This window comes from Actinomycetospora aeridis (assembly GCF_037400275.1).
Classification (GTDB): domain Bacteria; phylum Actinomycetota; class Actinomycetes; order Mycobacteriales; family Pseudonocardiaceae; genus Actinomycetospora; species Actinomycetospora aeridis.
Genome location: NZ_JBBEGL010000006.1, coordinates 395,541 through 450,942 on the forward strand (window position 1 = coordinate 395,541; position 55,402 = coordinate 450,942).

Below are 55,402 nucleotides of genomic sequence, written 5' to 3' on the forward strand. Positions count from 1 at the left end.
GGGGCCTGGGCGCCCTCGCCGGCCCCGACCAGCGCCCGGGTCGCCGGGACCTCGTGCTCCTGCTCGTCGTCGCCGCGATCCTCGCGTTCGGGCTAGCGTTCTAGATGTCAGCGGAGTGGCTCTGCAGACGTTGAGTGTCCGCAACGCCACGCACTCGATCGCGGGTCAGGGTGCGCGCTGCTGCAGGCGGGCGAGCGCCTCGTCGACGGACTCCACGACGTCGACACCCACCGGCAGGGGCGGCCGGTCCACGAGCAGCACCGGCAGCGAGCGCTCGCGCGCCGCGACGAGCTTCGCCTCCGTCCCGCCCCCCGAGTCCTTGGCGACGACGACGGTGATGCCGTGGCGCTCGAGCAGCGCGCGCTCGTCGTCGAGGGCGAAGGGCCCCCGGGCGAGGACGAGCTGGGACCGCGCCGGCAGCACCTCGGGGGCCTCGATCGCCCGCACGAGGAACCACGCGTCGACGTCGGCGAACGCCCCGACGCCCTGGCGGCCGGTGGCGAGCAGCACGCGCGCGCCGGCGGGGATCGACGTCGCCGCCGCGGCCAGCGACCCCACCCGTGTCCACCGGTCCCCCGGCCCCGCCGTCCACCCCGGCCGGCGCAGCAGGAGCAGCGGCGTCCCGGTGCGCGCCGCGGCCGCCGCCGCGTGCTCGGTCATGGTCGCCGCGAAGGGGTGGGTGGCGTCGACGAGGACGTCCACGTCGCCGAGTGCCGCCGCCAGCCCGTCGACCCCGCCGAAGCCGCCGGTGCGCACCTCGCCGTCGGGCAGCCGGGGGTGTCGGGTGCGGCCGGCGAGCGAGGTCGTGACGTCGTCGCCGCGGGCCGCGAGCCGGGTCGCGAGCTCCCGCGCCTCGGCCGTGCCGCCGAGCACGAGCACCCGGCGGCTCACGCGGCGTTCCGGCGGCGGGGACCTCTTGCCCGTCCAGCCGAGCGACGGTGCCCTTCGGTCAACACCGGCAGGCGACGCCTCACGGCCGCGCGCGCGCCGCGGAGTACAGGTGCGACTCGCAGCCCTCGGCGACCCCGACCACCGGCCCCACGACGATCACCGCGGTCCGGAGCACCCCGGCGTCGGCGACCTTCTCCGCGATGTCGGCGAGCGTCCCGCGCAGCACCACCTCGTCGTCCCGCGACGCCCGTGCCACCACCGCCACCGGCTCGGACGCCGGCCGGTGGCGCAGCAGCGCCTCCACCACCGACGTGCAGCGCTGCACCGCCAGGTGCAGCACGAGCGTCCCGCCGGCGGCGGCCCAGACGTCCAGCGACTCCCCCGGCGGCATGGGCGTCGCGTTGGCGGCGTCGCGCGTCAGCACCACCGACTGCCCGACGCCGGGCACGGTCAGCTCGGTGCGCAGGGCCGCGGCGGCCGCCGCGAAGGCGGGCACGCCGGGCACGATCTCCCACGGCACCCCGGCCTCGTCGAGGCGGCGGGTCTGCTCGGCGACCGCGGAGAACACCGCCGGGTCGCCCGAGCAGAGGCGCGCGACGTCGTGGCCGGCCTCGTGGGCCTCGACCAGCGCCGCGGTGATCTCGTCGAGCGTCATCCGCGCGGTGTCGACCTTGTGCGCGTGCGGCGGGCACTGCCCGAGCAGCTCCTCGCCCACGAGCGAGCCCGCGTAGAGGCAGACGGGGCTGGTCGCGATCGCCCGCAGCCCGCGCACCGTGATCAGGTCGGGGGCGCCGGGTCCGGCGCCGACGAAGCGGACGGTCACGCGGCTTCCTTCCGGTGGATCAGCTGGGTCACCGAGGCGAACGCGCGCCAGCCGCCGAACCGCCCGACGGGCGCGACGCGCTCGACGGCGATCCGGCGCAACGCTCCGCCGCGGGACGCCCGGAACGCGACGAGCGCGGCCTCGCCCTCCACGGTGACGGTGTTGACGACGAGCCGCCCGCCGGGGCACAGCGCCTCCCACACGGCGTCGAGCATGCCGGGCGCCGAGGCCCCGCCGCCGACGAACACCGCGTCCGGCGCCTCGAGCCCGACCAGGGCTTCCGGCGCCCGTCCGACCACCACCCGCAGTCCCGGCACGCCGAGCGTGGCGGCGTTCTCGCGAATGCGGGCCGCGCGGTCCTCCCGGACCTCGACGCTGATCGCCCGGCACGACGGGTGGTGGCGCATCCACTCGATCCCGATGCTGCCCGCGCCGCCGCCGACGTCCCAGAGCAGCGCGCCGGGTACCGGGCGCAGCGCGGCGACCGACAGCGTGCGCACCTCGGCCTTCGTCAGCTGGCCGTCGTGGGAGTAGGCGTCGTCGGGCAGGCCGGGCGCGCGGCCCAGCAGCTCGTCCGCCGGGGTCGCGGGGCACGCGATCGCCACGACGGCGAGCGGGTCGCCGGCCGCATGGCTCCACGTGTCGGCGCGCCCGTCGACGCGGCTCTCCGTGGGCGCACCGAGCGAGCCGAGCACCGTCATCGTCGCGGCGCCGTGGCCCCACGTCGTCAGGGCGCGCGCGAGCGCGGCCGGGGTCTCGCCGTCGGGGACCAGCACCAGCAGGCGGCGCCGCGGCGCGAGCGCGGCCCGCACCGCGGCGAGCGGGCGCCCGACGGTGGAGAGGACCTCGACGTCCTGTGCGGCCCAGCCCAGCCGGGCGCAGGCGAGGGCCGCCGACGACGGCGCCGGCAGCACCACGGCGGTCGGGTCGTGAGCCAGCACCGCCGACCCGATCCCGTAGAACGTCGGGTCGCCGCTGGCCAGGACGGCGAGCTCGCGGTCGGCGTGCTCGGCGAGCAGCCCGGGCAGCGCGGGCACCAGCGGCGAGGGCCAGGTGACGTGCGACGCGGCGAGCGAGGGCAGCAGCGCGAGCTGGCGGGGCGCCCCGAGGACGACGTCGGCCTTCTCGAGGGCCCGGCGGGCGGGCTCACCCAGCCCGGGCCACCCCTCGGCGCCGATGCCGACCACGGTCACGCTCACCGCGCCACCTCATCACGTGGGCAGCGCTCCGTCGCCGGGAGCCTCGTCACCCCCGTGCGCGGTGACCCTCTCGTCGACGTACCCGCGGACCGGCGGGAGCCAGCGCGCGGCGAGGGCGCCGAGGTCGACCCGCAGCGCGTCCGCGGGCCAGTCGGGCGGGCGGAGCCCGGGCGGCAGGCCGGGATCGCGCAGGAGGTCCAGGTTGGCCTGGTTGGTCAGGGCGGCGAGGCGGCGCAGGGTCGCGGCGCTCGGCGGCGGGTCGTCGGTCTCCGCGAGCGCGGCGCGGACCGCGGTGTGGTGGGCGAGCAGGTCGGCAGCGAACATGCGGGCGAACAGCTGGCGCGCGGGGGCCGGCGACAGCCCGGGCTCGCCCAGCAGCTCGACCAGCGCGCCGCCGGGGAGCTCGGTGCGCCCGGAGATCGCGAGGAGGTACGCGACGAGGCCCACCGTGGGGCTCCGACGCGTGACGCTTCCCGTCACGGTGGGGGCGGGCCGGCCCGGCGCGCCGGGGAGGTCATGGCTCAGGGCGCGTAGCGCAGGCCCGTCACCGTCAGCACCGTGCGGTCGTCGCCGTGGCGCAGCACGACCCGGCCACTGCGCAGCCGCCGCCCGCCGTGCTCGAGCTCGGGCGCGGTGTGCAGCGTCCGTCCGTCGGACGGGCCCGCCGGCACGGCCCGCAGGAACGTCGCGGTCGCCTCGTCGGCCGGGCCACCGAGCAGGTCGGCGAGGGCACGCGCGGGCAGCGACGCGAGCATCCCGCCCTGCACCACGCCCGCGTGGTTCACCGACGCCGGGTCCGGCGCGGCCCCGTCGGCGAGCAGGTCGGCGGCCCGGCGCGGCGGGTCCGACCAGGCCGGCGCGTGGCCGGGCCACGTCGACGCGGCGACCTCGTCGGCGAGGATCGCGTTGCGACCGACGGCCCGCGCCACGGTGCGGCCGTCGTCGTCGGTGATCACGGCGGTGCTCAGGCCGACCTCGGACTTCTCGTCGAGCCACCCCGTCCCGTGCAGCGTCCCCGTGACGCCGTCCCGGGCGATCACGTGCAGCGTCAGGCGCAGCGTCGTGATGCGCTCCCCGGACCCGAGCGTGCCGGTGACGGCGAGCCCGCTGACGAAGTCGGCGAGCACCCACAGCGCGGCGTCGAGACCGTCGGGGTCCGCCGCCGGCATCGTCGCCTCCGCCCGGCCGGGCTCGATCGCGCGCAGGCGCGCCCCCACCGCCGCGTGCACCGGGGCGAGCGGGAGGTCGTCGTCGACGCAGCGCCGCAGCTGCGCGAGCGGTGCGTCCGTGGCCGTGCTCAGGAGCGCGCGCCCGCGCGGACGTGCGGCGTGACCCCGGTCAGCTCCGCGGCGAGGTCCCACAGCGCGGCCTGCGTGGCGCGGTCGTGCGAGGCGACCGTCGAGCCGACCGGCACCGGCGGCCCGGAGATCTCCTGGAAGCCGCTGGGGCCGACGTAGGTGCCGCCGGGCAGATCGGGGACGGTGGCCGCGTACAGCGTGGGCTGGGCGCCCATCGACGGGCCCTGGGCGATGACCTTGTTGAGCACGCTCATGCCGAGGTCCTGCACCGACTCGGTGCGGCTCTGCAGGTTGGTGGCGCTGTAGCCGGGGTGGGCGGCCATCGAGCGCAGCGGCGACCCGGCGGCGACGAACCGGTGCTCGAGCTCGTAGGCGAACATCAGGTCCGCGAGCTTCGACTGCCCGTAGGCGAGCCAGCGCTGGTAGCGGCGACGGCGCCAGTTCAGGTCGGACAGGTCGATGCTGCCGAGGCGGTGCGCGACGCTCGAGAGCGTCACGACGCGGTCGGTGATCACGTCGAGCAGCAGCCCGGTGAGGGCGAAGTGGCCGAGGAAGTTCGTGCCGACCTGCATCTCGAACCCGTCGACCGTGCGCCGCTCGGGGATCGCCATGAGGCCGGCGTTGTTGACCAGCACGTCGACGGGGCCCTCGAAGTCGGCGACGAACGCGCGCACCGAGGCGAGGTCCGCGAGGTCGAGCCGACGGACGTCGGTGGTGCCGCGCGCGCCCTCGCCGATCTCCTCAGCAGCCCGGGCGCCCTTCTCCGTGTCCCGCACGGCGAGCACCACGTGCGCGCCCGCCCGGACGAGCTCGCGGGAGGCCTCGAGCCCGATCCCGGAGTTCGCGCCGGTGATGACGAAGGTGCGGCCCGACTGGTCGCCGATGTCCGCGGCAGTCCACGCAGTCATGACGGACCGGTGCCCGGCCGCTCGATGGGTCAAACGGTGGTCACCGCGACACGAGGATCTCGGCCAGGTGGCGGTACACCTCCACGTTCACGCCCAGCCCCACGTGGCTGCCCCGGACCTCGCGGCACTCCGCGTCGTCGGGACGGCACGACGAGGGCCGCACGATCCCGTCCTCGGGGCTCCAGATCGCGACCACCGGCGGCGGGGACGGGGCCACGAGGTCGCCGGAGAACGGGCAGGGGCAGCGCACGGTCAGGCAGTGGCGCCGGTGCGGGCGCACGAGGTTCTGGGCGACGCGTGCCCCGCCGACCGCGGCGAGGGTGAGCACCGAGGCGTCGAGCTGCGAGGCGAGCGGGCTGCCGAGGGCGACGACGCGGCGGACCAGGCCCGGGCTGCGGGCGGCGAGCGCCCGGGCGAACAGCCCGCCGCGGCTGTGCCCGACGAGGGTGACGGGCTCGCCGGCGCGGTCGGCGACCTCGGCGAGGCGACGGTCGAGACGGCGCACCGCGGCCTCGGAGCAGTCGACGTTCCAGAAGATGCCCGAGCGGTAGGAGCGGTGGCCGATGCGCCGCAGCCAGTCGTGCAGCACGGTCAGCGAGAGGTCGCCCGCGAGGAACCCCGGCACGAGCAGGACCGGCGCGCCCGTGCCGTGCGGGACGTCCTCGCCGCGCCAGGTGGACGAGAGCAGCAGGCGGGCGAGCTCGAGGTGCAGCCGGGCCTCGCCGAGGGGGTGCCCCCACCAGCGCACCGGTGGCGGCATCTCGGTCACCCCCCGACCCTATGTGAGCGATCTTGGGTGCAATAGCCCCGAAGATCGCTCACGTAGGGCGGGTGGGAGTACGGGGGTAGGTCAGACGGCGGACGAGCAGCTCGAAGGGGCCGCGGTGGCCCCGGCGCGCGAGGAGGCCCGCGACGAGCACGCCGACCAGCCACGTCGCCAGCCCGACGAGCGTCGCCGTCGTCAGCGACGCCGACGAGCCCAGCCCGCCCGCGACCGTCGCGAACACCGCCACGAACACCACCGACTGCGACAGGTACAGCGTCATCGACCACGTCCCCGCCGCCGCGATCAGGTCACGGCCGGGCCAGGACACGCTGCCGAGCAGCCCCATGACTCCGAGCAGCCCCAGCGCGCCCGCGTAGCCCCCCGCGGCGTGCGCGGCGGCGACCACGGCACCGACCCCGCTCGTCGGCGCCCACACGCCGGCCACGGCCAGGGCCAGCGGGAGCCCCAGCCCGACCCCGGCCACCAGCCCGCCGACCGCCCACAGCGCGAGCCGCCGCCGGTGCGCCACCGGGTCGTCGAGGGTCCCCGACCGCGCGATCACCACGCCGACCAGCACCGCGGGCGCGGTCAGCAGCGCGGAGAACAGCGTCGTCGCGAACCACTCCCCGGGATGTGCGGCCAGGAACGCGCCGAGCGTCGGCGCGGCGATCGACGGCACCGTCGGGATCCCTTGCGGCCCGCTCGCGCTCGACGAGAGCAGGACGCCGAACGCCCCGATCGCGCCGGCCGCCGCCAGCAGCCCGCGGGACGACGACGCCGTCACCCCGGCGACCGCGGGCGCCATCAGCAGGATCACCAGCCCGTACGCGCCGATGATGTCCCCGGGGAACAGCAGCAGGCCGTGCAGCGCCCCGATCCCGATCAGCACGAGACCGCGCCGCCGCACCACGGACTCCGGCGCGCGCTCGGCCAGCCGTGCCACGCCGTACCCGACGAGCGCGGCGAACAACGGGAAGACCCGCCCGTCGACGAGCACCATCTGCACGACGGCGACGACGGCGTCGGCACCCGTGAGCCCGGACGGGTAGCCGCGGTAGCCGATGGACCGGTCGACGAGGTAGAGGTGCGCGTTCGCGACCGCGATGAGCGCGAGCAGCAGGCCCCGCGCGAGGTCGGGGGTGACCTGCCGCGCGGCCAGCCGGGCCGGTCCGGTCACCCGTGATCCTCCTGCCGACGCCGTGCCGCCCACCGGCGACGGCGTGAGGATGACACGATGGCTCGGTGCACCTCACCGAGCCCCCGGACGGCACCACGGAGGACGCCGCCCGTCTCGAGCAGCGTCACCGTGCGCTCGACGAGGACCACCGGGTGTGCGACGCGATCGCCGCGCTCCCCGACGGGGACACCATGCACGCCTGGGTCACCCGGTTCGCGCTGCTCGCCGACCCGACCCGCCTGACGCTGCTGCTCTGCATCCACGCGGCCGGCGAGATCTGCGTGTCCGACCTCGCCCTCGCCGCCGGCCTGAAGGACACGACGACGTCCCAGGCGCTGCGCCTGCTGCGCGCCCAGGGCCTCGTCGCGACCCAGCGCGCCGGCCGGGTCGTGCGCTACCGCCTCGCCGACGACACCGTGCACGCGCTGCTGCACGAGGTCGTCGGCGAGCGTGCGGCGCTCTAGACCCGGAAGAGCTCCCCGACGATCTCGGTGAGCCGGCGCGCCTCGATGAGGAACGCGTCGTGCCCGAACGGCGACTCGATGCGCCACACCTCGCCCGCGCCCGGGATCAGGGCGGCGAGCTCCTCCTGCTGGTGCAGCGGGTAGAGCCGGTCGGACACCGACCCGGCGACGACGGTCCGCGCGGTGATGCCGGCCAGCACGTCGGCCAGCGATCCCCGCCCGCGGGCGACGTCGTGGCCGTTCATGGCGCGGGTGAGCTCGACGTAGCTCGCGGCGTCGAAGCGGTGCACCAGCTTCTCGGCGTGGTGGTCGAGGTAGCTCTCGATCGCGAAGCGCCCGTCCGCCCCCGGGTCCTCCCCCGGCTGCGGCCGCCGCGCGAAGCGCGTGTCGTACTCCTCGGCGGTCCGGTAGGTGTTGTGGGCGATCCGCCGCGCGACGCCGAGCCCGACGTGGGGGCCCTCGCCGCGCCCGAGCTCGTGGTAGTCGCCGCCGTGCCAGCCCGGGTCCTCGCGGATCGCGGCGATCTGCGGGGCGGCCCACGCGATCTGGTCGGCCGACGCCGCCGCCGGCGAGCAGAGCAGCAGCAGCCGCTCCACCCGCGAGGGGTACATGACCGCCCACTCGAGCGCGCGCATCCCGCCCATCGAGCCGCCGAGCACCGCGGCCCAGCGCTCGATGCCGAGCGCGTCGGCGACCTTTTCCTCGACGACGACCTGGTCGCGCACCGTCGTCCGCGGGAACCGCGACCCCCACGGACGTCCGTCCGGCGCCGGCGACGACGGCCCCGTCGTGCCCTGGCACCCGCCGAGGACGTTGGGCGCGACGACGAACCAGCGGTCGGTGTCGACGGCCTTGCCGGGCCCGATCAGCCCGGACCACCAGCCGGGCGTCGGGTGTCCGAGCCCGGCGTCGCCGGTGACGTGGCAGTCGCCGGTGAGCGCGTGCAGCACGAGCACGGCGTTCGACCCGTCGAAGCGTCCCCACGTCTCGTAGGCGACGCGGACGTCCGGGATCGTCTCGCCGCTCTCCAGGGTGACGGCGCCGACGTCGACGAAGCGCCGGTCGCCGACCGGGTCCCCCTCCCGCCACGCACCGGTGGCGGGAGGGAGAACGGCCACGGTTGTCACTCCGAGGCTGACTTGGACGCGGTGAAGCCCGCCTCGAGGTCGGCCTTGAGGTCCTCGATGTTCTCGATCCCCACGGCCAGGCGCACGAGGCCCGGGGTCACGCCCGCGGACTCCTGCTCGTTCTCGGAGAGCTGGCTGTGGGTGGTCGACGCCGGGTGGGCGATGAGGCTGCGGACGTCGCCGATGTTCACCAGCTGCGAGTGCAGGGTGGTGCCGTCGACGAACGCTCGCCCGGCCTCGACCCCGCCCCGCAGGTCGAAGGACACGACGGCGCCGGCACCCCGGGGCAGGTACTTCTTCGCCGCCTCGTTCCACGGGCTCGAGGGCAGGCCCGCGTAGTAGACGCGCTCGACCTCGTCGCGCGCCTCGAGCCACTCCGCCAGCGCCTGGGCGTTCTGGACGTGGCGCTCGAGGCGCAGGGAGAGCGTCTCGATGCCCTGGATGATGAGGAAGGCGTTGAACGGGCTGATCGCCGCGCCGGTGTCGCGCAGCAGCTGCACGCGCAGCTTCGCGGCGTAGGCGCCCGGGCCGAGGGCCTCCCAGTACTTCAGGCCGTTGTAGCTGGGGTCGGGCTCGGTGAAGCCGGGGAAGCGGTCGCCGTGCGCCCCGAAGTCGAAGGTGCCGCCGTCGACGACGACGCCCGCGATCGTGGTGCCGTGGCCGCCCAGGTACTTGGTGGCCGAGTGGATGACGACGTCGGCGCCGTGCTCGATCGGGCGCAGCAGGTAGGGCGTCGGGACGGTGTTGTCCACCAGCAGCGGCACGCCGGCCTCGTGAGCGGCCCCGGCGACGCCGGCGATGTCGAGCACGTTCGACCCCGGGTTCGCGATCGTCTCGGCGAAGAACAGCTTGGTGTTCGGCCGGACCGCGTCCCGCCACTGCTGGAGATCGTCCTGGTCGGAGACGAAGGAGACCTCGACGCCCATCTTCGGCAGCGTGTAGTGGAAGAGGTTGTACGTGCCGCCGTAGAGGCTCGGGCTGGACACGAAGTGATCGCCGGCCTCGGCGATGTTGAGGATCGCGGCCGTGGTGGCCGCGCTCCCGCTCGCGAAGGCGAGCGCCGCGACCCCGCCCTCGAGGGCGGCGACGCGCTGCTCGAGCACGTCCTGGGTCGGGTTCATGATCCGGGTGTAGATGTTGCCCGGCTCGGCGAGGCTGAACAGGTCCGCGCCGTGCTGGGTGTCGCGGAAGACGTAGGACGTCGTCTGGTAGATCGGCGTGGCCCGGGCGCCCGTGGCGGTGTCCGGGGCGGCGCCCGCGTGGACCTGCTGGGTCTCGAACGACCAGCCGGTGCTCGCGTCGGTCATGAGGTGCTCAACTCCATCGTCGGTGATCGGGGTCGTGCTCGTGCGTCTGCCGGGGGTACCGCCGCTGCGCGACACCACTCGTCGAACGCCTCGGCACGACGACTCGGCCAGAACCCTTCGAGATCAACCCGCACCACGCCGATGATCCTCCCGTCTGCCGGGCGGGGGGCACAACAGGACCCGGTCGGGGGTCGCCCTGGTCACGTGCCCGCGTGGCGCGTGATCACCGTTGCTGGCAGCCTGCCAACTATGTCGCTGCCGACCGTGGACCTGGGGGATCGCGAGTTCTGGGCCGCGCCCTGGACCCGGCGCTACGAGGCGTTCGGGACGCTGCGCGCCGCCGAGGGCGTGCCGACCTTCGCCGAGCCGCAGTTCCCCGGATTCCCGCCCGGCCCCGGCTTCCGCGCCGTCACCCGGCACGCCGACGTCGAGCACGTCAGCCGGCACCCGGAGCTCTTCTGCTCCGGGCAGGGCGCCGTGTCGATCCTCGACCTGCCGCCCGAGGCCGGCGAGTTCTTCGGCTCGCTGATCAGCATGGACGCCCCGCGGCACACCAAGATCCGGCGCATCGCCGCGCAGGCGTTCACGCCGCGGCGCACCGAGGCGCTGCTCGAGGACGTGACGCGCGTGGCCCGCTCGGTGATCGCCTCGGCGCGCGCGAAGGCCCGGGACGGCGACGGCTCGTTCGACCTCGTCGCCGACGTCTCCGCCCCGATGCCCTTGTTGATCATCTGCGAGATGATGGGCGTGCCGGAGTCGCGACGCGACGAGGTGTTCGCGCACTCGAACGTCATCCTCGCCGGTGACGACCCCGAGTACGTCACCTCGGACAACCCGCTCGGCGACTACCTCGCCGCGGGTGCCGGCCTCTCGTCGCTGATGACGGAGCTGGCCGCGGAGCGCGAGGCGACGCCGGGCGACGACGTGACCTCCGCGCTCGTGCACGGCACCGTCGACGGCGAGCGGCTGACGCACCAGGAGATCGCGTCGTTCTTCATCCTGCTCTGCGTCGCGGGCAACGAGACCACGCGCAACGCGATCACCCACGGCGTCTGGGGCATGCACCTCCGGCCGGCGCAGTGGGAGCTGTGGTCCGGCGACGTCGAGGGCGTCACCCCGACCGCCGTGGACGAGGTCGTGCGCTGGGCCTCGCCGATCAACTGGATGCGCCGCACGGCGGTCTCCGACACCTCCGTGGGCGGCGTGGACATCGCCGCGGGCGAGAAGCTGCTGCTCCTCTACGGGGCGTCCAATCGCGACACCTCGGTGTTCACCGACCCCGAGCACCTCGACCTGCGCCGCTCCCCCAACCCCCACCAGGGCTTCGGTGCGCACGGCCCGCACTTCTGCCTCGGCGCCCACCTCGCCCGTCGCGAGATCGCGGTGATGTTCCGGGAGCTCTTCGCCGGCATGCCCGACCTGCGCGTCGTCGGCGAGCCCGACCGCCTGCGCAGCATCTTCGTCAACGGGATCAAGCACCTGCCCGTCGCGCTGGCGGGCACCGACGCGGCGCGGGGTTCCTGAGCGCTCGTGCCAGCAATGCGGCTTTCCCGGCGTGGGACGCCAGGATCGCCACACGCTCGCTGCGCGACACGCCGCGTGGTGTTCCAGCCTGGCGGCCACGCTGACGTTCAACGTCAGGAAAGCCGCCCGCTCGATCCGCGACGATCGAGATCGCGGTCCTGGTGACGATCGGTGTCACATCTGACATCGATCGTCACCGAGACGGCGATCGAGTGGTCACGAGGCGTCGGACGGCGTGCTGCGGGCGCGGCGGAGGATCCGGTGACGCAGGGCGAAGGCCCCGAGCGTCGAGAGGATCAGCACGCCGATGACGGCGGGCGTCCCCATCCCACCCGGGAGGTTGTCGAACGCCATCGCCTGCACGTCGCTCGTGGTCGTGACCGGCGAGCCGGTGTTCTCGCCGGCGATGGTCCGCAGCGGGCTCCCGGGCGGGGCCAGGAGCAGGGCCGGGTTGGGCGTGCCGAAGTTCAGCAGCGGCATCCGTGCGGCCGCCAGCCCCCCGGGTGCGGCGAGCGCCGGAGCCGCGACGGCGCCCCGCACGTCGGGGGCCGGGAGACCCGACGGCGCCTGACCACCGCCGACCGTCTGACTGCCCGATACGGGCCCGCCGCTGGTCCCGGTGCCGGCATCGGGGCCGCCGGCCCCGCCGCTCCCGGCGTCCGTCCCCTCGTCGGACCCGGTCGGTGTCGCCGGGTCGACCGACGTGTCGTCGCCGGTCGGAAGCGTCGGGATGGGCACCGAGATGACGGGGGTCTCCGAGTTCCCGCCCGTCGGCTCCTCGCCGCCGGAACCCGAGGCATCGGCGTCCGAGGAGCTCGTGAGGCCCAGGGCGCCGAGGAGTTGGTCGACCGTGGGCTTGACGCCGTTCACCAGGCACGTGCCGTCGGGCGCCTCGGTCACGTCGCCACGCACCGGATAGGGCGTCAGCCCTAGCAGGCACGTCCCCGCCGCCGACGCCGTCCCGGCGCCGAGGGTCAGGGCGCCGGTGACGAGGGCACCGACGATCACGCTGGGGAGCAGGCGACCTCGACGAGCGATCATGCGCGGACCCCTTCGGCCGGACGGTGGACCCCCGGGCGCACCCGGGTGGTTTGCGCGCTCATCGGCAGAAGGACACGGCTGTTACTCACCAGTTGCCTCTCCTGAGAAAGTGACTCCCTCCAGCCCAGCGCCCACCGACCGAACGGCCGCTGAAGTTGTTCCGGTCGCGAGGTTTGCGCAGCACCAGGCCGTTGGGTCCTGTGCGCGCACCCTCAGGCCCGACCGGGTGTCACCGGCCTGCTCCGCGCTCCTCCCCGGTTGCGGTGCGTGACACTGATCGCATGACCGGCGAGTCGTTGCGCCTGGAGTTCCGGCGGCAGGTGCGCGAGCGGGTCCTCACGACCGCCCACGAGCACACCGTCGAGCGCGGGTGGGAGCACGTGCGGGTCGGCGAGGTGGCCGTCGACTCCGGGGTCTCGCGCCCGACGCTCTACCGGGAGTTCGGGAACAAGGACGGGCTCGGCGAGGCGCTGATGACGCGCGAGGCCGAGCGGTTCTTCGCCGCGATCGCCGAGGCGCTGTCCGAGCACGAGGACGTCGGCGAGGCGGTGGCGGCCGCGACGCGCCTGACCCTCGAGGAGGCCGCCGACAACCCGCTGCTGCGCGCCGTGCTGACCGGCAGCCGCACGGGCGACGCCGGCCTGCTGCCGTTCCTGACGTCGCGCTCGGAGGCCATCCGGGAGTCGGCGCGCGCCCTGCTGGCCACCTGGCTGGTCCAGCGGCGCCCGGAGCTCCTGCCGACGCTGGTCGAGGAGACCGTCGACGCCGTCGTCCGCCTGGTCATCTCCCACGTCGTCGCCCCGGCCCTCGACCCGGTCGACGTCGGCCGGCGCGTCTCCCATCTCCTCACCGCGCTACTCCGAACGCCAAACTGAGACAAAAATCGGGTCTTGTCTCCGTGCGGGTCACACCGGCACACTCTGACGCGAGCCGTCGCGTCGAGGGAGACAGGCCCATGAGTACGACCGAAGTGACCACCGGAGAGAACGCCGCCGGCGCGGAGCGCCCCTGGCGTGACCGCAAGCGCTACCTCTGGCCCCTGGCCACCGTGATGCCCGCGATGCCCTTCCTGGGCGCCGGGCTCGCCGCCGCCACGGGCTGGGCCGGCTGGTGGTGGGTCGGCCCGATGATCCTGTTCGTCGTCCTCCCGGGCCTGGACATCGTCTTCGGCGCCACCGACGACAACCCGCCGGAGTCCGAGCGCGAGCGCCTCGAGGCCGACCGCTACTACCGCTGGGTCACCTACCTGTTCCTGCCGATCCAGTACGCGAGCCTCGTGTTCAGCTGCTGGGTCTGGGCGACGTGGGACCTGCCCTGGCACGCCGACCTCGGGCTCGCGCTGACGATGGGCGTGGTCTCCGGCGTCGCGATCAACACCGCGCACGAGCTGGGGCACAAGCGCGAGGACGTCGAGCGCTGGCTGTCGAAGATCGCGCTGGCCAGCTCCGCGTACGGGCACTTCTACGTCGAGCACAACCGCGGCCACCACGTCCGCGTCGCCACGCCGGAGGACCCGGCGAGCTCGCGGCTCGGCGAGGGCTTCTGGACGTTCCTGCCGCGCACCGTGTGGGGCAGCTTGCGCTCGTCGTGGCACCTGGAGACCAAGCGCCGCTCGAAGGGCCGTCACACGCCGTTCGACCACGAGATCCTGATCGCGTGGGCCATGACGGTCGTGCTGTTCGTGACCCTCGTGGCCGTGTTCGGCTGGGTCGTGCTGCCCTGGCTCGTCCTGCAGGCGGTCGTCGGGTTCTCGCTGCTCGAGGTCGTGAACTACCTGGAGCACTACGGCCTCAAGCGGGCGAAGCGCGAGGACGGCCGCTACGAGCGCACCGACCCCCGGCACAGCTGGAACGCCGACCACACCGTGTCGAACCTGCTGCTCTACCAGCTGCAGCGCCACTCCGACCACCACGCCAACCCGCTGCGCCGCTACCAGACGCTGCGGCACTTCGAGGAGTCCCCGCAGCTGCCCAGCGGCTACGGCTCGATGATCGTGGTGGCGCTGTTCCCGCCGCTGTGGCGCGCGATGATGGACCGCAAGGTGCTCGCCCACTACGACGGCGACGTCACGCTCGCGAACATCCACCCGCGCAAGCGTGAGCGGTATATCACCCGCTACGCCCGGACATAAGACGGCCGACGCGGGTGTTGCCCACGAGAGTGAGCGCAGCACCCGCCGACGCCCTCGACCCCGCCCGCCGCGGCCGGCTCTTCGCCGCGGTGGCCGGGGTCGTCGTGCTCTTCCTGGCCGCGTCCAGCGTCCCGTCGCCGCTCTACGTCGTGTACCAGGCGGCGTGGGGCTTCTCCGCCGCGACGCTGACGATCGTCTTCGCGGTCTACGTGCTGTTCCTGCTGGCGTCGTTGCTGGTGGTCGGCGGGCTGTCCGACCACGTCGGGCGCCGCCCGGTGCTCGCCGTCGCGCTGGTGGTGCAGACGGTGGCGGTGGTGCTGTTCCTCGTCGCGTCGAACGTGACGATGCTGCTGGTCGCGCGGGCCGTGCAGGGGGCGGCCACCGGCGCCGCGATCACGGCGATGGCGGCGACGCTCGTCGACCTGGATCCCCGACGGGCCGGCCTGGCGAACGCCGCGACACCGCTGATCGGCCTCGCCCTGGGTGCGCTCGGCTGCGGGCTGCTCGTCGAGTTCGCGCCGGCGCCGACCAGGCTGGTGTGGATCGTGCTGCTCGCCGGGTTCGTGCTCGTCGCCGCGGTGCTCGCCGTCCTCCCCGAGACCGCTCCGCGGCGCACCGGCGCGCTGGCCTCGCTGCGCCCGCGCGTCCGCATCCCCGCCGGGCTGCGCGGCGAGGTCCTGGCGATCGCCCCGACGCTCGCGGCGAGCTGGGCGCTCGGCGGGCTCTACCTCTCGCTCGGCCCGTCCGTGGCCGCCGAGCTCCTGGGGCTGCGCAGCCACCTCGTCGGCGGCATCGTCGTGACCCTCCTGTGCGGCGTCGGGGCCGCGACCGCCGTCGTGGCGTTCTGCCGCGCCCCGGAGACGCTGCTGGCCCCGGCCGGCGGCCTGCTCGCCCTCGGCACCCTGATCACGCTCGCGGCGCTGGTGCTCGGCTCGCCGCTGGGCACCGCGGCCGGCACCGTCGTCGCCGGGCTGGGCTTCGGGTCGGCGTCGCTGGCCTGCTTCGGCACGCTGGCCCGGATCGCCGCGCCGGAGAACCGCGGCGAGCTCATGGCCGTCGCTTACACCGTCGCCTACCTGGCCTTCAGCCTCCCGGCGGTGATCGCGGGCTTCCTCACCGTCCGGATCGGCCTGCGCCCGGTCGCCGAGGGCTACGGGCTGGTCGTCGTGGTCCTGGGCCTGACGGCCGTCGTGGCACGCCTGCTCGTCGTGCGTGCCCGGCGGGGGGCGGACCCGCAGCGCGTGGACGCCTGACCCGGCCCGGAACGGGCACCCTCCCCCGACGAGAGATCACCGTCGAGAGGACACGCATGCCGAAGCCCCCGCTGCCCGACGAGGTCCAGCAGCTGCTGGCCCGCCCCAACCCGAGCGTGATCACGTCGATCCGCGGTGACGGGCAGCCCGTCTCCGTCGCCACCTGGTACCTCTGGGACGACGGCCGGGTGCTCGTGAACATGGACGCCCAGCGCAAGCGGGTCGAGTACCTCCGCAACGACCCGCGGGCCTCGATCACCATCCTGGCCGAGGACGACTGGTACACCCACGTCAGCATCCAGGGCCGCGTGGTCGAGTGGGCCGACGACACCGACCTCGCGATCATCGACCGCGCGTCGAAGCACTACACCGGCGATCCCTACCCCATCCGTGACCGCGCCCGGGTGGCGGCGTGGATCGAGGTGGACCGCTGGCACGGCTGGGGCCAGGTCAAGGCCTCGGACGTTCCCGACAACGCGGGCTGATCCGGACCCCCTCCGGTCACCCGATCGGCACGGCCCGACCCGTGGTTAGGGTTGCCTGGGTCGGGGCGGGACCGCTCTCCGCGGTCTCCCACCCCGGCCCAGCCGCGTCGCGACGGAGGTGGGAGTGACCCTCGCCCGTGGGCCCCGAGCGGGCCTCGCCGGTGATCGCACGGACCTGGAGCCGGTCCACGACACCGTGCTCGACGCGGTCGGGTCGACGCCGCTGGTGGCGCTCGGACGGCTGTTCCCGGACCCCGGGGTCGAGGTGCTCGCCAAGCTCGAGCTGATGAACCCGGGCGGCAGCATGAAGGACCGCTCGGCGCGCTACATCGTGGACAGTGGGCTCGCCGACGGGTCGATCCCCCCACGGAGCCGCCTGGTCGAGTCGAGCTCGGGCAACTTCGGGGTCGCGGTCGCCATGGTCGCCCGGCTGCACGGACTCGCGTTCACCTGCGTCGTCGACCCGCACGCCAGCCCCGCCAACGTCGCGATCATGCGCGGGCTCGGGGCCGACGTCGAGGCCGTCGACGAGCCCGACGAGGCCGGGGGCTACCTGCACACGCGGCTCGCCCGCGTGCACGAGCTCCTCGCCACGACGCCGGACACCGTCTGGATCAACCAGTACGCCAACGACCGGAACTGGCTCGCGCACTACCACGGCACCGGCGCCGAGATCGCCGACGCGCTGATCGTGCCGCCCACCCACCTCGTCGGCGCCGTCTCCACCACCGGCAGCCTGCTCGGCTGTGCCCGCAGACTGCGCGAGGTGTGCGACCCGCTCGAGGTCGTCGCCGCCGACGCCGTCGGCTCGGTGATCTTCGGGGGCCCCGGCGGGCGGCGGGAGCTGCCGGGCCTGGGGTCCAGCCGGGTCCCCGAGCTGCACTCCCCCGACGAGATCGACCGCGTCGAGGCGGTCGACGACGCGACGGCCGCCGAGGCGTGCCGCGAGCTGCTGGCCACCGAGGCGATCTTCGCCGGCGGGTCGACGGGCGCCGTGGTCACCGCCGTGCGCCGCGTCGTGCGCGACCTGACCCCGCCCGCGCGGATCGTCGCGATCTTCCCCGACCGCGGCGACCGGTACCTCGACCGCGTGTGGGACGACGCCTGGCTCGACCGGGCGCGCGCCCGGCGCGGCTCGTGACGACAGCCGCGACCCTCGTCCTGCGCGACCTGCTCGACGCCGCCGTCGCCGAGGACGTCGCCGGGCTGGCGTCGGTGCCGCTCGGCCCGGGGCCCGCGGGCCGACCCGGCGCGTGGGTCCGGCTCCGGCTGCCCGACGGGGGGTGCCTCGCGTGGTGCGCGCGCCCCGGCGGGGTCCTCCGGCGCACGCGGTACGCCGACGGGCCGGTGCTGGTGGGCCCGTCGCTGCGCGAAGTGACCGATCCCGCCGAGGTCCTGGCGCTGCTCGCCCCCGAGGCCCCCTGCCGCGACGTCGTCGCCCAGGACGTCGCCACGGCCGTCGAGCACACCCGGACCGACCCGGGCCCTTCCGGCGAGGAGCGCGCGGCTGCGCGGGGCCGGCCGTTCCACCCGTCCGCGCGGGCGGTCGTCGGCTGGACCCGCGACGACCTCGGACGCTGGGGCCCCGGCCGCACGGTGGCGCCGGACTGGGTCGCGGTGCGGGCGGACCACCTGCGCCACGGCCGCCGGCCGGCGGACGTCGAGGGTGCACCGGACGCCCCGGACGGCTACCGGGCCCTGCCGGTGCACCCGTTCGACCGCGCGCACGTGCTGCCGCGGGTGTTCGCGCCGGAGCTCGCCGACGGGGTGGTCGTGCCGCTGGCGCGGGGCGCCGAGGTGGGGGTGGCCGGGGTCGCGACGGCGTCGCTGCGCACCCTCGACCTCGGCGACGGCCGGCACCTCAAGCTCCCGATGGGGGTGACGACGCTCGGCTCGGCGCGGCTGCTCGGCGCGCGCTCGCTCGACCACGGTGAGCGCGGCGAGCAGGTGCTGCGCCGCGTGCTCGCCGCCGACCCCGCCCTGGCCACGCGCGTCGCCGTCGCCGACGAGACGGCGTGGTCGGGGTTCGCGCGGCCCGACGGGAGCGACGAGTTCCACGACCGTCCCGGCCACCTCGCCGCCCTCGTGCGCCGGCTGCCCCCGCCCGCCGGGACGCGCCGTCTCCCGCTGGCGGCGCTGGCGTGGGGCGACGTCTCGCCGGCCCTGTTCGAGTCCGTCACCGAGGCCGTCGTCGCGACCGGGATCGGGTTCCTGCGCCACGGCGTCCTGCCCGAGATGCACGGGCAGAACGTGCTGCTCGACCTCGACGGCGAGCGGGTCGTGCGGGTCGTGCTGCGCGACCACGACGCCGTGCGCGTCCACCCGCGGTGGCTCTCGGTGCCCGACCCGGCCTACCGCCTGGCGCCGGGCGGGACGCAGTCGCTGCTCCTCGACACCCCCGGCGCGCTGATCGGCTTCTTCGCGACGCTGGCCGTCGAAGTCGGGCTCGGTGGCGTGGCCGACGCGCTGGTGCGGGCGACCGGGCGGCCGGAGACGCACTGGTGGTCGGTGATCCGGCGGGCCGTCGAGCGGGCCGTCGACGCGACGCGCAGCCCGGTGGTGCGCCACGCCCTGCAGAGCGTCCTGCTCGACGCCGACACCTGGCCCTACCGCTCGGTGCTGCGCCCGCTGCTCGAGCGCGGGCCGTCGCCGGGCACGAGCATGCCCGCGGGCGTGGTGCGCGTGCCGAACCCGTTGCGGGCGGTCCGCTGACGCCCCATGTGAGTGAAATTGTGGGCTATAGCCCACAATTTCACTCACATAGGCCGGTCGGGGTAGACCTACCGGCGCGTCAGGCGATCAACCCCACCGTCCGGAACATCCCGGCCGGGTCGTAGGCCTCGCGCACGCCGGCCAGGAACGCCGCGGTCGCGTCGTCCCAGCACGCCCCGAGCCGGCCGCCGCCCGCCGGGCCCTGGAAGTTCGGGAGCCCGCCGCTGGCCCACGGCCGGACGGCGTCGACGACGCCGCGCGCCGCGGCCGGCGCGATCGCCGCCACCGGCGGGAACATCGGCGCCAGCGCGTAGAGCCCGAACGCCGCGTCCCGGCCCGCCACCGCGTCGTGCCCGCCCTCGGGACGCCGTTCGATCGCCCCGCCGAGGTGCCGGAGCTCCGCCATGATCAGGGGCGTGTCGACGCCCGGGCCGGCGACGGCGAGCAGCGCGTCGACGGCCTCGGCGGGCAGGGCACGCAGCGTCGCCCCGTCGTCCCAGATCGGCATCGGCTCGGTCGGGTCCGAGTGGATCGTGTCGATCGCGGCGAACGGCATCTCGCCGACCATGTCCGCGACCGGCTCGGCCACGGCCCGCATCGGGGCCAGCAGCGCCGCGCCGTCCTCGGCGCTCCCCAGGAACGCGAAGCGCAGGTGGGTCACGAACGCGCCCTGCAGCGGCGGCGGCAGCGACGGGTCCGGGGGCAGGCGCAGCAGCGCGACCGAGGTCGACGCCTCGTCGGGCAGCGTGGCGACCCACTCACGCCAGGTGTGCAGCAGCTGCGGCGACGCCTCGCCGGGGAAGAAGATGCCGCCGCCGTGGAGGCGGGACACGGGGTGCAGCGCGATCTCCATCTCGGTGACGACGCCGAAGCCGGTCTTGCCGCCCCGCAGCGCGTCGAACAGGTCGGGCTCGCGGGTCGCGTCGACGTCGCGCTCGACGCCGTCGGCGGTGACGATCCGGAGGCGGCGGACCTGGTCGGCGCCGGTGCCGAACGCGCGGGACAGCGGGCCGTGCCCGCCGCCGAGGCAGAAGCCGACGACGCCGACGTGCGACGACGAGCCGCAGATCGGGGCCAGCCCGTGCGGCGTGGCCTCGGCGATCACCTGCTGCCAGCGGGCCCCACCGCCGACGACCGCGGTGCGGGTGACGGGGTCGACGCGCACGTCGTCGAGGTGGCGGGTGGAGACCAGGAGCGAGCCGGCGAGGTCGCTGAGCAGCTGGTGACCGGTGGCCTGCACGCTCACGGGCAGGCCCTCCTCCCCCGCCCACCGGATCGCGGCGGCGACGTCGGCGGGACTGCGGGCCTCCACGACCAGGTCGGGGCGTGGCGTCGTCGTCGTGACGAACGGGGCGACGGCGGCGACGTAGGCGGGGTCGTCGGGGCGGACGAAGGTCGGGGTGGTCGTCGGGGTGGTGATCGAGGTGGTCATGACGGGGTCCTCTCGGGGAAGGCGGTGCCGGACGCGGGTTGGACGTCCGGGCGGGGCGGAACGGGTTCAGCGACCGGCCGTGGCGTCGATCTCGACGGCCATGCCGGGGACGGCGAGGCGGGCGACCGCCACGAGCGTCGCGGGCGGGGTGGCGCCGGCGGCGTCGAGCCGCTCGGTGATCGCGCCGTAGGCGGCGAGGGCGGCGTCCATGTCGGTCACGTGGACGACGAGGCGGGTGACGTCGCGCAGGTCCATGCCGCCGCGGGCGAGGAGGTCCTCGATGTTCGCCATCGCGAGGGACATCTGGGCGGACATGTCACCCTCGTGCAGGAGAGCTCCGTCGGCGTCGATCGACCCCTGCCCGGCCACGGTCAGTAGCCGGGCCGGTGCCGAGCGGAGCTGGGCCTGGTCGTAGCGGAAGCCGGCGTTCCACGACGTCGGGTTGATCCGGTACGGACCGGTGAGCTGCTGTGTCATGCCGAGAAGCCTGCGACCACGATCGTCCGGCGCCCATCCCAGCGCTCTGGGGAGCTCCCACCCCAGAAATCTGGGATCCCTCGTTCGCCACAGCAGGAGCTACAGTCAGTGACATGACCGCGGTGAGTGCCGAGCGCGTGCGCACGCAGATCGACGGGCTGGCCGCGGCGGGTCTGGACTGGCCGACGTTCGGCGCCTCCGCCATCGAGGTCCTGCGCCGGGCGCTGCCGTTCTCCGCGGCGTGCCTGTGCACCGTCGACCCGGCCACCGAGCTCGTCACCGCGACGGTGAAGTGGGGCGATGTCGACGACCAGCACGACCTCGAGTGGTCCTACTACGAGTACGAGGTCGAGGACGTCTACGACTTCCGCGAGGTGTCCCGCCGGCCCGGCGCGGTCGCGGCGCTCGCCGCCGAGACCGGGGGCGACCCCGCGCGGTCGCGCCGCTTCGCCGAGATGTTCTCCCCCGTCTGGGACTACTCCGACGAGCTGCGCGCGGGGCTCGCCGCCGACGGGGCGACGTGGGGCGGGCTCGCGCTGTTCCACCAGGGCGGGCGCACCTTCACCCCGGCCGAGCAGGAGTTCGTGACGTCGGTGTCGGCCGGCTTCGCGCGCGGGCTGCGCACCGGCCTGGTGGTCGGCGCCGCCGATCTCGCGGTGGTCGCGGACGGCGGCGGGCCGGCGGTGATCGTGGTCGGCGCCGACGACGAGGTCGTGTCGGCGAACGTCGGGGCCCAGGAGCGCGTCACCGACCTCGGCGGCGGCACGTTGGGCGACGCGCCGCTGCCGCAGGTGGTGTGCGCGATCGTCGGCGCGGCCCGGCGCCGCGCCGCCGACCCGGGCGCCCCGATGCCCCGCGCGCGCCTGCGCTCACGCTCCGGGCGCTGGGTCGTCGCGCACGCGTCGCCGATGGTCGGCCGTGGCGGCACCGTCGCCGACGTCGTCGTCACCCTCGAGGACGCCCGCCCGCCCGAGGTGATCCCGCTGGTGGTCGCGTCCTACGGGCTCACCGGACGGGAGCGCGACGTCGTCGGTCTCGTGCTGGCGGGGGTCGACACCGCCGACGTCGCGAGCCGGCTGCACCTCTCGGCCTACACCGTGCAGGACCACCTCAAGAAGATTTTCGGGAAGGTCGGGGTCCGCAGCCGCCGCGAGCTCATCGCGCGGATCTACAACGACCACTACGTCCCCCACCTCGTCGAGGGCGGCGCCCTGGCCCCGTCGGGGTGGTTCGCGACCTGACGTGACGGGCCTCAGCCCGCCTGGCGCTGCCCGTCGATCTTCCACGTGCCGTCGGCGGCGACGAGCCGAAACACCGTGCGCTCGTCGACCTCGCGGCCGTCGGCGTAGCGGTAGGTCACGGTGGCGTCGACCTCGTCGCCCCCCGCGGGCGACACCCCGCGCACCGTGACCTGCGAGATCGTGCCCCAGAATCCGCGGTAGCCGTCGAACCCGCCCGCCGTGCCCTGCTGGAACGACGGCGTGAGCCGCTGCCAGCCCTCGTCGAGGCGGTCCGGGATCAGGGCGTAGTAGTCGATCACGGCCTGCTGGCGGGCCTGGTCCTCCGGGCTGCCGGCGAGCGCCACCGAGCCGCTCGATCCCCCGGTCGACCCCTCGGTCGATCCCGAGCCGGATCCGACGCCCGGGGCCTCCGGCGCGGCGGTGCTGCCCGGTACGGACGCCCCCGGGCGCCCGCCCGTGCCGTCCCCGAGCAGCGCCGCCGTGAGCACGCCGACCACCGCCACCACGACCACCGCCGCGGCGACCCAGGGCCAGCGTCGCCGACGGGCGGCCTCCGGTGGCTCCGGCTCCGGCTCGGACTCGGGTGCGGCGGCCACCGGGGCCGTCGTCGCCGGCCGGGTGTCGGGTGCGACCGGGGGTGCGACCGGGGGCGCCTCGGGGGGCCGCGGGGGCGCGGCGACGGGGGCCGGGGTCGCGGGAGGGGACGGGGTCGCGGGTGGGGACGGCGCCGGAACCGGGGCCGGCTCGCGGCGGGCCAGGAACGGCGTCACCGGCCCTTCCTCGGTGCCGGCCTCCGTGGCGAGGAGCCGGGCGAGGTCGTCACGGACCTGGTCCATCGTGGGGCGGCGCTCGGGGTCGGGGCGCAGCAGGGACTCGACGAGCGCCGTGATCGAGCCTCGGTGCTCCGGCGGGGCGTACTCGCCCGACGCGACACGGTGCAGCACCGCGAGCGGGTTGTCACCGGAGCCGAAGGGCGGCGCGCCCTCGAGCGCGGCGTAGAGCGTGGAGCCCAGCGAGTAGACGTCGGAGCGGAAGTCGGCGGTCCCGCCGCGGGCGACCTCGGGCGCGAGGTAGGCGGGCGTGCCGGCCATCATCCCCGTCGAGGTGAGGGTGACGTCGTCGACGGCGCGGGCGATGCCGAAGTCGGTGACCTTGACGAGCCCGTCGTCGGCGAGCAGGACGTTGCCGGGCTTGACGTCGCGGTGCACGATCCCGGCGTCGTGGGCGGCCGCGAGCGCGTCGGCGACCTGGCGACCGACGAGGGCGACGCGGCCGGGCACGAGCGGCCCGTGGGCGACGAGGACCTCGGCGAGACTGCGGGAGGCCAGGTACTCCATGACGAGCCACGGGCGGCCGTCGTGCTCGACGACGTCGTAGACCGCGATCGCGTGCGGGTGGTGCAGCCGGGCGATCATCCGGCCCTCGCGGAAGACCCGGCGGTGGGCCTGCTCGCGGGCCTGCTCGTCGGCGCCGGCCGGCAGCGAGACCTGTTTGAGCGCCACCTCGCGGCGCAGCCGCTCGTCCTCCGCCCGCCACACGACGCCCATCGCGCCCTGCCCGACGCGCGTCCGGACGCGGTAGCGCTCGGCGATCAGCTCGCCCTCGTCGGCCACCCGCACTCTCCGCTCATCTCGCTGCCTCGTCCCGGACCGGTGCCGGGAGTCTGCCCGAGACGGGCGTCGATCATGTGGGTGAGTGCTCAGCGCGTCGGGAGCCGGAACCCGCCGGTCATGAGCTCGTAGCTCATCTCGTGCACGTCCTGGGTGGTGACGAGGTCGATGCCCCGGCGGGCGGCCTCGGCGCGGGCGGCGCCGAACGTCGCGTCGGAGTCCTCGTGCGAGCGGCCCCGCGTCCAGTAGCGGATGGCATGGCAGTGGCTGCGCGCGAGCCCGCGGTCGAGGCGCAGGTGCTCGCGGATCGCCTTGACGGCGTGCCCTTCCGCCGCGACCCACACCGCGACGCCGCTGACGACGGCGTGCCGGCGCAGGGCCTCCTCGAGCGAGCCGCCGCGGTCGCGGTGGACCCAGGTGACGGGGCGGGCGAGCTCCTGCTGGTCGGCCGGGTCGGCGAGCTCGACGACCGTGTCGATCGGCAGCTCGGCCGGGAGGGCCTCGTGCAGGGCGGCGATCGCCGGGAGCGCGGTCTCGTCGCCCGCCAGCAGGACCGCGCGGGCGTCGGCGGGCGGGGTCCAGCCGCCGCCGGGACCGACGACGCCGACGGGGTCGCCGGCGCGGGCGGCGCAGGCCCAGCGCCCGGCGGCGGAGTCGCCGTGCAGGGCGACGTCGATCGTCATCTCGCCGCGCCCGGCGTCGAGGGCGCGGACGGTCATGCTGCGGGCGTACGGGCGGTTCAGGTCCGACGGCCACGTCAGTCCGGAGGGCCCGGCGACGGGCAGGGTGACCTCGGCACCGGGGTCGCCGAAGAGCAGCCGCACGTGCGCGGCCGGCGGCACCGGACCCACCGTACGGAGGGCCTCACCGCGGACGGTGACGCGACGCATCCGCGGTGTGAGCTGCGACGACCCGGCGACGCGCAGGTCCGGAAGGACCGCCATCCTCGCCACGCCCTCACCTCCCGATCGCCCGAATGCGAGGAAGGCTAGCCTCACCAAGCTGGATCGAGCCACCCCGGAACCGTCCGGGGCGCCGAGCGGGACATCGAACACGGCGACACGCCGAGGACGTCGGAGGAACACACCCGAACCGGGCACGTGATCGTGGCGCCTTTCCTGACGTCCAACATCAGCGTGGCCGCCACGCTGACCCACCCCCGTGCGTCAGAGGCCGAAGACCTTGCGCGCGGTCTCGCCGAGGATGTTGCGCTTGGCGTGGTCGTCGAGGAACGGCAGCGACGCGATGCGCCCGGGGACGTCGAAGTCCCAATGCGGCCAGTCCGACGAGTACATCAGCGAGTTCGGGGCGTCGATGGCGCGCAGGGTCGCCTCGAGCAGCGCGTCGTCGGTCCACTCCATCGGCTGCGACGTGTAGTACATCTCGCGCATGTAGTGCGACGGCGGCTTCGTCAGCAGCGGGGCGTCGGACTGGCGCATGTAGTACTCGTGGTCGAGGCGCTGCATCATGAACGGCACCCAGGCCAGTCCGCTCTCGATCCAGATGGTCTTGAGCCCGGGGAACCGCTCGGGGATCCCGTTGATGACCCAGTTGGTCATGTGGGTCATGTTGCACGTCACGAAGCTCATCGCGTGCGCCGACAGGAAGCGGTTCATCGTCGACGTCATCGAGTCGGCCTGGTTCGGCCCGGCGTGGAAGCCGATCGGCAGACCCCGCTCCTCGAGCATCCGGTAGAGCGGCATGTAGGCGTTGCGGTGCACGCCCGCGTGGCGCTGGCTGGTGACGAGGAAACCGATGACGCCGGGGTGGTCGGCGAACTCCTCGACGGTTGCGAGGCAGGCCTCGGGGTCCTCGAACGGCAGGCCGAGCATCGTCTTCACGCGCGGTTCGCGCGGAAGGATCTGGCTGGTGAACCACCGGTTGTAGGCCTGCAGCAGCGCGCTCGCGACCTGCGGCTGCGGGTGCAGGCCCGTCTCCAGCATCGGCTGCGGGAAGACCACCTGCACGTCGATGCTCATCGCGTCCATCGCGCGGCGCACGAGCGTCACGTCGCGTTCGGCACCCGAGCCGGCGCCGGGGGTCTCCTCGGCCAGCGACGCCTGGTGCGGGATGCGCCCGGAGACGTCCTGCATCGTCAGGCCGGGCGGGTGGTTGTGCAGCGCCAGGTGCGAGGCCTGCGGCCAGTTGCGCATCATCTGGTGCGCGGTGTCCTTGAGCACCGGCGAGTCGAGGAACTCGAGGATCTCCGGCCACGAGTCGAGCTCGACGTGGTGGGAGTCGACGTCGACGATGAAGTACTCGTCGAGGCCGTAGCGCTCGGTGTCGCGGGCGGCGTTCGCGAGGATCTCGCGGCTGTCGGTGTGGGTGGTGATCTCCTGCGTGGGCAGGCGGCGGACACCGTCGTCGATGGTCATGAACTGCTCCTCGAGAACCACAGGGCGAGGTCGAACGGGTTGAGGTCGTGCGCCTTGAGCGCGGCGGTGGCGAGGACGACCGACTCGGTGGGGGTCACGTCCGTCCCGTGCAGGGGGTGCGCGCCCTCCTCGGCGCCGACCGCGTAGAGACGCGCGGCGACGGCGACGAGCCGGCGCGCGACGTCCGGGTCGAGCGCCGCGATCGCGCCGTCGCCGAGGCCCGCGTCGACCTCGGTGGTCAGTTCCTCCACGAGCGAGGCGATGCGCTCAGACCGTGACACGGATCCGCCCGCCCTCCTCGGCGACCGTCACCGGGCGCAGCGCGTAGTCCGGCCGGCCGGGGTGGCGCCCGGTCGTGACGTCGTACTCGAAGCCGTGCCAGGGGCAGACGATGTGCATCTCGGCGTCGTCGAAGACGAGGCCGAGGCTGCGCTGCTCGGCGTCGAGGCGCTCGCGCACCCGCGAGACGATCCGGCCCTGGCAGGCGGGCCCGCCCTGGTGGGCGCAGACGTTCTCGTAGGCGTAGAGGCGGTCGCGGAAGCGGAAGACGCCGACGGTGACGGCGTCGCCTCCCGTCCCGAGCGTGACGACGAGCCGGCTGCGCTCCGCGATCTCGTCGCTCGCGCCGACGTCGTAGGTCCGGGCCGGCGGTGCCGACCCGTCGAGCGTGGTGGTCATGCCGACCACCGTGCGCCAGGCCACAACCCTTGTAAAGTTCAGCTATGTGGGCTGATACATGAGCAATCCTGCGTATTCGCTCCGCCAGCTCAGCTACTTCGTCGCCGTGGCGGAGGCCGGCACCCTCGCGGGGGCGTCGGCGAGCCTGCACGTCTCGGCATCGGCGCTCTCCCTGGCCCTCGACGAGCTCGAGCGGGCCCTCGACGCCCAGCTCACCGTGCGCCGCCGCGCCCACGGGATCCGCCTGACCCCCGCGGGCCAGGAGACCCTGCGCCGGGCCCGTCGGCTGCTGCGCGAGGCCGACGAGCTGGCCGACGCGGCCGCGGGCGACCCGGGCGAGGTCGCCGGCACCGTCCGCGTCGGCTGCTACACGACGCTCGCGCCCGGCCTGCTGCCCGCGGCGATCGGGCGCTTCACCGCCGACCACCCGCGGGCGCGCGTCGAGTTCGTCGAGGGCTCGCAGGACCTGCTGGCCCGCGGGCTGCTCGGGGGCGAGCTCGACGTCGCCGTGCTCTACGACCACCGTCTCGACCCGGCCCTGGAGCTCACCGCGGTCTCGGCGAACACGCCCCACCTCGTGCTCCCCCGCGGGCACCGGCTGCTACGCGGCGAGGCGCCGGTCGCGCTCGCCGACCTGGCCGGGGAGCCCATGGTGCTGCTGGACCTGCCGCCGAGCTCGGAGCACGCGCTCGGCGTCTGCCTCGCGGCGGGCCTGTCGCCGCGCGTGCGCTACCGGACCGCCAACGCCGAGACCGCCCGCGCGCTCGTGGGGCAGGGCCTGGGGTTCACGGTGCTCGCCCAGGCCGACCCGGAGGCCGGGCGGCGCGAGGAGGTCGTCGCGGTGCCGATCGCCGAGGAGCCCGCGCCGCTGCCGATCGTCCTGGCGTGGTCGGGCCAGGTGGCGCCCACCGCGACGGCGCGGGCCTTCGCCACGGCGGTGACGTCCTGCGGGCCCGCCGTCTGATCGCCAGGATGGAGGGCGACGACGTCGACGGCGGGAGGGGCCACCGGTGGACGATCTGCGGGACGACGAGTACATCCCCGCACACCTGCGCGACGATCTCGACACCGAGCCGCCACCCTGGCCGCCGCACGAGATCGTCCCCGGGATCTGGCAGTCGGGCGACCCCGAGCCGGGCGAGCACTGGGACGCGGTGTTCGACCTGCACGGTAGCGACCTGCCGCTCGAGGACGTCGAGTTCTACGTCCACTGGATCATCGAGGACGGTCCGGCGCCCGACTTCACGACCCTGCGCGGGCTCGCCGACCTCGTCGACGACATGCGCCATGACGGCAAGCGGGTGCTCATCCACTGCGCGGCGGGCATCAACCGGTCCGGGCTGCTCTCGGCCGCCGCGCTGATCCGCGGCGGTCACGACCCGGACGACGCCATCGAGCTCGTCCGGCGGGCGCGCACCGGCGCGCTCAACAATCCGAACTTCGTCGAGATGCTCCACGACCCGCGGTGGAAGCCACGGGAGTGAGCCCCGAGAGCTCCTCGAACAGCGCCAGGAGCTCGCCGACGTCCGTGGCGCCCAGGCGCTGCTGACGCCCGATGAGCACCGCGAGGGCGAGGTCGGCGAGCCGGCCGGCGCGCCCGTCCTCGACCCCGGCGGCGACGAGCGCGTCGGCGACCACGCGCCGGCGCTGCTCGTCGACCCGCTCCTGCACGACCGCCACGCGCGGGTCGCCGTGCGCCCACGAGCGGATCGCGGTCTCGGCCTCGTGCGGGAACGTCAGGGCGAGGTGCTTGAGCACGTCGAGGCGGCCCTCGGGATCGGGCTCGCGACCGGCGACCTCGGCCAGGCGGCGCGTGTCGACGGTCTCCCAGTGCTCGAGCAGCGCGTCGACGAAGCCGTCCCAGCCACCGAAGTGGTGGTAGAACGACCCGCTCGTCACGCCGACGGCGCGGCACAGCGTGGCCAGACGCAGACCCGCCCGGCCCTCGTGGGCCAGGAGCCTCATCGCGGCGTCGAAGAAGCCCTCGCGGTTGGTCACCGTCACGTCGCCACCCCCTGGTCGATCGAACGTAGCAGCTCCTACGTTCCCGGCCCGGGGACCGTGACCGACGTCAGACCGTGGTGCGGTGCGGCAGGTCGATCCCGTCGGTGTAGTGCTCGGCGGCCGCGCGCAGCCACAGCGCCCGCCGCTCCTCGGCGTCGGGCTCCGGGAAGCGTTCGCACACCCGCGCCCGGCCCGGCGTGGCCTCCTCGCACGGCCCCCAGACCTCGGCGTACTCGACCTGCCCCGCCTCGGTGAGGGCCTTCGCGAGCACGACGGCGTCGTCGTGGTTCGCGCTCCACCCGAGGCTGCGCCAGCCGTCGACGTCGGGCCCGGGGCCCGGCGGGTCGGCCCAGCCCCGGACCTCCCAGTCCAGCTCGGCGTGCTCGTGGCGACGACGGTCGGACAACGGACGCTCGCTCACGGCGATCACGCTCCTCGCACGGTCCCGGCGACGGAGGCGGCCCGGTCGCCAGGGGGTGGAGCGGTCGGGTCGTCGGTGTCTGTCCCTGCCCGGCATACACCTCCCGTTCACCTCCGTCGAGGCCGACGAACCGGGCCTTCCGCGCGCCCCGGGAGGGACGGGCACGGAGCGCAGACGATCGTGATCGGACCGTGACCTGGTGCGCGCCGGCGAAGCAGCGAACGCGCTGTTCGTTGCGCTAGAAGCAGCGAACGGCGCGTTCGTTCCGGCGGGTGACCGGGTCACCCGCCGCCGAGGTGGGTGACCGCGTCGGCCAGGTCGACGACGTCGGCGTACTTGGCGTCGAGGTCGGCGAGGTTCTGGTCGTGCAGGGCCACGGTGCGGTCGGCGCAGGCGTCGCGGACGACGATCGGGCGGAACCCGGCGGCGAGGGCGTCGGTGGCCGTCGCCCGCACACAGCCCGACGTCGAGACACCGGCGACGACGACGGTGTCGACGCCCCGGGCGCGCAGCGTGCCGGCCAGCGAGGTCCCGGCGAACGACGACGCGTGCTGCTTGACGACGACGGGCTCCCCGTCGCGGGGCGCCAGCGCGAGCTCGCCCCACCCGCCCGGTGCGCCCTCGGCGAAGCACGCCAGCGACGGCACCTTGGCGACGAAGAAGCCGCCGTCGGTCAGGTCGGGCGCGAAGCGGACCACGGTCCAGAGCACCGGGACGTCGGCCGCGCGGGCCGCCGCGACGAGCTCCTCGGCGGGCCCGAGCACGTCCGCGGTGCCGAGCCAGAACGGGCCCTCCGGCTCCACGTACGCCCGGACGAGGTCGACGACGACGAGCGCCGGCTGACGACCCCAGCCGACACGGCCGGCGAACGGGGCACCGTGGGGGTTCACGGCCCGACCACCATCACCGCACGCGCGTTGCCGAGGTGGCAGCGCATGACCGCGCCCGCCCAGTCGCCGTCGCCGGCGCGCAGCGCCGCCACGATCTCCGCGTGGTGGGCGAGGCTGCGCGCGAGCGAGTCCGCGTCGTAGGTGTGGAACGTCCGCGTCACCACCGGCGTGTGGACGACGTTCGCCAGCGCCACCGCGAGCGCGGGCGCGTGGGCCATCTCGAGCAGGCGCGCGTGGAACTCGCGGTTGGGGTCGACGAGGGCGTCGAGGTCCTGGCCGGGGCCCGGGGCGCCGAGCTCCTGCATCCGGCGGGCGAGCCGGTCGAGCTCGTCGAGGTCGGCCGGGGTGACGTGGGCGGCGGCGCGCTCGGTCGCCTGCGGCTCCAGGGCGAGGCGGACGGCGAAGATGCCGTCGAGGTCGTCGGAGGAGAACGACGTGACACGCGCGCCGCGGTGGGCCTCGAGCTCGACGAGCCCCTCGGCGGCGAGACGCGTCAGGGCCTCGCGCACCGGGGTCCGCGAGAGCCCGAGCCGCTCGGCGATCTCGACCTCGCCGAGGTGCACGCCGGCCGCGAGGTCGCCGTCGAGGATGGCCTCGCGCAGGTCGGCGAGCGCGCGCTCGGAGGCGCGGCCGCCGCGTCGTTCTGTTGTACTCGTCATCCCACCTCCCCGGTGTTGTACGCAACGTAGGGTGCGCTCCTCGGCGCGACAAGGCACGATCCCCCTCGGACGTCCGTCGTTGTGCACAAGGAGCCGTGCCGTGGGATCACTGCTGAGCCGTCCCGGCAACCGCCGCGCCCGCCTGCGGGAGCTGCTCGACGCGGGCCGGCCGGTGCTCGCGCCCGGGGCGTTCGACGCCCACTCGGCGCGGCTCGTGGAGCAGGCCGGGTTCGACGTCGCCTACATGACCGGCTTCGGCACCACGGCCTCCCTGCTCGGCCGCCCCGACATCGGGCTGCTCGGGCAGGCCGAGATGGTCGACAACGCGCGCCGGATGGCCGCCGCGATCGATGTCCCGCTCATCGCCGACGCCGACACCGGCTACGGCAACCCCATCAACGTCATCCGCACGGTCCGCGAGTACGAGCAGGCGGGCGTCGCGGGGCTCCACCTCGAAGACCAGGTGATGCCCAAGCGCTGCGGGCACCTCGCGGGCAAGGTCGTCGTGCCGCTCGAGGACATGGAGGCGAAGGTCCGCGCCGCCGTCGACGCCCGCACCGACCCCGACATGGTGATCATCGCGCGCACCGACGTCGCCGCCGTCGAGGGACTGGACGCCGCGATCGAGCGCGCGAAGCGGTTCGCCGACGCCGGCGCCGACATCCTGTTCGTCGAGGCCCCGACGTCGGAGGAGGCCATCGAGACGGTCGCGACCGCGCTGGAGGGACACCGCCTGCTGTTCAACTGGGCCGAGGGCGGGCGCACCCCTCCCCTGTCGTACGACCGGCTCGCCGAACTGGGCTTCGACCTGGTGCTGTTCCCGGTCTCGACGCTGCTCGCCGCCGACACCGCGATGCGCTCGGTGCTCGCGCGCCTGCGCGCCGACGGCACCCCGGCCGCCGTGCTCGACGAGATCGGCGGGCTGGACGCCTTCGCGGCCCGCGAGGGCCTGGACGAGATCCGCGACCTGGAGAAGCGCTTCACGAGCTAGCGCCGCTACTGCCCCCCGTCGCGCCGCCACGCATCGCCGTGGAGGTGGTCGAGCCCGAGGTCCGAGGCCGCCTGCAGGGCCTCGGGCGAGCGGGCCACGAGCAGCGCCATCCAGAGGGGGTAGCGCTCCTGCTGGCGCAGGGACACCTCGTGCTGCGCGGCGATGAGCATCCCGGGCTTCGGCAGGCGGCACCAGCACCGGGCGTGGTCGGGCATCGCCGCCTCGGGGTGGTGCGGGCAGTGCACGACGTGGTCGAGCAGGTTGGCGACGCGCTCGCGGACGGTCCAGAGCGTGCGCACCGCGGTCTGCTCGTCGGTCTCCCCCAGCGCGACCCCGCCCTGCTGGCTGAAGCCGATCGCCCGCCCGCCCGCGCCCTTCCACAGGCGCAGGCGCTCGACGGCGTCGGGGAACACCTCGATGTCGAACGGGCCCTTCCACGGCCGGCCGAGGTCGTCGGGCGTCTTGCGGAGCACGCCCTCGATCTCCACGAACAGCATCGGCACCGTCGGGACGTTCACGAGCCGGTCGCCCCCGCCCGCAGCTGGCGCATCGTCGCGATCTCCCCGGACTGGGACGCGTCGGTGACCTGCGCGAACCGGCGCAGGGTGTCGTCGGTGCCCGCGGTGAGGTAGTCGCGCGCCATCGCCACGGCGCCCTCGTGGTGGCGGATCATCGTGTCGAGCCAGAGCCGCTCGAACGCCGGGCCGCGCAGGCTGCGCAGCGCGTCGAGCGTCGCCGGGTCGGCCATGCCGGGCATGGACCTGTGCATCGCGTGGTCGGCGCCCGGCAGACCCCGGGCGAGCACGAGACCCTGCATCTGCCCGACCTCCTCGACCTGCGCGCGGTCGATGCGCAGGGCCATCGCCTGCAGCGCCGGCGAGGCGTCCCGGCCGCCGACCATCGCCGTGAGCTCCAGGGCCTGCTCGTGGTGGGGCACCATCGCGGCCACGAACGCCCCGTCGACGGCGGCCGGGTCCGGCGCGGGCTCGTCGGCGCACCCCGCCACGGCGACGAGGGCGGCGAGCAGCACGGCGGCGAGGACACGGAGCATCGCGACCGATCGTCGCGGACTCCGCGTGCCGCCGCCGTGCGGGGCCCGTCCCGGAGCGAACGGGGCCTTCGCGCGCCTAGAACTGCCGCGGATTCCATGCAGCACGCCGATAGGCCGTTCGCTCCGGAAGGGGTGGGCTCAGGACCGCAGCGCCCGCCGGAGGAGCTTCCCGGTGACGGTCTTGGGGATCTCGTCCATCAGTTCGACCTGCCGCGGGTACTTGTACGCCGACATCCGTTCCTTGCAGAACTGGATGAGCTCGTCGGGGTCGACGCTCTGCCCCGGGCGCACCGAGACGAACGCCTTCACCGTCTCGCCGCGGTACTCGTCCGGCACGCCGACGACCGCCGCCTCGCGGACCGCGGGGTGCTCGTAGAGCACGTCCTCGACCTCGCGGGGCCAGACCTTGTAGCCGCCGGCGTTGATCTGGTCCTTCTTGCGGTCGACGACGTAGAACCAGCCCTGGTCGTCCATGTAGCCGACGTCGCCGGTCTTGAGCTCGACCGACCCGTCCGGGGCGCGCAGCGCGTTCTCGGTCTCCTCGGGCTTGTTCCAGTACCCGGGCACCACCTGCGGCCCGCGGGTGACGATCTCGCCCACCTCGCCGACGTCGGCGTCGCTGCCGTCGTCACGCATGATCCGCACGACGGTGGAGAACACCGGCACCCCCACCGAGAGCGCACCCGACGCCTCGTCGACCGGCGCCTCCGAGCCCCGCGGCGTGCCGTGCGAGGGCGAGGTCGTCTCGGTGAGCCCGTAGATGTTGTGGATGTAGTGCCCGAAGTGCGCCGAGAACGCCTTCACCGTCGACGGCGGGATCGGCGCGCCACCGGAGTAGATCTTCTCCAGCGAGGACAGGTCCTCCTTCACCGCGCCCTCGGTGTTCATCAGCGCGATGAAGACCGTGATCGAGCCGGCGGTGAACGTCGGGCGGTGCTCGCGGATCGCGTCGAGCATGACGTTCGGCTCGAAGCGGTAGGCGAGCACGAGCGGCATCGGCACGAGCAGGCAGACCGCGGTGTGCGCGACGACGCCGGTGATGTGGAAGAGCGGGGCGACGCCGAGCACCGAGTCCTCGGTGGTCAGCCCGCACCACTCGCGGTAGACGCGGGCGTTGAACACCACGTTGCGGTGGGTGTTCATCGCGCCCTTGGGCGGCCCGGTGGTGCCCGAGGTGTAGCCGAGGAAGGCCGGGTCGTCGAGCGCGAGCTCCACGGGCTCGGGCGTGCGGTCGCCGACCGAGGCCAGCACCTCGGACATGTCCTCGGTGCCCTCGTGGCGCACGCGGGACATGCCGCCGAAGAGCCGCGGGTCGTGGCGGGTCTGGAACTCCAGCGGCGAGGTCGTCCACGCGATCCGCAGCGACGGGATCGTCGGCACGACCTCCGCGGCGACCTGGCCGAACAGGTCCTCCTCGGCGAGCAGGGCGGTGGCCTCGCAGTCGCCCAGGAGCGTCGTCAGCTCCCGGACCCGGCTCATCGGGTTGATCGAGACGACGATGCCGCCGGCCTTCCAGGTGCCGATCGCGGCGATGAGCACCTGCGGGATGTTCTGCAGGTACGTCGCGAGCCGCTGGCCCTTCTCGAAGCCGCGGTCGGTCAGCGCGACGGCGAACTGGTCGGAGAGCCGGTCGAGCTCGGCGAGGGTGAGCGTCCCGTCGAAGTACCGGACGATCTCGGTCTCGGGGGCACGCCGCAGCGCGTCGGAGAACATCGCCAGCGCGGAGGAGAACTCGGGCTCGACGTCGTGCGGGTACTCCGGGCGGTAGCGCGGGAGCCAGGGCCGGGAGCCATAGATGGATGTCTCAGCGGTCCCCATCAGCGGATCACCACGGGGTTCACCGGGGCGCCGGTCGCCTCGTGGATCTTCAGCGGGGCGGCGGTGTAGAGGAAGTCCCAGCGCCCGTCGGCCGCGCAGGCGTCGGCGAGGTCGTCCAGCCAGATGATCTCGGCGAGGCTGACGCCGAGGTTGCGCAGCAGCGAGGCGTGCAGGGGCAGCAGCACGCCGCTCTCGGGGTCGGCCGTGACCTCGTTCGCGATCGTGTCGGTGACGAGGTTCGGGATCTCCTTGTTCTGGAACCACTCGACGAGCTCGCGGGAGTACGTCAGACCCGGCTCGACGAAGCCCTCGTAGAACTCGTCCGCCGGCGTGGCGTAGAAGTACTTCAGGAAGCCGGTGCGGATCAGCAGGATGTCGCGGTCCTCGATCGTGACGCCCTGCTTGCCGGCGGCGTCCTCGAGGTCGCGGTGGGTGAACGTCTCGCCCTTGTCCAGCCAGTCCTTGCCGCGGTGGCGGGCCATGTCGATGAGCACGCCGCGGCCCACGATCCCCCGGTTCGCGATGGGCAGCACCGACGCCCAGCTCATGCCGCCGCCGTTGGTGGTGTCGGCGTGACGGCCGTTCCAGAGCGTGTCGTCGTACCAGGCGTGCCCGAGCGCGTCGTACTGCGAGGACCCCTGGAGGAAGATCTCGGCCTTGTCGTCCGAGGCGCGGATGCCGCCCGGGAAGCTCGGGCCCTCGCCGGACTCGAAGACGTCGTGGTCCCAGACCATCTCGCGCTTGATGCCCTCACGGCCCGGGAAGACCGGGTCCCCGTGCGGGTGGCCCATCGGGCACTGGAGGGTGAGCACCTGCCCGCTCTTCACGCTCGCGACGCCCCGCAGCACCTGGGCGGCGTCGAGGTAGTTCAGGGAGCCGACCTCGTCGTCGTCGCCCCACTTCCCCCAGTTCTGTGGGGGGTTGTCGCCCAGCAGTTCCCGCATCGACGGGACGTCGGCCATGAGCTCCTCCTCGAGATCACCGTGAGGTGGCCCACGGTGCCCGGTCACCCGGTGGCGGACAAGGGGCCCGGGGTCGGCCCCCCGGCCGGGTGGGATCGCGGGGCCGTGCGGGTGAAGCAGGAGCGCCGGATGTGCCAACCGCCACTCCGCCTCCCGTAGGCTCGCCCGACACTCCGTACGTAGTACGTCCTTTTCGACCCGAGTGAGAGCGATGCCCGAATCCCTACTGCTCCCCGACGTCCCCGGCCGCGGCGTGCTGCGCTGCCCCGAGTGCCGGGAGGCGCCCGCCTTCACGCCCACGCCCACCCAGCCGATGGCCGGTGGACGCTTCGGCGTGCTGCGCTGCTCGTGCTCCACCCACCCCGTCCTGGACTCGATCCCGATCGTGCGCCACGGCCGGGTCGACGTGCAGGACCACGTCACCGGGCGCACGGAGGTCGCGGGCCCGGACCACGACGCGCTGGTCGCGATGCTCGAGGACGACCGGGGGCTCGACGCGCTCGTCGCGATGCTGACGTTCCCGCCCGCGGTGCCGTTCGGGCTCGGCGGACGCCGCCGGTTGCGCCTGCCGTTCACGCGCGGGCCGTGGCCGACGCTCGCGCTCGCCGCCCGGCGCGGGGAGGTCGCGGCGATGCTCGCCGACCACGAGTCGCTGACCGCGCAGGACTGGATGGAGCTCTGCTACGCGCGCTCCTCGGAGCGGATCGCGTCCGACATCTTCCCGTACTTCTTCGCCCGCTACGGCCAGCCGCGCTACGTCGCGTCCATCGAGCTCGCCCGCCACCTGCCGGTCGGCCGCGGCGCCGTCCTGGACCTCGCGTGCGGCTTCGGGCACCTCATGTACCACCTCGGCGCCCGCGACGAGCCGCTGCGCACCGTCGGTGTCGACCGCAACTTCTTCCAGCTCTGGGTCGGCCGGCGCTACGTCGCCCCGGACCAGGAGTTCGTCTGCGCCGACCGCGTCGAGGCGCTGCCGTTCGCCGACGACGCCTTCGCCGCGTCGCTGTGCTCCGACGCGTTCCACCTCTTCGACGACCAGCAGGGTGCAGCTGACGAGATGCGCCGGGTCGCCGTCGACGACACCGTCGTGCTCGACCGGATCGGCAACCGCCTCCTCGAGCCGCACGACGGCGACCACGAGCGCACGCCGAAGGAGTACGCCGCGCTCGTCGACGGGACACCGGTGCGCCTCACCAGCGAGGACGAGCTGATCGACGCCTACCGCGCCGGGCGGGGGCTGCGCCTGCGCGACGAGCGCGACCCCGACGAGCTCGCCGAGCACAAGTGGCTCGCGCTCGTGAGCTCGCGCGACGAGACGCTCTTCGACGACACCGACACGCTGCCGTGCACCCCGCACGGGGCCGGCGCGCTGGGCATCAACCCGATCTTCCACGTCGAGCGCGACCCCGAGGGCGTGCACCTGGTCTTCCGGTACCCGTCGACCTGGTACGCGTTCGAGAACGCCCAGATGCGCTCGTACACCTCGGCCGGCGAGCACCTCGACCCCGCCGCGTTCGAGGAGATCGCGCAGGGCCGCCCGGTCCCGCAGACCCCGCTGCTGCTGCGCCGCTGGGTGGTGCTCGGCATGCCGCCGCGCTACGCCCGCCGGCCCGGGACGCCGCCCCCGGTCCGCTCGGTCGGCGAGGGGCTGCGGCGCGGGGCGCTCCGCCGCCTGCGGGGCACCCGCGTGTCCTGAGCACCGTTCCCGGATCTCGACCGCCGAACCCGCGACGCTGATCGATACGAACGCTACGGTTCGGCCATGCGGGCGACCGTGCAGGATCTCGGTGAGATCGAGTGGTTCCGCCGGCTGGGGCACGCCCAGCTGGCGGAGGTCGCCCGGGTCTCGACGGTCGTGACGCTGGCCCGCGACGCGGTGCTCTACCGCTCGGGCGACGCGGCCGACGCGTTCTTCGTGCTCCTGCGCGGCCGGGTCGGGGCGTGGCGCGGCCACCCGACCGGCTCCGAGTCGATGCTCTACTTCGTCACCGACCGGCGCCACGAGAGCCTGTGCCTGGAGAACGTGGTCGCCGACATCCCGTACTTCGCCACCATGTGCGGCCTGCTCGACGACACCCGGCTGCTGCGCGTGCCCGCGACGCTGCTGCCGTTCATGCTCGACGCCGACCGCGAGCTCGGGATCGCCATCGCCCGCCACATCGCCGAGCGCCTGCAGACGTTCACCGAGCAGATGACCGACCTCGGGTCGCTGCCCGTGGTCCGGCGGGTCGCCAAGTTCCTGCTGGCCAGCCGCCAGAACGGTTCCGACCTCGTCGTCGTCACCCTGCGCCAGGCCGAGCTGGCGAGCCGGCTCGGGGCGGCCCGCCAGTCGGTGAACCAGGCCCTGGCCACCCTCGTGCAGCGCGGCATGATCGCGACGGTGGGGCGCGGGGTGTACCAGATCCGCGATCACCCGGGTCTCGTCGCGCTCGCGCGGGGCGGGCCCGCGCCCGGCCCTGGATCGCGGGCGCGCGGCGTGGTCGGATCCGCGGGTGCCCGCGACGCATGAGGTCACCAACCAGGTCCCGGACCTCGTCGGCCACGACGTGGCCGACGACCCGCCGCTGCTCGAGGCCCTCGACCGCGAGGGGGCCGGCCGGGCCCGCGACGATCTCCACGCGGTCGGGCGGCTCGCCGGCTCGGCGACCGCGCAGGAGTGGGCCGCCGCCGCCCACCGCCACGAGCCTCGCCTGCGCACCCACGACCGCGTCGGCCACCGCGTCGACGAGGTCGACTACGACCCCGGCTACCACGCGCTGCTGAGCGAGGCCGTCGGGCGCGGGTTCGCCGGCGCTCCCTGGGCGGACGACCGGCCCGGCGCCCACGTCGCGCGGGCCGCGGGGTTCCTGACGTGGTCGCAGGTCGAGGCCGGCCACGGCTGCCCGGTCTCGATGACCTACGCCGTGCTGCCGGCGCTGCGTGCCGCCCCGGAGCTGCTCGCCGCGTTCGGGCCCGGCCTGACCAGCCGCGAGTACGACCCGGGGCTGCGCGAGCCGTCGACCAAGCGCGGCCTGCTCGCGGGCATGGGCATGACCGAGAAGCAGGGCGGCTCGGACGTGCGCGCCAACGCCACCGTGGCCCGCCCCGACGGCGAGACCTACCGGCTCACGGGCCACAAGTGGTTCACCAGCGCGCCGATGTGCGACCTGTTCCTCGTGCTCGCCCAGGCACCGGGCGGGCTGACGTGCTTCCTCGTGCCGCGGGTGCTGCCCGACGGCACCCGCAACACGTTCCGCATCCAGCGCCTCAAGGACAAGCTCGGCAACCGGTCCAACGCCTCGAGCGAGCCCGAGTTCGACGAGACGGTCGCCTGGCGCGTCGGCGACGAGGGACGCGGGGTGCGCACGATCATCGAGATGGTCGCCTGCACGCGGCTCGACAACACCCTCGGCTCGGCGGCCGGGATGCGCGCGGCGGTGTCCCGCGCGGCCCACCACGCCCGGCACCGCGCGGCGTTCGGTCGCCCGCTGATCTCCCAGCCGCTGATGCGCGAGGTGCTCGCCGACCTGTCGTGCGAGTCGGAGGCCGCGGTCACGCTCGCGATGCGGCTCGCCGGGGCGCAGGACCGGGCCCCGCACGACGAGCACGAGGCGGCGTTCCGCCGGATCGGCGTCACCCTCGGCAAGTACTGGATCTGCAAGCGCCAGACGGCCGTGGTCGGCGAGGCGCTGGAGTGCCTCGGCGGCAACGGCTACGTCGAGGAGTCGGGAATGCCGCGGCTGTTCCGCGAGTCGCCGCTGAACTCGATCTGGGAGGGCTCGGGCAACGTCAACGCCCTCGACCTGCTGCGGGTCCTCGCCCGCGAGCCCGCGTCGCTCGAGGCGTGGCGCGCGGAGGTCACCGGCGTCGACGACCGGATCGACGCCGGCCGCAAGGAGGTCGAGGGCGAGCTGGCCCACGCCGACGAGCGCTCGGCGCGGCGCCTCGCCGAGCGGATGGCGATCCTGCTCTCCGGCGCCCTGCTCGTCCGGAGCGCCCCGGCCGCGGTCGCCGACGCCTACGTGGCGTCCCGCGTCGCCGGCGACGGCGGACACGCGTTCGGCACGCTGCCGCGCGGGGTCGACGTCGACGCGGTGCTGACCCGCCTGCCCAGGACGGAGAGCTGATGGACCACCTCCTGCCCGGCGTGCGCGCCGCCGAGGTCGACGGGCGCATCCGCACCCACTACCTCGAGTCGGGCCCCGCCGACGGCGAGCCCGTGGTGTTCGTGCACGGCAACCTGTCCACGGGCCGGTTCTTCGAGCACCTCATGCCCGGCGCCCCCGAGCGCTGGCGCATCCTCGCGCCCGACATGCGCTGCTTCGGGCGCTCCGAGGCCGCCCCGATCGACGCCACCCGCGGGCTCGGCGACTGGGCCGACGACATCGTCGGCTTCCTCGACGCGCTCGGCATCGACCGGCTCGCGCACCTCGTCGGCTGGTCGACGGCCGGCGCGGCGATCGCGCTCGTGGCCCGCGCGCGGCCGGTGGCGTCGCTGACGTTCCTCGACCCCGTGGCGCCGTACGGGTTCGGGGGCACGTTCCGCGACGGGAGCCCGTGCTGGCCGGACTTCGCGGGCTCGGGCGCCGGCGTGGCCAACCCCGAGTTCGTCGCGCGCCTGCGCGACGGCGACCGCGGCGAGGACAGCCCGCTCTCCCCGCGCAACGTCATGAACGCGACCTACTGGGCCGCCGGGCACCGCGAGCCGCGCGAGCGCGAGGACGTGCTCGTCGACGAGATCCTGCTGACGACGATCTCCGACGACGGCTACCCCGGCGACGCCGCGACGTCGGAGCACTGGCCGGGCGCGGCGCCGGGCAAGCGCGGGCTGCTCAACGCGCTGTCGCCGAAGTACTGCGACTGGTCGTGGCTCCCGACGCTGGAGCCGAAGCCGCCGGTGCTGTGGACCCACGGCAGCGCCGACGTGGTCGTCGCCGACGGCTCGGCGCTGGAGCTCGGCACGCTGGGGGCGGGCGGGGCCGTCCCGGGCTGGCCGGGTCCGGACGTCTTCCCACCGCAGCCCATGGTCGGCCAGATCCGCGACGTGCTCGAGGCGTACCGCGCGGCGGGCGGCCGGGCCGAGATGGAGATCTTCACGGGGTCCGGGCACGGGCCCCACGTCGACGCCGCGGACCGCTGGTCGGCGACGTTCTTCGCGTTCCTGGAGTCGGTCCGCTAGGTCCGTCCCCGTAGGGGGTAAGCGGCGAGGAAGACGTCGACGGCGTGGTCCGCGGTCGCGTCGACGTCGACGGTGATCGCGGCGTGGAACATGCCGTCGTCCAGCGAGCGGCCGAGCACGAGGAAGGCGAAGTCGGCGGCGGCGCGGGCCGGGTCGTCGAGACGCAGGACGGCGCCGAACTGCTCCGCGAGGGCGCCGAGCACCCGCGCCGGCACCTCGCGGTGGTAGGTGGCCGCGAGGTCCGGGAACCGGCTGGCCTCGCCGATGACCAGCCGTCGCAGGGCCAGGACCTGCGGGTTCATCACGGCGGCGAGGTAGCGCCGCGCCATGGCGCGCAGCGCCGGTTCGACGTCCCCGGGCGCGCGGACGTCGGCGAACGCCCCGACCAGCTCCGCGGTGAACGCCTCCGCGGTGGCCGTCGTGCCCAGGACGATCTCGCGGAACAGGCGCTCCTTGTCGCCGAACTGGTGGTAGACGGTCTGCTTCGACACGGCGGCGGCCGCGGCGATCTGCTCGGTGCGCGTGCCCTGGTAGCCGTGGGCCAGGAACAGCTCGGTGGCCGCCCGGACGATCGCCGCGCGCTTCCCGCCGGCGTCGCCCGCCGGCGAGGGCCCGGAGCCGACCCGCACGAGCAGACCGTCGTCCACGGCGACCACCTCCAGCCTGGACGGTACGGTACCAGGAGCAGTACCGTGCGGTTCTCAGTTCGGTACCGATCAGTCCAGTGAGGTCACCATGTCCCGCCCCACCGGTCCCTCCGGCAGCCCGCTCGTCGGGCGCGGCGACGCCGACCGTCACGCGGCGATCACCCGCTCGCTGCTCGGCTACGGCCTGGTCGCCGGCCCGTTCTACGTCGTCGTCGGGCTCGCCCAGGCCCTCACCCGCGACGGCTTCGACCTCGCCCGCCACGACCTGAGCCTCCTGGCGGCGGGGCCGTGGGGCTGGATCCAGATCGTCAACCTGGTGCTGACCGGGCTGATGGTCCTCGCTGCGGCCGTCGGGATGGCGCGGGCCCTGCGGGTGCTCGGCGGCGGGCCCGGGGCGACGTGGGGCCCCCGCCTGGTCGGCGCGTTCGGCGTGGGCATGGTCGGCGCCGGCGTGTTCGTCGCCGACCCGATGAACGGCTACCCACCGGGCACGCCCGACAGCCCGGCGAGCACCGTCAGCATCGGCGGGCTCGGCCACCTCGTGTTCGGCGGCCTCGGGTTCCTCGCCCTCGTCGCGGGCGCGCTGGTGCTCGCGCGGGGCCAGCGACCGGGGATGGCGTGGTTCTCGCGTGTCACCGGCGTGCTGTTCCTCGTCGCGTTCGCCGGCATCGCGTCCGGCTCGGCGAGCCCCGCCGTGGTGCTCGGCTTCTGGGTCGCGCTGCTGCTGGTGTGGGTCTGGCTCGCGGTCGTCTCGCTCGACCTCTACCGCCGGACGCCGCTGCTGACCCCGGCGTAGGTGCGCTGCGCGCTCGTGAGCACTTTCGCGTGCTCTGGCACGCGAAAGTGCTCACGAGGCGGAGCCACCTCAGCCGAGGACCTGGTCCAGCCCCGTCAGTTTGAGGGCGCGGGCGGGCTGGCCCTGCGCGCCGCGCAGGGCGAACGTCGCCCCGGCCTCGGTCGCGCGCCGGTGGGCACCGAGCAGCACCCGCAGGCCGCAGGAGTCGCAGTAGGTGACGGCCGCCAGGTCGACCACGAGGCCCGCGGGCGGGTCGTCCAGCGCGTCACCGACGGCGTCGTCGAGCCGGCCGTGGCTGTCGTAGTCGAGGTCGCCCCCGACCGCCACGACGGCCTGCCCGTCGGTGCGCTCGTGGCGGATGGTCAGCTCGGGCATGGCGCCACCTCTCAACCAGTCGCTCAACCAGCCGGAGTGGACGGTCCCCCGCCGATCCCGAGGGCGGAGCGTGCGTCGCGGAGGAGCCGGACGGTGCGGGGCGAGTCTGCCAAGGCGGCCGCCAGTGCGTCGAGTGCCGGAGCGACCTCGTCCGTCCGGAGGCCCTCCGGGATCGACACCGTGCCGACCCACCGGACGAATCCATCGAAGAGCGACGGGTCGTCGACGAACACCGCGGCGGCGAGGAAGTCGACGAGGTGCCCGAGGTCGTCGGCCAGGTCCTCGGGCGTCTCCTCGATGCCGGTTCGGGCGGAGGCCGCGGCGAGGTGCACGAGCTCGCCACGCCGGGCGTGGAGCACGGCCTGCTCCTCACGGGCGGACCGGTCGGCCGACGACCCGGGGGTCGCGTCCTCGTCGGTGCGGTCGGCGAACCAGGGCCCGTCCGGGTCCGCGGCCAGCATCGCCGCGGCGGCGCGCGCGTCCGGGGCCCACCCGTCGGCGCCGACGGCGCGCGCCCAGCGCCCGTCCTCGCCGAACGCGGCCCCGCCGGCGAGGACCGGCGTCCCCGTCGCCCGGCAGGCCTCCACCATCCGGCGGGCCGCGGGCAGGCGTGAGGGCAGCGAGCTGGAGATCGCGACGACGTCCGGGCCGACGCGGTGGACGTGGCTCGCGAGCTGGGCGGCCGGCACCGAGGCGCCGAGGAACTCCACCGACCAGCCGTGGCGGGCGAGGACCTCGGCGAGCAGGCGGGCGGGCAGGCCGTGCCACTCGCCGTCGAGGCACGCCACCGCGACGGTGCCGAGCCCGGCCGGCGGTCGGGCGGGGGCGCGGCGGGCGACCGCCGCGACCACGCGCTCGCTGATGTGGGTCGCGACGTGCTCCTGCACGACGGTCCACTCCCCCGACGCCCAGAGATCGCCGATCTCGCGCTGGGCGCCGGCGACGACGTCGAGGAGCACCGTCTCGGGGTCGGCGCCCGCGTCGAGGGCGTCGAGGGCGACGGCGACCGCGCCGGGTTCGTCGGCGTCGGCGAGGCGTTCCAGGTAGGCGGCGCGCAGGGCGCCCGGGTCGGTGCTGGGCGGGGACGCCGTCGTCACGCCACACTCCTCGATGACGGGGCCTGGATCGCGAGCATCGCGACGTCGTCGTGGTCGTGGCCGTCGAGCCACGCCACGACGGTCTGCTCGAGCTGCTCGCAGAGCACCGGCGCCGGCGCCCCCGCGCAGCGCGGCAGGACCGCGGCGAGCCGCTCCTCGCCGAAGAAGTCGCCGGGTCCGCGGGCCTCGACGACGCCGTCGCTGTAGAGCAGGCAGGTGTCGCCCGGCGCGAGCACCACCTCGGCCTCGCCGAACCGGGCCTCGCGGATGCCGCCGACGAGCATCCCGGACACCGCGACGGGCTCGACCTCGCCGTCCGCACGCAGGATCAGCGGCGGCGGGTGCCCGCCCGTCGCGAGGCGCAGCGCGACCGAGCCGTCGCCGGTCGGGCGGGCGTCGCCGAGCACCATCGTCGCGAAGCGGGGGCTCTCGTCGCGGGTGGCGACGGCGTCGAGCAGGGCGGTGTTGAGCAGGGTCAGCAGGCGGCCGGGGCGGTCCTCGAGCAGGCGCAGGGCGTGCCACGACTGGCGCACGCGTCCCGAGAGGACCGCGGCCTCGATGCCCTTGCCGCAGACGTCGCCGAGCAGGAACGCGGCGGGCGCGTCCTCGGTCCGGCCGCCGACCACCTCGTAGAAGTCGCCGCCGACGCGCATCGTCTCGCGCGCCGGACGGTAGGCCGCGCCCCACGCGATGCCCGGGGTGGACGGCAGGCGGGGCGCGGCGAGGCTCTCCTGCAGGACGGCGCCGAGGTGGGCCTGCTCCTCGTGGAGGGCGGCCGCGGCGAGTGCGGTGCCCGCGCGGGCGACGTAGGAGGACAGCAGGTCCTCCTCGGCGGTCGTGAGCGGGTCGTCGGAGGTCTCACCGTCGGCGCTGCGCGGGTCCGTCAGCAGCACTAGGGCGTCGACGACGCCCGTGATCGGCACCGGGCAGGCGCGGACGGGCCCGGTCGCCGGCTCGAGGCCGGTGAGGCCGGCCAGCTCCTCGGCGAGCCAGGGGCTCCCGGCGCACTCGCCCGCCAGGGCGGCGGCGAGCGCCGGGACGCGGGCGAGGTCGGTGGCGCCGAGCCGGCCCACCCGCGGGCGTCCGCCACCGAGCTCGGCGGCGGCCCAGGTGACGGTGTCGTCGTGGCGCACGACGAGCGTGGCCCGGGCCGCGAGGCGGGGCACCGCGAGCGCGACGACGCGCCGCGCGGTGCGGTCGAGGTGCAGGACGCCGTGCAGGGCCCGCCCGGCCTCGGCGAGGAAGGCGGCCCGCTCCTGGGCCGCGAGCAGCGTGTCGGCGCGGGCGTGCTCGCCGGTGACGTCGCGCAGGTACCAGGTGGTGTCCCCGTCCTGCGGCTGCGGCGGCGGCGGATTCGGGTCGAGGGTCGGGCCGCGGCGACCGCGCAGGTGGCGCTCCCCGGCGGGGTGCTCGACGACGGTCTCGAACCCGTCCGGGCCGCCGTCGCGCACCGCGCGGGCGAGGACCTCGCAGCGGGCGACGTCGACGACCTCGCCGACGCGCAGGCCCGGCAGCAGGTCGCGGGCGGCGGGGTTGGCGGCGCGGACGACACCGAGGCGGTCGCAGACGACCACGCCCTCCTCGAGGCCCTCGAGCAGGCCGGGACCGGCGACCGGTGGGGGCGTGACGGGCTCGGTGTCGGGCGTGACCTCGGGGGCTCGGGCCTCGCCACGTGTCGGGGCGCCGTGGCTGCGCTCCATGGCCGTCCCCTCCCTCCGTGACGGTCGCGGCCAACGTAGTCGACCATCGCCGCGCCCGTCCCGACCCGCGGCGTGTCGGACGGTGAACCGTCGGTGACCGCGGACGAGCGGTGGTCGACGCCGGACGGCCGGTCAGGTGTCACCCGGACGGGCCTGGTGTCGCCGACCGATGATCGTCCCTGCGCGACGCCCGGTGTGAGACGTGTGCTCCGGAGGGGTACCGGGCGGCCATGAGCATCACCCTCGAGCAGGCCCAGAGCATCGTGTCCGCCGCCCTCGCGCACGCCCGCGCGCAGGGGTTCAAGCCGCTGACCGTGGCGGTGCTCGACCCGGGCGGGGCGCTGGTGGCGCTCGGGCGCGAGGACGGGTCCGGTTTCCTGCGCCCGGACGTCGCGACGGCCAAGGCCTACGGGGTGCTCGCGCTCGGGATGGACAGCCGGGCCATCGCCGCGCGGGCCGCCGACTCGGCGGAGTTCTTCACCTCGGTGTCGTCCCTGGCCGGCGGCAAGGTGTTCTCGGTGCCGGGCGGGGTGTTCGTCCACGACGACGCCGGCACGCTGCTCGGCGCGGCCGGGGCCAGCGGCGACGCGTCCCTGGCCGACGAGGAGGCCGTCGTCGCCGGCATCCGCGCCGCCGGCCTGACGCCCCGCACGGGCGGGGAGTAGCGGCCCATGTGAGTGGACTTCGGGGCTATAGGCCCGAAGTCCACTCACATATGGCGGTCGGACTAGGGCTCGATGATCGTGCCCAGGTCACGGGCGAGGGCCGCGTCGTGGACGTCGGCGGCCAGGGCCACGTCGAGCACGCCCATCCCGAACGGGTTGGACAGGACGACGTCGGTGGCGCGGGCCCGGCCGGGGTGGGTGCCGGCGACGCAGTCGGCCATCGTCGCGTCGACCGTGCGCGCCCCCGGCCTGCTCTCCCCCGGCGCGGCGAGCGTGCCCTCGCGCAGCATCCGGCCCAGCAGGCGGCGGTCGTCGGCGGCGACGAGGTCCCAGTCGTCGACGACGACGAGGTCGGCGCCCGTGACGACCCCGGGCAGCACGTCGTCGAGCGACACGTGGGCCACCAGCGCGCCGGGCGCGAGCCAGTCGAGCGCCAGGTAGCCGGTGGTGGTCGTCGTGGTGCAGACGACGAGGCCCGCGCCGTCGACGGCGGCGCGCGGGTCGTCGGTGACGTCGGCCCGGCGCAGGGCCGCCAGCGCGCGGGCCCGGGCGGGGTCGAGGTCGTGGACGACGACCGAGGCGTCGGGGTACTCGACGCCGAGCAGGTCGAGGTGGGTCTCGGCGAGCGCCCCGCAGCCCAGCACGGCGATCCGGTCGACGCCCGGCGCGGCGAGCAGGCGCGCCGAGAGCACGGTGTAGGCCGCGGTCCGGGTCGCCGAGATCCAGGCGGCCTCGAGCATGGCGACGGGCCGGGCGGTGTCGGGGTCGAACAGGAACGTCCAGCCCTGGGCCCGGGGCAGTCCGCGACCCGGGTTGTCGAGGCTCGAGTTGATCACCTTGAGGCCCACCGCCGGCCGGTCGCCCCACACGGCGCCGGGCAGCGCGAGGCTGCGGGCGAACGCGCCCGAATCGGTGTGCCAGGGCAGGTAGGCCTCATCCGGCAGGGTCGTCGCCCCCCGGGCGTGGGCGAGGAGCGTGGCCCGCACGCTCGCCACCGGGTCGACGTCGGCGGCCGCGGCCAGCACGTCGTCGCGGCGCAGCACGCGCAGGGCCGGTTCGGCGCCGGGGTTCGTCACGGCGGGCGATCCTCCCACTCCCCCTATGTGAGCGAACTTCGGTGTCATAGCACCGGAGATCGCTCACATGGGCCGGTTGACGCAGCGTGCGCACGGCCGTCCGGGCGGAATCTGTCCGAATCCGGGCGCGTCGCGCGGTCCACCGGGCACAGTGCGTCACGACACGGAGGAGGTGGCGGGCGGTGACTGGCGGCGGGCACCACCGCGGGCGCGTCACCGGCGCGCCCGGCGGCGCGCACTGGTGGGGCGGGCGCGGCCCGGCCGGCGGCGGGACGCACGCGGCACCCGGCGACCGGCGCCGCCGCCTCCCGGTGCTGCTCGCCCTGGTCGTCCTGCTGCTCGCCGGCGGGGCCGTGGCGTTCGCGCTGACCCGTCCGCCGGACCCGGCGCCCACCCCGACGGCGGCGGAGCAGCCCGGCACGCAACCCGGCCCGCAGCCCGGCGCCGTCCCCGCCGGCGGCACCCGCCCGCCGTCGCGCACCGGCCCCGACGCCGCCGTGCTCCAGTCCACGATCGACGAGATCCTCGCCGCCGCCCCGCTGCGCTTCCCCGCCGACAGCGCGACGCCCGGCGCCGACGCCTCCGCGGCCGTCTCCCGCGTCGCCGCCGTGCTGCGGGCCACGCCCGGGCCGCCGGTCACCGTCGAGGGCCACACCGCCCCGGCGGGCGAGGACACCGGTGACGCGCAGGCGCTCTCGCAGCGCCGCGCCGAGGAGGTCGTGCGCCTGCTCGAGGACGCCGGGGTGCCCGCCGGGAGCCTGACCGCCGTCGGTGTCGGGCCCGCGGACCCGCTCGGCTCCCTCGAGGCCAGCCGTCGCGTGGAGATCCGGGTCGGCTAGATGCCCGCCCGCCGCCGGTAGCCGTCCACGAACGACAGCAGCTCCGGCCCCCGCGGACGGCGCCCGGGGACGACGTCGCAGGTCCCGGTCTTCGTGTCCATGATGTGGACGTTCGGGTCCAGCGAGATGCCGATGATCTCGTTGGCGGCGTCGCCGGTGACCAGCCCGTTCGGCCCCCAGTGCCACGGCAGCCCGACCTGGTGGACCCGCCGGCCGTCGATGTGCAGCGGCTTCATCCGCTCGGTGACCATGACGCGGGCCTCGATCGCCGACCGTGCCGTGACGATCGTCGCCCATCCCGTGTGCTCGAGCCCCCGCTCGGCGGCCAGCGCCGGCGAGACCTCGACGAACATCTCGGGCGCGAGCTCCGCGAGGTAGGGCGTCCACCGGCTCATCCCGCCGGCCGTGTGGTGCTCGGCGATGCGGAACGTCGTGAACGCGAACGGGAACACCTCGGAGCCGGGCTGGTGGTCCGACGGGTTGTAGGGGTTGTCGTCGCGGACGAACCGCTCCCGCGCGGGGTTGGCGCGCGTCCGCGGGTGCAGCGCGTTGCGGCTCGGCGCCTCCTCCGGCTCGTAGTGCACCGGCAGTGGCCCGTCCGCGAGCCCCGTCGGCGCGTAGAGCCACACCCGCCCGTCGGCCTGCATGATGAACGGCTCGTCGCCGCCGATCGCGTCCTGCGCGACCGCGCCTTGCGGCGGCCGGTACGACGGCGGCTTGTCGACCTCGAAGTCGGGCACGTCGTGGCCGGTCCAGCGCTGCGCCCCCTCGTCCCACCACACGTAGGCCTTGCGCTCGCTCCACGGTCGGCCCTCGGGGTCGGCGGAGGCCCGGTTGTAGAGCAGGCGCCGGTTCATCGGCCAGGCCCAGCCCCACTCCAGCGCCGCGGGGCTCTCCCCGCCGGCGGGCTCCCGGCGCGCGGCCTGGTTGACGCCGTCGGCGTAGACGCCCGAGTAGATCCAGCAGCCGCAGGACGTCGAGCCGTCGTCGCGCAGGGCCGTGTAGCCCGACACCGGTGTCCCGTCGGCGCCGACGCCGCTGATCTCCCGCAGCACCGCGTGCGCGTCCGGGTCGCCGTGCACGCCCTCGGTAGGGTAGTCCCAGGTCAGCGCGTGGATGGCGGCGTCGCGCTCGAGGCCGGACCCGGCGACCTTCGCCCGGATCCGCCGGCCCAGCTCGTGGACGAACCACAGGTCGCTGCGGGCGTCGCCGGGCGGCTCGACGGCCTGGTGGCGCCACTGCAGCAGCCGCTGGGTGTTGGTGAACGACCCGGCCTTCTCGACGTGCGTGGCCGCGGGCAGCAGGAACACCTCGGTGCCGATGTCCTCGGTGCGCAGCTCGCCGGTCTCGATCTCCGGGCCGTCGCGCCAGAACGTGGCGGTCTCGATCTCCTGCAGGTCGCGCACGACGAGCCAGTCCAGGGCGGCGAGCCCGAGGCGCTGCTGCTTGGAGTTGGTCGTCCCGACGGCGGGGTTCTCGCCCAGCACGAGGTAGCCCTCGCACTTCTGGTCGATCATGTTGAGCACCGTCGTGAAGGTGCTGTGGTCGCCGGTGATGCGCGGCATCAGGTCGAAGCACCAGTCGTTCTCGGCGGTCGCCGCGTCGCCGAACCACGCCTTGAGCAGGCTGACCATGTACGCGGGCATGTTGCCCCAGAAGCCCTTGGCCGCGGAGTCGGCCTCGACGAAGTCCGCCAGCGACATCTGCTGGTGGGCGTGCGGCATCGGGATGTAGCCCGGCAGCAGGTCGTAGAGCGTCGGGATGTCGGTCGAGCCCTGGATCGTGGCGTGCCCGCGCAGCGCCATGATCCCGCCGCCGGGGCGGCCGATGTTGCCCAGCAGGCCCTGGAGGATCGAGGCGCAGCGGATGTACTGCACGCCGACGGTGTGCTGGGTCCAGCCCACCGAGTAGACCCACATCGTGGTGCGCTCGCGGCCCGAGTTCGCGCAGATCGCCTCGGCGACCCGGGTGAACTGGGCGGGTGACATCCCGCAGACCGACGAGACCATCTCGGGGGTGTAGCGGGCGAAGTGACGCTTGAGCACCTGGTAGACGCAGCGCGGGTGGGTCAGCGTGTCGTCGCGGACGGGCTCGCCGGAGAAGTTCGCGCCGCCCGAGCCCGCGCCCTCCGACTGGCCCAGCAGGTGGGTGATGCGGTGCGACTCGCGGCGCATCTCGGGCTGATGGGCGTCGCTGTCCCAGGCGTCCCGGTCACCGGAGGCGGCCGCGACCTCGGTGCCCTCGTACTGCCAGGTCGAGGTGTCGTAGCTGCGCGTCTCCGGGTCCCAGCCGGAGAACAGGCCGTCGTCGTCCCCGGCGTCGACGAAGTCCTCGCGGAGCAGCATCGGCGCGTTGGTGTAGGCGACGACGTACTCGCGGAAGTCCTTGCCGTGGGTCAGCACGTGGTTGATCAGGCCGCCGAGGAAGGCGATGTCCGTGCCGGGACGGATCGGCACGTGGGCGTCGGCGACGGCGCTGGTGCGCGTGAACCGGGGGTCGACGTGGATGATCTGCGCCCCGCGGGCCTTCGCCTCCATCACCCACTGGAAGCCGACCGGGTGCGCCTCGGCCATGTTCGAGCCCTCGAGGACGACGCAGTCGGCCTGCGCGATGTCCTGCTGGGTGTTGGTGGCGCCGCCGCGCCCGAAGCTGGTCCCCAGACCGGGGACGGTGGAGCTGTGTCAAATGCGCGCCTGGTTCTCCACCTGGACGGCGCCGAGCGCGGTGTAGAGCTTCTTGAGGAGGTAGTTCTCCTCGTTGTCCAGGGTGGCGCCGCCGAGGTGCGCGAAGCCGAGGGTGCGCCGCAGCAGCCGCCCCTCGTCGTCGGTGTCCTCCCAGGTGCGGGCGCGGGACGCGACGATCCGGTCGGCGATCATGTCCATCGCCGTCCCGAGCTCGAGGTCCTCCCACTCGGTGCCGTGCGGGCGCCGGTAGCGCACGCGGGTGATCCGGCTCGGCGAGGTGACCAGCGACAGGCTCGACGACCCGCGCGGGCAGAGCCGTCCGCGGCTGATGGGCGAGTCGGGGTCGCCCTCGATGTGGGTCACCCGGCCCTCGCGGCTGTAGATCTTCTGACCGCAGCCGACGGCGCAGAAGGGGCAGACCGACCGGGTCACGGCGTCGGCGTCGGCGGTCCGGGCGTGGACGCCGGGGCCGTTCGACTCGACGGCGGCGCCGCGACCCAGGGGGTCGGGCCCGGTGAGCTGGCGGAACAACGGCCATCGGCGGACGAGGTCCGCGGCACGACGCGGCAGGCTCACGGGAGGCCCTCCGAGATCGGGGTGGTGGGCGGCTCCCGTGGGTGAACCGGTGGACGAACGGTGTCACCGACCCCGCCGCCCCGCAACGCGAGCGGTGTGGGGCCGAGGTTTGTCCGGGTCCCGTTTCACCCACTTCGTAGGTCACGCCGGCGAGCGATCGCCCCGACACCGAGGAGGATCGATGAGCCAGGACACGAGCAACGACACCGAGGACCCCGACGCCGGGCACGAGGGCGGGACCATCACGCTGACCCTCGGCAACCAGGAGCTGGTGCTGCGCCAGCGCTACGAGCTGCTCAGCATCGTCAACGACATCGGGATCTTCATCTTCTTCACCGTCGGCAGCGTCGCGTTCTACTGGCACGAGCTGTTCAACCTGGGCGTGACCCTGTTCGTGATCGGCAGCGCGATGCTGGGCATCCGGCCGACGATCCGGCTCTTCCGCCGCATCCAGCTGCGCAGCCTGACGCGCGGCACGCCCAACGAGGTGGCGCGGGACTTCTGACCCATGTGAGCGAACTTCGGGGCTATAGCACCAAAGTTCGCTCACATGGCCCGGTCGGCTCAGCGGCGCGGGATCTCGTCGTCGAGCTCGTGGTGGCGGACGGCGGCGCGGCGGTCGAGCGTCGTCAGCAGCCGCTGCCACCACGGCTGCTCGGGCAGCGTGTGGCCGGGCTGCGGCGGGTCGTCGCCCGGCGCCGGGAGCAGCCGGTCGACCAGCGCGAGCATCCGCTGCGTCAGCCCCGGCGCGAGCCCGTGCACGCGCAGCCCCACCTTGGCCGCCGGGGTCAGCACGACCTCGGGGCGCCCGGCGAGCCCGCCCTCGACGATCCGCCGCGCCGCGGCCCCGGCGTCCATCGACAGCAACGGCAGCGACGCGAGCGTCGTGAACCAGCGCAGTTCGGCCTCCCGGTCGCCGCCGACGAGCGCGTTGCGCGTCGAGCCGGTGCGCATGAGCCCGGGCACGACCGTCGTCACCGTGATCCCGTCGCGCCCCGCCTCCGTGCGCAGCGACTCGGCGAAGCCGACGGTGGCGAACTTGGCCGCGGTGTACGGCAGCAGGCGCGGGGTCGGGATCTTCCCGCCGATCGACGTGATCACCACGATGCGCCCGGCCCCGCCGCGGCGCAGCACCGGCAGCGCGGCCAGCACCGGGTGCACCGCGCTCCAGAAGATCGCGTCGTGGGCGGCGGCCAGGTCGTCGGCCGCCAGCGCCCGCAGCGGGGCGACCTGGATGATCCCGGCGTTCGCGACGACGACGTCGAGCCGACCGAAGAACCGGTCCGCCGCCTCGACGACGGACTCGGCGCCCGGCCGCGACGCCAGGTCCGCCGGCAGCGTCAGCACTCGCGCGCCGGTCGCCTCCAGGTCGGGCCGGGCCGCGTCGAGCCCGTCCGACGAGCGGGCCACGACGGCGAGGTCGTGCCCCCGCCGCCCGAGCTCCTGCGCGAGCAGGAACCCGAGCCCGCGGCTCGCGCCCAGCACCAGGGCCACCGGACGTTTCCGGTCACCGTGGCCCGTGGCAGCCCCAGCGCCGTGACCACCACCCAGGACATCGACGTCATCGTGCTCGGCGCCGGGCCCGCCGGCGAGAACGTCGCCGACCGCGTCGCCCGCGCCGGGCTCTCCGTCGCCATCGTCGAGGCGGAACGTGCCGGGGGCGAGTGCTCCTACTGGGCCTGCATGCCGAGCAAGGCCCTGCTGCGGCCCGTCGAGGTCCGTGCGGCGGCCGGGCGCATGCCCGGCGTCGGGACCGCTCTCCTCGACACGGACGCGGTCCTCGCCCGTCGTGACGACTTCACCGAGCACTTCGACGACTCCTCCCAGGCGGACTGGATCGGCAGCACCGGCGCGTTGCTGGTGCGGGGCCGGGGGCGTCTCGCCGGCGACCGGCGCGTGGAGGTGGACCACGCCGACGGCACGACCACGGCGCTGGCGGCTACCCGCGCAGTCGTCGTCGCTACCGGCAGCGCGCCGACGCTGCCGCCCGTCGACGGCATCGAGGACGTCGGCGCCTGGACCAACCGCGAGGCGACGTCCGCTCCGCGGGTCCCCGGCTCGATGATCGTCCTCGGTGGCGGCGCGGTCGGCTGCGAGCTCGCCACGGCCTGGCAGCGGCTGGGCTCGTCGGTGACGCTCGTGCAGCACGGCGAGCGCCTGCTGCCGACGATGGAGCCGAGCGCCGGCGAGCGCGTCCTCGCCTCCCTGCGCGACGACGGCGCCGACGTCCGCCTTGGCACGTCGCTGCGCGCGGTCCGGCGCGACGGGTCCACCGTCCACGCCGACCTCGACGACGGCACGACCGTGGACGCCGACGAGTTCGTCGTCGCCGCCGGACGCCGCCCGGGCACGAGCGGCCTCGGGCTCGACACCGTCGGGCTCTCCGACGGCGACGTGCTCGCCGTCGACGACACCACGCTCGTCACGGCCGTCGAGGGCGGATGGCTGCACGCCGTCGGTGACTGCACCGACCGCGCGAAGCTCACGCACATGGGCAAGTACCAGGCCCGCGCCTGCGCCGACGTGATCGTCGCCCGCTCGAAGGGCGAGACCGACGGCCTCGACCGGCCGTACGCGAAGACCACCACGACCGCCGAGCGCACGGCCGTCACCCAGGTCGTGTTCACCGACCCGCAGGTCGCCTCGGTGGGCCTCACCGAGGCGGCCGCCCGGGACGCGGGCCTGCCCGTGGACGTCGTCAGCTACGACATCGGCTCGACGGCCGGCGGGGCGCTGCAGGCCGACGGGTACTCGGGGCTGGCGACGATCGTCGTGGACCGCGAGCGTCGGGTGATCGTCGGCGCCACCCTGGTCGGCCAGGACGTCACCGACATGCTGCACGCGGCGACGGTGATGGTGGTCGGCGAGGTGACGCTCGAGCGGCTGTGGCACGCCGTCCCGTCGTTCCCGACGATGAGCGAGGTCTGGCTGCGCCTGCTCGAAACGTACGGCCTGTGACGCGTGCGCCACGCGTGCGGACCGCGACCACCGGATACGCCGGACCCATCGGGTTGAGCCCCCAGCCCTCGCACCCCCGAGACAAGGGAGCTCCATGAGCACGCGCAACACCACCCTCCGCGCCCTGCACGACGTCGGCCTCGCCGCCTGGTTCGGCGGTTCGCTGTTCGGCCTGACCGGGCTGAACGCCGCCGCCGAGGAGGCGGGCGACCGCCGCACCGCGGACAAGCTGGAGAGCATCGGCTGGGCCAAGTGGAGCCCGGTCAATTCCGCCGCGATCGCCGTGCACGCCGTCGGCGGGCTCGGACTGCTGGCGGAGAACCGCAAGCGCGCGGTGGCGCAGAAGGGCCACACCGGCACCGCGACGGCCAAGCTCGCGCTGACCGGTGCCGCCGTCGCCGCGTCGGTCTACACGCGCCTCGTCGGCAAGAAGATCGAGGACGCGGTGGTCCACGCCGACAACGGGGTGTCGTCGCGGACGACGTCCCACGTCCCCGGCGCCACGGCCGGCCAGGGCGGCGCCACCAACGCCGGTGAGCTCGCCCGCGAGGCCGACAAGCGCGCCGGCCAGGCGACCAGCGCCGCGGCCCAGCAGCTGCCCATGGACGTCGCCTCGGCCCAGCGCCAGCTGCGCGTCCTGCAGGTCGCCGTGCCCGCGCTGACCGGTGCCCTGGTCGTGCTGTCGGCCCAGGCCGGCGAGCAGCAGCGCCCGGGCGACCAGCTGCGCGGCATCGCCCGCCGCGCCGGCGACGCCGTCACGAGCCTGGCGGCGTGACCTCCACGTGCGTGATCTCCTGAGCCATGGCTCAGGAGATCATGCACGTCAGGGCCGGACCACGGCCTTGATGGCGTCCGGGTCACGGCGCGCGGCGAGCAGCGCGTCGACCGCGCCGTCGAGGCCGTGGTGCGAGGTCACCATCTCGTCGAGCCGCACCGCCCCGGACGCCGCCATCGCGATCGCGGCCGGGTAGACGTGCGCGTAGCGGAACGTCCCCTTGATCACGAGCTCGCGGCCCTGCACGACGTCCAGCGGCAGCGTCACCTGCGCGCCCGTGCCGACGAGCACGACGGTCGCGGCCGGTGCGGTCGCGGAGACCGCGGCGTCGACCGCGGCCT

Annotated in this window: 57 protein-coding genes (2 of these 57 only partly in view); 23 read left to right on the top strand and 34 right to left on the bottom strand. The window is 74.8% G+C overall.

Features of this window, described 5'->3' with window-relative positions; translation table 11 throughout:
* Positions 1-104, top strand: partial view of a DUF2232 domain-containing protein gene (locus tag WCD41_RS23115; RefSeq protein ID WP_337716850.1) — the 3' portion only. The gene continues 2,674 nt to the left of window position 1, outside the view; only the last 104 of its 2,778 coding nucleotides appear in the window; its start codon lies off the left edge, out of view; it ends in the stop codon at positions 102-104.
* A gap of 61 nt (positions 105-165) precedes the next feature.
* Here WCD41_RS23115 and WCD41_RS23120 read toward each other — a convergent pair whose 3' ends face one another.
* The 8 genes from WCD41_RS23120 to WCD41_RS23155 form a co-directional block, all read right to left on the bottom strand.
* On the bottom strand, positions 166-891 hold the full coding sequence (locus WCD41_RS23120; RefSeq protein WP_337716852.1) for a cobalt-precorrin-6A reductase: 726 nt from the start codon (positions 889-891) through the stop codon (positions 166-168).
* A gap of 79 nt (positions 892-970) precedes the next feature.
* On the bottom strand, positions 971-1,714 hold the full coding sequence (cobM, locus tag WCD41_RS23125; RefSeq protein WP_337716854.1) for a precorrin-4 C(11)-methyltransferase: 744 nt from the start codon (positions 1,712-1,714) through the stop codon (positions 971-973).
* Positions 1,711-2,913, bottom strand: coding sequence for a precorrin-6y C5,15-methyltransferase (decarboxylating) subunit CbiE (cbiE, locus tag WCD41_RS23130; protein WP_337716857.1), 1,203 nt, complete (start codon positions 2,911-2,913; stop codon positions 1,711-1,713). Before cbiE ends, cobM begins: the two co-directional genes overlap by 4 nt.
* 12 nt (positions 2,914-2,925) lie before the next feature.
* Positions 2,926-3,360: a hypothetical protein gene (locus tag WCD41_RS23135; RefSeq protein WP_337716859.1), complete on the bottom strand. Its 435-nt coding sequence runs from the start codon at positions 3,358-3,360 to the stop codon at positions 2,926-2,928.
* A gap of 74 nt (positions 3,361-3,434) precedes the next feature.
* A complete protein-coding gene (locus WCD41_RS23140; RefSeq protein ID WP_337716861.1) occupies positions 3,435-4,142 on the bottom strand; it encodes a PaaI family thioesterase in 708 nt (235 codons plus the stop codon).
* Positions 4,143-4,210: 68 nt separating this feature from the next.
* The gene (locus WCD41_RS23145; RefSeq protein WP_337716863.1) at positions 4,211-5,119 is read right to left on the bottom strand and encodes an oxidoreductase; all 909 of its coding nucleotides are present in this window, start codon (positions 5,117-5,119) and stop codon (positions 4,211-4,213) included.
* Positions 5,120-5,159: 40 nt separating this feature from the next.
* Entirely contained in the window at positions 5,160-5,879 is a 720-nt protein-coding gene (locus WCD41_RS23150) for an esterase/lipase family protein (RefSeq protein ID WP_337717019.1), read from the bottom strand.
* Positions 5,880-5,937: 58 nt separating this feature from the next.
* On the bottom strand, positions 5,938-7,062 hold the full coding sequence (locus WCD41_RS23155) for a DUF418 domain-containing protein (protein ID WP_337716865.1): 1,125 nt from the start codon (positions 7,060-7,062) through the stop codon (positions 5,938-5,940).
* 65 nt (positions 7,063-7,127) lie between these two features.
* Here WCD41_RS23155 and WCD41_RS23160 point away from each other — a divergent pair, with 65 nt between their 5' ends.
* On the top strand, positions 7,128-7,526 hold the full coding sequence (locus WCD41_RS23160) for an ArsR/SmtB family transcription factor (RefSeq protein WP_373695178.1): 399 nt from the start codon (positions 7,128-7,130) through the stop codon (positions 7,524-7,526).
* Here WCD41_RS23160 and metX read toward each other — a convergent pair.
* Together metX and WCD41_RS23170 are read right to left on the bottom strand one after the other, a co-directional pair.
* Positions 7,523-8,644, bottom strand: coding sequence for a homoserine O-acetyltransferase MetX (gene metX / locus WCD41_RS23165; RefSeq protein WP_337716867.1), 1,122 nt, complete (start codon positions 8,642-8,644; stop codon positions 7,523-7,525). The two genes, WCD41_RS23160 and metX, sit on opposite strands and share 4 nt — an antisense overlap.
* Positions 8,645-8,649: 5 nt before the next feature.
* Positions 8,650-9,960, bottom strand: a complete 1,311-nt coding sequence (locus WCD41_RS23170) for a bifunctional o-acetylhomoserine/o-acetylserine sulfhydrylase (protein ID WP_337716869.1) — start codon at positions 9,958-9,960, stop codon at positions 8,650-8,652.
* A gap of 249 nt (positions 9,961-10,209) precedes the next feature.
* Between WCD41_RS23170 and WCD41_RS23175 the strand changes: the two genes are divergently transcribed.
* Positions 10,210-11,484: a cytochrome P450 gene (locus tag WCD41_RS23175; RefSeq protein WP_337716871.1), complete on the top strand. Its 1,275-nt coding sequence runs from the start codon at positions 10,210-10,212 to the stop codon at positions 11,482-11,484.
* Positions 11,485-11,700: 216 nt separating this feature from the next.
* Here the strand turns inward: WCD41_RS23175 and WCD41_RS23180 are convergent, their stop codons facing one another.
* The gene (locus WCD41_RS23180) at positions 11,701-12,525 is read right to left on the bottom strand and encodes a hypothetical protein (RefSeq protein ID WP_337716873.1); all 825 of its coding nucleotides are present in this window, start codon (positions 12,523-12,525) and stop codon (positions 11,701-11,703) included.
* Positions 12,526-12,806: 281 nt separating this feature from the next.
* On the opposite strand from WCD41_RS23180, the gene WCD41_RS23185 reads away from it, so the two are divergent.
* The 6 genes from WCD41_RS23185 (at position 12,807) to WCD41_RS23210 (ending at position 19,106) form a co-directional block, all read left to right on the top strand.
* A complete protein-coding gene (locus WCD41_RS23185) occupies positions 12,807-13,400 on the top strand; it encodes a TetR/AcrR family transcriptional regulator (RefSeq protein ID WP_337716875.1) in 594 nt (197 codons plus the stop codon).
* An 80-nt stretch (positions 13,401-13,480) separates the two neighbouring features.
* Positions 13,481-14,656, top strand: coding sequence for an alkane 1-monooxygenase (locus tag WCD41_RS23190; protein ID WP_337716877.1), 1,176 nt, complete (start codon positions 13,481-13,483; stop codon positions 14,654-14,656).
* A 29-nt stretch (positions 14,657-14,685) separates the two neighbouring features.
* On the top strand, positions 14,686-15,909 hold the full coding sequence (locus tag WCD41_RS23195) for an MFS transporter (RefSeq protein ID WP_337716879.1): 1,224 nt from the start codon (positions 14,686-14,688) through the stop codon (positions 15,907-15,909).
* 56 nt (positions 15,910-15,965) lie between these two features.
* Positions 15,966-16,394, top strand: a complete 429-nt coding sequence (locus tag WCD41_RS23200) for a PPOX class F420-dependent oxidoreductase (RefSeq protein WP_337716881.1) — start codon at positions 15,966-15,968, stop codon at positions 16,392-16,394.
* Between the two features lie 124 nt (positions 16,395-16,518).
* On the top strand, positions 16,519-17,535 hold the full coding sequence (sbnA, locus tag WCD41_RS23205) for a 2,3-diaminopropionate biosynthesis protein SbnA (RefSeq protein ID WP_337716883.1): 1,017 nt from the start codon (positions 16,519-16,521) through the stop codon (positions 17,533-17,535).
* A complete protein-coding gene (locus WCD41_RS23210) occupies positions 17,532-19,106 on the top strand; it encodes an IucA/IucC family protein (RefSeq protein WP_337716885.1) in 1,575 nt (524 codons plus the stop codon). The genes sbnA and WCD41_RS23210 overlap by 4 nt, the downstream gene beginning before the upstream one ends.
* Before the next feature lie 79 nt (positions 19,107-19,185).
* Here the strand turns inward: WCD41_RS23210 and WCD41_RS23215 are convergent, their stop codons facing one another.
* Both WCD41_RS23215 and WCD41_RS23220 read right to left on the bottom strand, forming a co-directional pair.
* Positions 19,186-20,538: an FAD-binding oxidoreductase gene (locus WCD41_RS23215; protein WP_337716887.1), complete on the bottom strand. Its 1,353-nt coding sequence runs from the start codon at positions 20,536-20,538 to the stop codon at positions 19,186-19,188.
* Between the two features lie 66 nt (positions 20,539-20,604).
* Positions 20,605-21,015: a RidA family protein gene (locus WCD41_RS23220; protein ID WP_337716889.1), complete on the bottom strand. Its 411-nt coding sequence runs from the start codon at positions 21,013-21,015 to the stop codon at positions 20,605-20,607.
* Between the two features lie 113 nt (positions 21,016-21,128).
* Here WCD41_RS23220 and WCD41_RS23225 point away from each other — a divergent pair, with 113 nt between their 5' ends.
* Positions 21,129-22,256 (top strand): response regulator transcription factor, encoded by a 1,128-nt coding sequence (locus tag WCD41_RS23225; RefSeq protein ID WP_337716890.1) that lies wholly within the window; start codon positions 21,129-21,131, stop codon positions 22,254-22,256.
* Between the two features lie 11 nt (positions 22,257-22,267).
* Here the strand turns inward: WCD41_RS23225 and WCD41_RS23230 are convergent, their stop codons facing one another.
* From WCD41_RS23230 to WCD41_RS23250, 5 genes are all read right to left on the bottom strand, one after another.
* A complete protein-coding gene (locus WCD41_RS23230) occupies positions 22,268-23,869 on the bottom strand; it encodes a serine/threonine-protein kinase (protein ID WP_337716892.1) in 1,602 nt (533 codons plus the stop codon).
* Positions 23,870-23,955: 86 nt separating this feature from the next.
* Positions 23,956-24,810, bottom strand: coding sequence for a siderophore-interacting protein (locus tag WCD41_RS23235; protein WP_337716894.1), 855 nt, complete (start codon positions 24,808-24,810; stop codon positions 23,956-23,958).
* 222 nt (positions 24,811-25,032) lie between these two features.
* Complete coding sequence (locus WCD41_RS23240; RefSeq protein WP_337716896.1) at positions 25,033-26,241, bottom strand: amidohydrolase family protein; 1,209 nt, start codon at positions 26,239-26,241, stop codon at positions 25,033-25,035.
* Positions 26,238-26,522 (bottom strand): hypothetical protein, encoded by a 285-nt coding sequence (locus tag WCD41_RS23245; protein WP_337716898.1) that lies wholly within the window; start codon positions 26,520-26,522, stop codon positions 26,238-26,240. Before WCD41_RS23245 ends, WCD41_RS23240 begins: the two co-directional genes overlap by 4 nt.
* A complete protein-coding gene (locus WCD41_RS23250) occupies positions 26,509-26,919 on the bottom strand; it encodes a Rieske (2Fe-2S) protein (RefSeq protein ID WP_337716900.1) in 411 nt (136 codons plus the stop codon). The genes WCD41_RS23245 and WCD41_RS23250 overlap by 14 nt, the downstream gene beginning before the upstream one ends.
* A 58-nt stretch (positions 26,920-26,977) precedes the next feature.
* Here WCD41_RS23250 and WCD41_RS23255 point away from each other — a divergent pair, with 58 nt between their 5' ends.
* Both WCD41_RS23255 and WCD41_RS23260 read left to right on the top strand, forming a co-directional pair.
* Positions 26,978-27,883 carry a LysR substrate-binding domain-containing protein gene (locus WCD41_RS23255; RefSeq protein WP_337716902.1) on the top strand — a complete coding sequence of 302 codons (906 nt, stop codon included), beginning with the start codon at positions 26,978-26,980 and terminating at the stop codon, positions 27,881-27,883.
* Between the two features lie 46 nt (positions 27,884-27,929).
* Positions 27,930-28,403: a protein-tyrosine phosphatase family protein gene (locus WCD41_RS23260; protein ID WP_337716904.1), complete on the top strand. Its 474-nt coding sequence runs from the start codon at positions 27,930-27,932 to the stop codon at positions 28,401-28,403.
* Here the strand turns inward: WCD41_RS23260 and WCD41_RS23265 are convergent.
* From WCD41_RS23265 to WCD41_RS23280, 4 genes are all read right to left on the bottom strand, one after another.
* A complete protein-coding gene (locus WCD41_RS23265; protein ID WP_337716906.1) occupies positions 28,345-28,923 on the bottom strand; it encodes a TetR/AcrR family transcriptional regulator in 579 nt (192 codons plus the stop codon). The two genes, WCD41_RS23260 and WCD41_RS23265, sit on opposite strands and share 59 nt — an antisense overlap.
* 67 nt (positions 28,924-28,990) lie before the next feature.
* Positions 28,991-29,344: a hypothetical protein gene (locus WCD41_RS23270; RefSeq protein ID WP_337716908.1), complete on the bottom strand. Its 354-nt coding sequence runs from the start codon at positions 29,342-29,344 to the stop codon at positions 28,991-28,993.
* 281 nt (positions 29,345-29,625) lie between these two features.
* Complete coding sequence (locus WCD41_RS23275) at positions 29,626-30,234, bottom strand: isochorismatase family protein (RefSeq protein ID WP_337716909.1); 609 nt, start codon at positions 30,232-30,234, stop codon at positions 29,626-29,628.
* Positions 30,231-30,893 carry a GntR family transcriptional regulator gene (locus WCD41_RS23280; protein WP_337716911.1) on the bottom strand — a complete coding sequence of 221 codons (663 nt, stop codon included), beginning with the start codon at positions 30,891-30,893 and terminating at the stop codon, positions 30,231-30,233. The genes WCD41_RS23275 and WCD41_RS23280 overlap by 4 nt, the downstream gene beginning before the upstream one ends.
* Positions 30,894-30,993: 100 nt before the next feature.
* Here WCD41_RS23280 and WCD41_RS23285 point away from each other — a divergent pair, with 100 nt between their 5' ends.
* Positions 30,994-31,884: an isocitrate lyase/PEP mutase family protein gene (locus WCD41_RS23285; RefSeq protein WP_337716913.1), complete on the top strand. Its 891-nt coding sequence runs from the start codon at positions 30,994-30,996 to the stop codon at positions 31,882-31,884.
* 5 nt (positions 31,885-31,889) lie between these two features.
* Here WCD41_RS23285 and WCD41_RS23290 read toward each other — a convergent pair whose 3' ends face one another.
* From WCD41_RS23290 to WCD41_RS23305, 4 genes are all read right to left on the bottom strand, one after another.
* The gene (locus WCD41_RS23290) at positions 31,890-32,402 is read right to left on the bottom strand and encodes an HAD family hydrolase (protein WP_337716915.1); all 513 of its coding nucleotides are present in this window, start codon (positions 32,400-32,402) and stop codon (positions 31,890-31,892) included.
* A complete protein-coding gene (locus tag WCD41_RS23295) occupies positions 32,399-32,935 on the bottom strand; it encodes a DUF305 domain-containing protein (protein WP_337716918.1) in 537 nt (178 codons plus the stop codon). Before WCD41_RS23295 ends, WCD41_RS23290 begins: the two co-directional genes overlap by 4 nt.
* Before the next feature lie 138 nt (positions 32,936-33,073).
* A complete protein-coding gene (locus tag WCD41_RS23300) occupies positions 33,074-34,753 on the bottom strand; it encodes a class I adenylate-forming enzyme family protein (RefSeq protein ID WP_337716919.1) in 1,680 nt (559 codons plus the stop codon).
* Complete coding sequence (locus tag WCD41_RS23305) at positions 34,753-35,715, bottom strand: cyclase family protein (protein WP_337716920.1); 963 nt, start codon at positions 35,713-35,715, stop codon at positions 34,753-34,755. Before WCD41_RS23305 ends, WCD41_RS23300 begins: the two co-directional genes overlap by 1 nt.
* 211 nt (positions 35,716-35,926) lie before the next feature.
* Between WCD41_RS23305 and WCD41_RS23310 the strand changes: the two genes are divergently transcribed.
* The 4 genes from WCD41_RS23310 (at position 35,927) to WCD41_RS23325 (ending at position 40,873) form a co-directional block, all read left to right on the top strand.
* The gene (locus WCD41_RS23310; RefSeq protein ID WP_337716923.1) at positions 35,927-37,411 is read left to right on the top strand and encodes a class I SAM-dependent methyltransferase; all 1,485 of its coding nucleotides are present in this window, start codon (positions 35,927-35,929) and stop codon (positions 37,409-37,411) included.
* Positions 37,412-37,477: 66 nt separating this feature from the next.
* Positions 37,478-38,224 carry a Crp/Fnr family transcriptional regulator gene (locus WCD41_RS23315; protein WP_337716926.1) on the top strand — a complete coding sequence of 249 codons (747 nt, stop codon included), beginning with the start codon at positions 37,478-37,480 and terminating at the stop codon, positions 38,222-38,224.
* Complete coding sequence (locus WCD41_RS23320) at positions 38,208-39,821, top strand: acyl-CoA dehydrogenase family protein (RefSeq protein ID WP_337716928.1); 1,614 nt, start codon at positions 38,208-38,210, stop codon at positions 39,819-39,821. The genes WCD41_RS23315 and WCD41_RS23320 overlap by 17 nt, the downstream gene beginning before the upstream one ends.
* Complete coding sequence (locus tag WCD41_RS23325; protein ID WP_337716931.1) at positions 39,821-40,873, top strand: alpha/beta fold hydrolase; 1,053 nt, start codon at positions 39,821-39,823, stop codon at positions 40,871-40,873. The genes WCD41_RS23320 and WCD41_RS23325 overlap by 1 nt, the downstream gene beginning before the upstream one ends.
* Here the strand turns inward: WCD41_RS23325 and WCD41_RS23330 are convergent.
* Positions 40,870-41,520: a TetR/AcrR family transcriptional regulator gene (locus tag WCD41_RS23330; RefSeq protein WP_337716933.1), complete on the bottom strand. Its 651-nt coding sequence runs from the start codon at positions 41,518-41,520 to the stop codon at positions 40,870-40,872. The genes WCD41_RS23325 and WCD41_RS23330 overlap by 4 nt on opposite strands.
* Positions 41,521-41,608: 88 nt before the next feature.
* Between WCD41_RS23330 and WCD41_RS23335 the strand changes: the two genes are divergently transcribed.
* Positions 41,609-42,316, top strand: a complete 708-nt coding sequence (locus WCD41_RS23335; RefSeq protein WP_337716935.1) for a DUF998 domain-containing protein — start codon at positions 41,609-41,611, stop codon at positions 42,314-42,316.
* Positions 42,317-42,385: 69 nt separating this feature from the next.
* Here WCD41_RS23335 and WCD41_RS23340 read toward each other — a convergent pair whose 3' ends face one another.
* Genes WCD41_RS23340 through WCD41_RS23350 form a run of 3 tightly spaced genes read right to left on the bottom strand, consistent with a single transcriptional unit; the run spans position 42,386 to position 45,488 of the window.
* The gene (locus tag WCD41_RS23340; RefSeq protein ID WP_337716937.1) at positions 42,386-42,691 is read right to left on the bottom strand and encodes an STAS domain-containing protein; all 306 of its coding nucleotides are present in this window, start codon (positions 42,689-42,691) and stop codon (positions 42,386-42,388) included.
* A 23-nt stretch (positions 42,692-42,714) separates the two neighbouring features.
* Positions 42,715-43,788, bottom strand: coding sequence for a cobalamin B12-binding domain-containing protein (locus WCD41_RS23345; RefSeq protein WP_337716939.1), 1,074 nt, complete (start codon positions 43,786-43,788; stop codon positions 42,715-42,717).
* On the bottom strand, positions 43,785-45,488 hold the full coding sequence (locus WCD41_RS23350; protein ID WP_337716941.1) for a SpoIIE family protein phosphatase: 1,704 nt from the start codon (positions 45,486-45,488) through the stop codon (positions 43,785-43,787). The genes WCD41_RS23345 and WCD41_RS23350 overlap by 4 nt, the downstream gene beginning before the upstream one ends.
* Before the next feature lie 230 nt (positions 45,489-45,718).
* On the opposite strand from WCD41_RS23350, the gene WCD41_RS23355 reads away from it, so the two are divergent.
* Entirely contained in the window at positions 45,719-46,153 is a 435-nt protein-coding gene (locus WCD41_RS23355; RefSeq protein ID WP_337716943.1) for a GlcG/HbpS family heme-binding protein, read from the top strand.
* Between the two features lie 62 nt (positions 46,154-46,215).
* Here the strand turns inward: WCD41_RS23355 and WCD41_RS23360 are convergent, their stop codons facing one another.
* Positions 46,216-47,229, bottom strand: coding sequence for an ornithine cyclodeaminase (locus tag WCD41_RS23360; protein ID WP_337716945.1), 1,014 nt, complete (start codon positions 47,227-47,229; stop codon positions 46,216-46,218).
* Positions 47,230-47,411: 182 nt separating this feature from the next.
* Between WCD41_RS23360 and WCD41_RS23365 the strand changes: the two genes are divergently transcribed.
* Positions 47,412-48,068: an OmpA family protein gene (locus WCD41_RS23365; RefSeq protein WP_337716947.1), complete on the top strand. Its 657-nt coding sequence runs from the start codon at positions 47,412-47,414 to the stop codon at positions 48,066-48,068.
* Here WCD41_RS23365 and fdh read toward each other — a convergent pair.
* Entirely contained in the window at positions 48,065-51,322 is a 3,258-nt protein-coding gene (gene fdh / locus WCD41_RS23370) for a formate dehydrogenase (RefSeq protein WP_337717023.1), read from the bottom strand. The genes WCD41_RS23365 and fdh overlap by 4 nt on opposite strands.
* 187 nt (positions 51,323-51,509) lie before the next feature.
* Here fdh and WCD41_RS23375 point away from each other — a divergent pair, with 187 nt between their 5' ends.
* Positions 51,510-51,833 carry a YrhK family protein gene (locus WCD41_RS23375; protein WP_337716949.1) on the top strand — a complete coding sequence of 108 codons (324 nt, stop codon included), beginning with the start codon at positions 51,510-51,512 and terminating at the stop codon, positions 51,831-51,833.
* A gap of 59 nt (positions 51,834-51,892) precedes the next feature.
* Here WCD41_RS23375 and WCD41_RS23380 read toward each other — a convergent pair whose 3' ends face one another.
* The gene (locus tag WCD41_RS23380; RefSeq protein ID WP_337716951.1) at positions 51,893-52,822 is read right to left on the bottom strand and encodes an SDR family NAD(P)-dependent oxidoreductase; all 930 of its coding nucleotides are present in this window, start codon (positions 52,820-52,822) and stop codon (positions 51,893-51,895) included.
* Positions 52,823-52,864: 42 nt separating this feature from the next.
* Here WCD41_RS23380 and WCD41_RS23385 point away from each other — a divergent pair, with 42 nt between their 5' ends.
* Complete coding sequence (locus WCD41_RS23385; protein ID WP_337716953.1) at positions 52,865-54,286, top strand: dihydrolipoyl dehydrogenase family protein; 1,422 nt, start codon at positions 52,865-52,867, stop codon at positions 54,284-54,286.
* A gap of 94 nt (positions 54,287-54,380) precedes the next feature.
* Positions 54,381-55,061, top strand: coding sequence for a hypothetical protein (locus WCD41_RS23390; protein WP_337716955.1), 681 nt, complete (start codon positions 54,381-54,383; stop codon positions 55,059-55,061).
* A gap of 48 nt (positions 55,062-55,109) precedes the next feature.
* Here the strand turns inward: WCD41_RS23390 and WCD41_RS23395 are convergent, their stop codons facing one another.
* Positions 55,110-55,402, bottom strand: partial view of an NAD(P)-dependent alcohol dehydrogenase gene (locus tag WCD41_RS23395; RefSeq protein ID WP_337716957.1) — the 3' end only. Its footprint extends 715 nt past the window's final position; the window shows 293 of its 1,008 coding nt (coding positions 716-1,008); the start codon falls outside the window, past its right edge; its stop codon occupies positions 55,110-55,112.

Bases quoted from the DNA above. Each gene is read 5' to 3' on its own strand.
- WCD41_RS23225 (WP_337716890.1), top strand. From the start codon at position 21,129: ATGACCGCGGTGAGTGCCGAGCGCGTGCGCACGCAGATCGACGGGCTG.
- WCD41_RS23390 (WP_337716955.1), top strand. From the start codon at position 54,381: ATGAGCACGCGCAACACCACCCTCCGCGCCCTGCACGACGTCGGCCTC.
- WCD41_RS23190 (WP_337716877.1), top strand. From the start codon at position 13,481: ATGAGTACGACCGAAGTGACCACCGGAGAGAACGCCGCCGGCGCGGAG.
- WCD41_RS23310 (WP_337716923.1), top strand. From the start codon at position 35,927: ATGCCCGAATCCCTACTGCTCCCCGACGTCCCCGGCCGCGGCGTGCTG.
- WCD41_RS23295 (WP_337716918.1), bottom strand. From the start codon at position 32,935: ATGCTCCGTGTCCTCGCCGCCGTGCTGCTCGCCGCCCTCGTCGCCGTG.
- WCD41_RS23300 (WP_337716919.1), bottom strand. From the start codon at position 34,753: ATGGGGACCGCTGAGACATCCATCTATGGCTCCCGGCCCTGGCTCCCG.
- WCD41_RS23215 (WP_337716887.1), bottom strand. From the start codon at position 20,538: ATGACCACCTCGATCACCACCCCGACGACCACCCCGACCTTCGTCCGC.
- WCD41_RS23240 (WP_337716896.1), bottom strand. From the start codon at position 26,241: ATGACCATCGACGACGGTGTCCGCCGCCTGCCCACGCAGGAGATCACC.
- WCD41_RS23185 (WP_337716875.1), top strand. From the start codon at position 12,807: ATGACCGGCGAGTCGTTGCGCCTGGAGTTCCGGCGGCAGGTGCGCGAG.
- WCD41_RS23235 (WP_337716894.1), bottom strand. From the start codon at position 24,810: ATGGCGGTCCTTCCGGACCTGCGCGTCGCCGGGTCGTCGCAGCTCACA.
- WCD41_RS23220 (WP_337716889.1), bottom strand. From the start codon at position 21,015: ATGACACAGCAGCTCACCGGTCCGTACCGGATCAACCCGACGTCGTGG.
- WCD41_RS23200 (WP_337716881.1), top strand. From the start codon at position 15,966: ATGCCGAAGCCCCCGCTGCCCGACGAGGTCCAGCAGCTGCTGGCCCGC.
- WCD41_RS23150 (WP_337717019.1), bottom strand. From the start codon at position 5,879: ATGCCGCCACCGGTGCGCTGGTGGGGGCACCCCCTCGGCGAGGCCCGG.
- WCD41_RS23355 (WP_337716943.1), top strand. From the start codon at position 45,719: ATGAGCATCACCCTCGAGCAGGCCCAGAGCATCGTGTCCGCCGCCCTC.
- WCD41_RS23175 (WP_337716871.1), top strand. From the start codon at position 10,210: ATGTCGCTGCCGACCGTGGACCTGGGGGATCGCGAGTTCTGGGCCGCG.
- WCD41_RS23170 (WP_337716869.1), bottom strand. From the start codon at position 9,960: ATGACCGACGCGAGCACCGGCTGGTCGTTCGAGACCCAGCAGGTCCAC.
- WCD41_RS23340 (WP_337716937.1), bottom strand. From the start codon at position 42,691: ATGCCCGAGCTGACCATCCGCCACGAGCGCACCGACGGGCAGGCCGTC.
- WCD41_RS23305 (WP_337716920.1), bottom strand. From the start codon at position 35,715: ATGGCCGACGTCCCGTCGATGCGGGAACTGCTGGGCGACAACCCCCCA.
- WCD41_RS23315 (WP_337716926.1), top strand. From the start codon at position 37,478: ATGCGGGCGACCGTGCAGGATCTCGGTGAGATCGAGTGGTTCCGCCGG.
- WCD41_RS23255 (WP_337716902.1), top strand. From the start codon at position 26,978: ATGAGCAATCCTGCGTATTCGCTCCGCCAGCTCAGCTACTTCGTCGCC.
- WCD41_RS23280 (WP_337716911.1), bottom strand. From the start codon at position 30,893: ATGACGAGTACAACAGAACGACGCGGCGGCCGCGCCTCCGAGCGCGCG.
- WCD41_RS23335 (WP_337716935.1), top strand. From the start codon at position 41,609: ATGTCCCGCCCCACCGGTCCCTCCGGCAGCCCGCTCGTCGGGCGCGGC.
- WCD41_RS23375 (WP_337716949.1), top strand. From the start codon at position 51,510: ATGAGCCAGGACACGAGCAACGACACCGAGGACCCCGACGCCGGGCAC.
- WCD41_RS23325 (WP_337716931.1), top strand. From the start codon at position 39,821: ATGGACCACCTCCTGCCCGGCGTGCGCGCCGCCGAGGTCGACGGGCGC.
- WCD41_RS23250 (WP_337716900.1), bottom strand. From the start codon at position 26,919: ATGACCACCACGCTCGACGGGTCGGCACCGCCGGCCCGGACCTACGAC.
- WCD41_RS23145 (WP_337716863.1), bottom strand. From the start codon at position 5,119: ATGACTGCGTGGACTGCCGCGGACATCGGCGACCAGTCGGGCCGCACC.
- WCD41_RS23180 (WP_337716873.1), bottom strand. From the start codon at position 12,525: ATGATCGCTCGTCGAGGTCGCCTGCTCCCCAGCGTGATCGTCGGTGCC.
- WCD41_RS23350 (WP_337716941.1), bottom strand. From the start codon at position 45,488: ATGGAGCGCAGCCACGGCGCCCCGACACGTGGCGAGGCCCGAGCCCCC.